Raw genomic sequence first — 57671 nt, 5'->3', positions numbered from 1 at the left:
TCAATCAGAGATTACGCTGGCGGGGGTAAATACGCAGGAACTTACCTTTGATGCACTGCGTGGGAAGCTGGCTTGGGTGCCACAAAAGCCGATGCTTTTCTCTGGCTCCATCTCGGACAACATTGCCCTTGGAAAGCCAAGTGCGACCCATGAAGAAATCGCATTTGCCGCTGAGATGGCGGGCATTAAGCCTGAAATCGATGCCATGACAGACGGTTTCAATACCCAGCTGAGTGAAAACGGTGCGAACCTGTCAGGCGGCCAGAAGCAACGCATTGCGCTCGCAAGGGCATTGATGACAGATGCCGACATCTTGCTGCTCGACGACCCGTTTAGCGCGCTCGACATGAAGACCGAATCCTTGGTGAGGCATAACTTGCGCACGTATTTCAGCCACAAATCCATGTTATTGGTGACACAGCGCCTGCCAAATCTGCGCCATGCGGATGACATTCTCGTGTTAGAGCAGGGCACGGTCGTCGAACGCGGCAATCACTCTGCACTAATGGCAACGGATGGTTGGTATGCCAAAGTGTATGAGCGACAAGCACACGCTGATGTTCAGTTGCGCCCTGAGGCCGTAAATCTAATGGCGGCGAATCAGAATGAAGAAGGAGGTTGCCATGTTGAGTAAATCCATGAAGCGACTGGTTCGCTACACCTTTCCTCACAAGGCAAGGTTTGCTGTGGCCTTTTCGTTCTTGCTGGTGGCAGTGACCGCAGAAATGGCCATCCCTTGGCTGGCCAAAATCATTATTGATGAAGTAATTGTGCCTCAGCAATTTGAATGGCAGCACCTTGGCTATTTGAGTGCGGCGGTGTTGGCACTGTATGTGGTGCAAGCGGGTTTCCAGTACCTGCAATCGCTCTCGTTCAAACACAGTGCCTTGTTGGTGGTGAACGATGTAAGAAAGCAATTGTTTGATCACGTACTGAAGCTGCCCATCGCGGCGTTTGATCGTCTGTCCACGGGGCGCATGGTGTCTTATGTCACTAACGACACCGAGTCTTTGCGCGACCTGTTTGTTTCGACGTTTCCGACCATCATTCAGGGCAGCTTGCGTATTATCGGTATTTTCATTGCCATTGCGTTATTGGATTGGCGTTTAGCGCTGATCAGTTTGGCGCTGATTCCTGTGTTGCTGGCAACCATGCAGATTTATCGCAAGGTCTCCACGCCTGTGTTTGATGGGATTCGTATTCAGATTAGCCACATCAACAACACCATCAGTGAATCGCTGCAAGGTATGTCGCTGGTACAGGCGTTTCGACAAGAAAACACCTTCAAGGCCAAATTCGAAAAAGACAACGACGCATGGTTTGGATTTCGCACCCGTTCTATCGCGGTAGATAGCCTTATGTTGCTGCCGTTTACCCGGCTCGTTGGGTCATTGACCGCATTGGGTATCGTGGCTTGGTTTGGTAGCGCATCGCTGCAAACCGTGGTTGAAATCGGCACGCTTTATGCGTTCCTCAATTACATCGAACGCTTCTTTGAACCCTTTAGACAATTGTCGATGGAGTTGCGAAAAATGCAGGTTGCTCTGGTGTCATCTGCGCGTATTTTCGAAATTCTTGATGAACCAACACAACATAATCACCAAGAAAACGCACCAATCTTGCCACTTGCGCGAGATAAAGACATCGAGTTCAAAGATGTTCGACTAGCGTATGAGGAGGGTGTGAATGCATTAGACGGAGTGAGTTTCGTTGCCAAGAGCGGTCAGTTCACCGCGATTGTTGGTCCAAGCGGCAGTGGTAAAAGCTCGGTGGTTAACTTGCTGATGCGTTTTTATCCGCATCATGAAGGTGAAATTCTGGTGGGTGGGCAGCCGATTGATGCATTGCCAGATGCGCAGATCCGCCGCTTGTTCGGGTTGGTGTCGCAAGACCCTTATATGTTTAGCGGCTCGGTTCGCGAGAATATCGATTTATTGTCACAAGATGCCAATGCTGAAACGGCGGTGACTGCGGCAACTGCCGTGAATGCTTCGCGGTTTATCGATCGCTTACCTGAAGGGTATGAGCATCATCCAGGTCATGGTGGTGCGTCTTTGTCGGTAGGCGAGAAACAACTTATCGCCTTAGCGAGGGTGTTTGCCCACAGCCCTGACATCTATTTGTTGGATGAAGCGACTGCAAACATTGACAGTGAAACGGAAGAGGCAGTAAAAAGCGCGCTATCGAATATTCAGCATGGGCGCACGGTTATCGCCGTCGCGCATCGGTTATCAACGATTAAGAATGCCGACCAAATTTTGGTGATGAGCAAAGGGAAGATTGTTCAACGAGGTACACACGACGAGCTGGTCTCACAGTCGGGTGAATATCGCGAGTTATACCTCGCGCAAAAAGAACAAGAAGAACATGAAACTGAAAATGCCCATCTCGGTTTGGCAACAGCATGAAACCATGGATGTTTCTCCATCCATTGGCGTTCATAACGGCATTCAAAGACGTGCAAATGTGTGCGTGAAAAGTGAAACGGTAAACATGATGAAGACGTCAATACTCGAAAAGCAACGCGTTGAAGAGCAGTACCTGAATACACAAACCGTCGATGAGGTGTGTGAGTGGCAAATCATGCATGGTGTTGCCATCAAAAACAGTGATGGTACCGCACGTCATTGTCCTTTTAGTATTGCGCCAATGACCATGAAGCGTCGTGTGTTTGAGCACCTAAAAGCGGTGACGCCGATGCTTACCAACCTTATTAACAAAGTGTCAGAAGACATGCCTTTTTTGCAGTCTTCGTTGAGCAACATGGCAAATGCCGACCCTTTCTTTGGTCGCTTGATCAAAATGCATGCACAGATCCACGGCACGGAAGATGCACCCAAAACCGCACTGCGTAAGCCTTTGCTTCTGATGCGTACCGATTTCATGGATGATCGCCAACAAGGCGCAAAAGTGATCGAGTTTAACGGTATTGCTGCAGGCATGGGGCCCTTTGGTCAACGCGCGAATGAGATGCACGATTATGTGCGTAGACAGTGGCCTGAAATCTATCAGGATTGGGTAGAGTCACCGGCGGCGAAGCCTGCAGATAATGTATGTTTGGAACAACTGGCACACGGCATTGCGACAGCAGCACAAGACATTCGCACAGCGTTTGGCACGCCAACTCAACAACAAGAACAACACACGTTCTTGATGGTTGTGCAGAAACACGAAGACAATGTGTACGACCAACATTTGCTTGAAGTTGCGCTACAGCAGCTCGGTGTGCGCACCGTTCGTCGAACCTTTGACCAACTTTCGACGCAGCTTTCGACAGGTGAAAACCAACGCTTAATGTTGAAAGACATCGGCGCGGTGGATGTGGTATACCTTCGCGCTGGCTACCAATACTCAGACTACTTTGCCCCTGAACTGCGTGAAGCCAATTGCTGCCACACCTTGAGTCAAACACGCGTGTTCATTGAACAACACAACGTGGCAGTTAACGCCACGGTTGGTCAACAGCTTGCCACCAGCAAGACCATGCAAATGATCCTGACCATGATGACCGCGCAAGAGTTAACGCATTGGGGATTGAGCGAAGAGGATGCCACACTGGTCAAAAGTGTGTTGGCAGATATGCTGCCAATCCATTCTGAAGCGATAGCATGGTTTAATCGCGATGCAGAGAAGCGCGAATGGGTACTTAAGAACCAAGGTGAGGGTGGTGGTCACTGTGTGTTCGGAGACGACATTTCAGCAAAACTGGCGGCGCTGAAACCCGAAGATTATGATGCGTGGGCGTTGATGCAGCGTTTGTATCCTCATGAGCGCGAACGTCCAACCATTGCTGTGCGCAATGGCGAGCAAACGCTGGTGGACGATCTTGTCAGTGAAATTGGCCTGTTTACCGCGTATTTCGACGGGAAACCCGTCACTGACTTTGAAGGCTATGCGGGTTATTTGGTGCGCAGCAAGCCAGCAAAAGAAAATGAAGGCGGCATTCATAGCGGTAAGGGGATACTCGATTCTATTACTCTTATCGACTAGCATGCCTGTAAGTAGAGTTACCCAAGCAAATTTTCACTGAAGAGCATCTTGAGGTTGTTTGGGTTTTGATCGATAGCTGCGGAACATCGCGGCTATCGAATATTAAGAGTAAAACGATGACGATCGAAGCTGTTTGGCATGAGTATCAATCTAGCGTAAAAGCCTTTCTCCACGCAAAAGTGTCGAATCCCGACGATGTTGACGACCTTCTCCAAGACATTCTCTTGAAAACCTACCTTCATCTCAACGAAGTGAAAGACAGAGCCAAGGTGAAATCCTGGCTGTTCCAAATTGCCAACAATGCCATTGTTGATTTCTATCGTGAGAAAGGGCGTTCAAAGCGTATTTCTCAAGATGACTTGTGGTTTGAGCGTGAGAAAGAACAGGTGCGTGAAGATCTCGTGTCATGCTTGCTTCCGTTTATTCAAGCGCTTCCTCATGAAGATGCTGAAATGCTGACATCCATCGAACTGAATGGACAATCTCAAAAAGCGTATGCGGAAGAACAAGGCATAAATTATTCCACCTTGAAATCTCGTCTGCAAAAAAGCCGCGAAAAAGTCAACGCGCTGTTTCAGGATTGCTGTGAGCTCTCACTCGACAAAAATGGCAGTGTCATTGATTACGAAGCGCGCCAAAAAAACGGGAAATATTGTTAGGATCTGTTGATCTTTGGTGGCGAAGTTTTGCCTAAAATTTGCCCTTTCATAACGCGTTCATTAAATGGCACGGAATGTGTTGGCATTGGCTTATGCAACCCGACTCTATCTTTGCCTAATAATCTAATCACCTGTCTCTTATGTCGGCACTATTGCCGCGTTAATGACGCGCTTTTTTGCGTTAATAGGCATAAAAATAGTGAGTGAAAACGGGTAATTAGCAGTATTGAGAAAGAAGTCAAGCGATGTTGTGTCAGGAATTCTAGGTTCGCTAAAAGCCGCATTCTCGCTGCTTTTCGTCCTGAAATGGCGACATTGAATAAGCCGAGAATCTAGTCAATATTTTGCTAAATTGTAAAGATTCCCAAACTTACAAAACCTCACTATTGTTACATCGGTCATAATCAGCCTACTAATGGCATACGCGTCAATGCCAGCGTTTTTCTATAACAGGAAGAGGCTAGACCATGCACAATCAACCGAGAACCAAAGATCTCCCTTCTTTTATCGAACAACGCCTGAATTTCTTCGTTCAAGACTTGTTTGAACCCTTTAACGACAACATTCCGTTGCCTGTGGGTCAAAAACCAAGTCGTGACGCCGTAACGATGCAAAGCAATGATTATCTTGCTTTGTCTTTGAACGATGAAATTCAGTCTGCTCACATGCAAGCTATCTCGAACAGTGATGAGAACGTCGTGATGTCGGCGGTCTTTTTACAAGATGAGGCATCTAAACCTGATCTCGAGAAACGGCTCGCTTCCTATGTTGGCATGGAAAGCTGTGTGCTTTCTCAGTCTGGCTGGGCGGCGAACATTGGCTTGCTACAGACCATTTGCGCCCCAGAAACTCCGGTGTATATCGATTTCTTCGCGCATATGTCGATGTGGGAAGGTGCGAGAATTTCCGGAGCGAAGATCCGCCCATTTATGCACAACAACGTTGCTCATCTGCGAAAGCAGATTAAGCGTCACGGTGCGGGTATTATTTTGGTGGACTCCGTTTACAGTACAATCGGCACGGTTGCACCCCTTGAAGCCATCTACGAAGTGGCAAAAGAGTTCGATTGTGCGCTGGTGGTGGATGAATCCCATTCGTTGGGTACGCACGGCCCTGAAGGTTCAGGCCTTGTTAGGGAGTTGGGGCTTGAGCAAGACGTGGATTTTATCACCACCAGTCTTGCAAAGGCATTTGCTTACCGTGCGGGTGCCATTATGGGCCCTAATAAACTGATGCAAGCGCTGCCTTTCGTGTCATTTCCAGCCATTTTTAGTTCGACGGTACTGCCACAAGAAATCGTCAGATTAGAATCTACGCTGGACGTTATTCAACGTTCTGATGATAAACGAAAGCGGCTCTTTGAAGTGGCGGAAATATTGCGTACAGGGCTGAAAAACATTGGTTTTACGGTTCGTAGTGAGTCGCAAATTATTGCACTGGAATGTGGTAGCGAAAAAAACACTGAGCGTGTGAGAGACTTTCTTGAAAACAGACATGTCTTTGGTTCTGTGTTTTGTCGACCAGCAACACCGAGGAATAAAGCCATTATTCGTTTCTCGTTAAGTGCTGATATGACGAATCGTGATATCGATTATGTGTTAACAGTTTGCCAAGCTGCGTATGACAGCCCTGACCTTGAGTTTGTGTAGTCTTTATGATGTAGCTAACACATTCGCGTTAACGTAAAAGCTCAGCCTTGTGCTGAGCTTTTTTTTCTGTGTATCGATAGCATTTGGAAACCCAAAGATCAGGACACCCAGGTCGCAATCTTATCGTGGAGGCGTTTTCTATCGGAAGGTTTCACGATGAAATCAGACATGCCAGAAGACGCCACTTTGTCTAAGGTAGACCTTGAACTGTCACCCGTGTGCGCAATGATCGGTACGCTAGAATAACTTTTTCCCGAGTCTCGAATAATACGTGACGCTTCCACGCCGCTCATTACCGGCATTTCTATGTCCATGAGTACTAAATCAACGCGCTTGTTATCTAAGGTTTCAATGGCTTCTCCACCGTCTTTGCATTGGATAACATTGAATCCCAACTTCTCTAGAAGTTTCGCGGTAAATTTTCGCAAGGTTTCACTGTCATCGACCACCAAAATGGTGTGCTTTTGAGGTTCTAAAACACACTGAAGCGGTGCCATCACATCCTGCTCTGTCGCATCAAACAGCAGACCTTTGATGGCTGATGGCGCATTGAGTAACCAAGAGCGTGTTTCAATCCAAACTGGATTGAAGACGGCATTGGTCTGATAATCCGTCGCACAGTGCTGGAATAAGTAAATAATACGCGCATTGGTAAAGGAAAGCAGGGGTTCAATGTGCGTGAGGATATCGCCATTGGCGACCATGCTTTCTAAGTCAATAAAGACTAAATCGTACTCAAATTCATGTTCTTTCTTTTGCAGCATGGAAAGGGTACTCATGCTGTCCACACGCATGCTCAGCGCTTTACCGGTATCTACTGCTTTTGATGTAAGGATGCTTTGGTCACTTACAATCAACATGGATTTGAGGTGCAGGACATTCCGCTCAATGACATCGACGGCATCAGAATGTAGTGCAGGGAAACTGAGGGTAAATTCGGACCATGCACCCAGCTCTGAGGTACAGGAGATATTTCCGCCAAATGCCACCATCACTTTCTTACAGAAGGGTAACCCTAACCCATAGCTGCCTGAGCGCCCAGTGGTGTAGAAGTTGTCGAAGATGTGTTCGATGATTTCATCTGGAATGCCGGAGCCATTGTCTTTCACGATAATACGACTTTCGTGCTCGTCGGATTCAAGTGTGACCTTGATATGGAAGTTCTCTGCACTTCGATGATGAAAGGCATTTTTAAACAGATTGTAGATAACGTACTTGAGTAAGGTATCACTGCCTAAAAATTCAAATTCGTCCCGAATATCGATAGAAATCAAAAAACGATCCGTTGCGCTCTTATAGCCAAAACTTGTCATGGCGTTTTCTAAAACGTGCTGCGCCGAGTGCTTTTTGAAGGTGGAGCGAGAAACACGGTTCTCATCGATCGAGGTGAGCAAAAGATCAATGGTCTCATTTCCCGCCCGAATGATGTTCATTGCGTCATGGCTAATCTCACGCAGTAAAAGTGCGTCTTCAGCAGAGAGGGTGTAGTTGGCTTTCTTTTGTTCGTGGGGGTTGGGCAGGATGGCTTGAATCAAATCAATGGAAGTACATAGCCCACTGAGCGGGTTGCGCATCTCATGAGCGATGCCTGCCCCGAACACTTTGGCAATCGAGACTTTGGTTTCGTGTTCCATTTGATTGCGAAAGTAGAAGAGATTCCCAAACATATACATGAACAGGAAGATAGGAACATAGGTCCAATTCATGGTTAATGCGAGGTGGTAGTCTTTTGAAACCCACGCGAAGAAGATGGCAAGGGTGATACCAATAAAGGTTTGGATAAACATCACCCGTGTGATGTGTACCATCAATATATGAACGAAAATCGCTGCCATACAAGAGAGTAGCCACACGCTCGACCAATCATTCATAAAGAGCATATAGAAAAAGAAGAAGGGGAGGCAGACGGTCATGGCGACTTGATAATACAAATGCATATTATCCTGCCATGCGAGCTTTACTTTATTACGGAACAAAATGATGAGAAAAAGAACGGAACAGAAGAGGCGAAGTGGCAGGTTTTCATAAGGTTGCGGGAAGATATATTGCCAGACAACAAAATACGCGGGGAAGCCGATGAGCCCCATCCATCCGATTAACGTCAGATTAGGCTCAGCATATTGATATACTTTGCGAAACGCCGCATCCATGCTCTCGATAGTAATTTTCCTAACCCTCACCAAACATTGTATTAACTGGCTAACTCTTTGAGTGCTTTGCGCGGAAATGTCACTGCAAGCCGTCTCTGTACGTTGCTCTTATTATTTCGTCGCTTTTTTCATACTGTTTTTCAAACCACGGCAAAACCGGAAGTACATAAGCGTTCTCTTATACATCCGACTCGAAAACAAGGCGGGGTATGAAAAAATTTTATACAACGCTTCGACATTGCAGTGTCTCTCTTTTTGTACAAAGCGATTAAATGCTGATTGGTATTAGATTTCGCTGTGACTTTGAGATCTAGACACAGGAAATGGGCGTAGGGGGTTGGGCGTGAGGCGCGAAAATAAAGGCTTAGAGTCAAATAGATACTGCAATTCCAGTGGGTTGCAAACCCTCGAATCGCGTTGTTTGTGTGAGCTGTGATAGGTAAGTGGTTAGTTGATTACACTCCATACACAAAAAAATGCAGCATTTATACAATGACTAATAATGCAAACTTTATGAAAGAAAAAACGAGCCAGAAAGGCTCGTTTTTGTTTTGTTTAAAACGATAGCGGTGCTGATCAGTCTTCCATGTAACTTTCAATGCTCGGGCACGAACAAATCAAGTTACGGTCGCCGTACACGTTGTCGACACGGTTTACTGTTGGCCAGTATTTCGCATCTTTCGCTTGCGCACTCGGGAAGCATGCCAACTCACGGCTGTATAGACGTTCCCACCCCTCAGACATCAAGTCTGATTGAGTGTGTGGTGCATTGACCAATGGGTTGTTCTCCAATGGCCATTCGCCGTCTTGCACTTTCGCGATTTCTTCACGAATCGCAATCATGGCATCACAGAAACGATCCAACTCTGCTTTGTCTTCACTTTCTGTCGGCTCGATCATGAGCGTGCCAGCAACAGGGAATGACATGGTCGGTGCGTGGAAGCCAAAGTCCATCAAGCGTTTTGCAATATCTTCTTCGCTAATGCCTGATTCGTCTTTGAGTGGACGAATATCAATGATGCATTCGTGCGCAATACGCCCGTGTGTACCGCGGTACAGCACTGGGTAGTGCGGACGCAGACGCTCCATCACATAGTTCGCGCTCAAAATCGCGACTTTAGTGGCTTCGGTCAGGCCTTGTTCACCCATCATGGCAATGTATGCCCACGAGATTGGCAAAATAGAGGCGCTACCGATTTGTGCAGCAGATACTGCGAATTCAGTGCCGTTCACAGCGTGCCCTGGAAGGAAAGGGGCGAGATGTGCTTTCACACCGATAGGACCCATACCTGGACCGCCACCACCGTGAGGGATACAGAAGGTTTTGTGTAAATTCAGGTGAGAAACGTCTGAACCGATAAAGCCCGGGCTAGTAAGACCAACTTGTGCGTTCATGTTCGCGCCATCAAGGTAAACCTGACCACCCGCTTCATGAACCAATTCGCACACTTCTTGAACCGCTTCTTCGTAAACGCCGTGCGTTGACGGGTAAGTGATCATGATGCAAGAAAGGTTGTCGCGATGTTTCTCAATCTTCGCTTTCAGATCTTCAACATCGACATTACCGCTGTCATCACAACCCACTACTACCACTTTCATTGACACCATGGCTGCAGACGCTGGGTTTGTACCGTGTGCAGAGCTTGGGATCAAACACACGTTACGGTGCGCATCGCCACGGCTTTCGTGGTAACGCTGAATCGCGATTAAGCCTGCGTATTCACCTTGTGCACCGGAGTTTGGTTGCAGAGACATTTCGTCGTAGCCTGTGATTTCACAAAGCATCTTGTTGAGAGAGTCTGCAAGCTCGGTATAACCCAACGCTTGGTCAGCAGGCACAAATGGGTGCAGGGCACCAAATTCCGGCCACGTGACGGGGATCATTTCAGCCGCCGCATTTAGTTTCATGGTGCAGCTACCCAGCGGGATCATGCCGTGCGTCAAAGAGAAGTCTTTGTTTTCGAGCTTCTTCATGTAACGCATTAGCTGTGTTTCGCTATGGTGCGTATTGAAGACGGGGTGCGTCAGGTACGCACTGGTACGACGGCAAGATTCTGGAATCGCCGCAAACTCGTCAGCTTCGATAGACGCGGCGAATTGGGTGGCATCACTTTCATCAGTGATGGCGGCCAACAAGCCGTTGATGTCTTCCAATGTGGTGGTTTCATCCACACTCACACCGAGTTGACCATCAAGCTTACGCAGGTTGTAGCCAGCATCTTGTGCTTTCTTGAACAGTGCGTCCGTTTGGTCGCCCGTGTTCAGGGTAATGGTGTCGAAGAAATCGTGGAATGCCACTTCTACGCCAGCATGATTGAATGCTGCTGCCGCCAACGCAGTCAGGTGGTGAACACGACGTGCAATTTTCTTCAGGCCTTCTGGACCGTGGTAAACCGCGAAGAATGCCGCCATGTTGGCCAATAACGCCTGAGCAGTACAAATGTTCGACGTCGCTTTTTCACGGCGAATATGCTGCTCGCGGGTTTGCATTGCCATGCGCAGCGCTTGCTTACCTTTGTTATCGATAGACACACCGATAACGCGGCCAGGCATGGTGCGCTTGAGTTTGTCACGGGTTGCCATGAACGCAGCGTGAGGACCACCGTAGCCCATTGGCACGCCGAAACGTTGTGCTGAGCCAATCACGACATCTGCACCCATCTGACCCGGTGCTTTTAGCAAGGCGAGAGAAAGCAGGTCTGCGGCGACAGTAACCAATGTTTTATTGGCTTGTGCTTGGGCAATCAAATCCGTCAAATCACGCACTTGGCCAGTCGTACCTGGGTATTGCAGCAGCGCACCAAATACGTCGTGCTGTGGCAGGGTATCTGCAGCGCCAGTGATCACGTCGAAGCCCATGAAGCCCGCGCGTGTGTTAATTACGTCGAGGGTTTGCGGGTGCACGTCATCAGCAACGAAGAAGGTATTGCTCTTGCTCTTACCACCACGCTTACATAGCGTCATGGCTTCAGCAGCGGCTGTCGCTTCATCCAGCAGTGAGGCATTCGCCAATTCCATGCCGGTTAAATCCATCACCATTTGCTGGAAGTTCAGCAGTGATTCAAGACGACCTTGAGAAATTTCTGGCTGGTATGGCGTATAGGCCGTGTACCAACCCGGATTCTCTAAGACATTGCGCAGAATGGGTGTAGGCGTATGCGTGCCATAGTAACCTTGGCCGATGAAGCTTTGCTTGATGACATTCTTGCTGGCAATGCCTTTCAGTTTGTCTAGCATGGCAACTTCGCTGAGTGCATCGTCTAACTCAAGCGGTCGAGGTAAACGAATGTGAGCAGGTACCGTTTCTTCAATCAAATGCTCAAGGCTCGTGGCATTCACGGTACGCAGCATCTCGGCTTGATCAGTGTCACGCGGGCCATTGTGGCGCGTCACAAACTCATCATGAGGTTGGAGTTGGTCGAGTAGGCGTGATTCGGTCATGACAGTCGTCCTGAATTAGTCTTCGATAGTTTCTTGGTAAGCGTCAGCAGACATCAAGTGATCGAGGTTGCTGTCTTCAGCAAGCTTGATTTTTGCAATCCAACCACCTTCAAACGGCGCTTCGTTAACAAGTTCTGGGCTGTCTTCCAGATCTTCGTTCACTTCAACGACTTCGCCGTTTACTGGGCCGTAAATGTCAGAAGCTGCTTTTACGGATTCTACCAATGAGAAACCTTCGCCCACTTCTACTTCGCTGCCTACGTCTGGCAGATCCACAAAAACAACATCGCCTAGAAGCGTTTGTGCGTGCTCAGAAATGCCAACGGTTACAGTACCGTCACCATTGTCTTTTACCCACTCGTGGCTCTCAGCAAACTTCAGGGTTGCATCCATTTCTTCATCTCCGTTTGAAACGTGGTTATTCGTCTTCGCTCACTCAGCGAAAAAACGCGATTTTGTGTTCTATTCGGCGCGCTTTACGACAGCGCGCCAGTGCTATGTTCGTTATTTTTTTGACCTTGCTGGCGCGCGCCTCAACACGCGACAACATTGATGGCGATGGTGTTTGTTGCAAGGCCACCTTGTGAGGTTTCCTTGTACTTGCTCATCATGTCGAGCCCGGTTTCGTGCATCGTCTTTATGACGCTATCTAACGAAACGTGGTGCTCACCATCACCGTTCAACGCCAATCTTGTGGCGTTGATGGCTTTCACTGCGCCCATGGTGTTGCGTTCAATGCAAGGCACTTGAACCAAACCATTTATTGGGTCGCACGTTAGGCCCAAGTTATGTTCCATGCCGATTTCTGCGGCATTTTCAATTTGTGCAGGTGTCGCCCCCATTGCGGCGGCCAATCCTGCGGCTGCCATGGAGCACGCCACGCCAATTTCGCCTTGGCATCCCACCTCTGCGGCGGAAATCGACGCATTGGTTTTATAAAGCGAACCAATTGCGGCTGCGACAGCGAGGAAAGTACGAATACCGTCCATGTTATTTGGCGACACAAACTTGTTGTAGTACGCCAACACCGCCGGAATAACACCCGCGGCACCGTTTGTTGGTGCAGTGACTACACGTCCACCCGCTGCATTTTCTTCATTGACTGCCATGGCATACATGTTGACCCAATCATTCGAATCAACGGGCAGTCCGTCGGTGTCTTTACGCTTGATGCAGTCGCGTAATTTTTTCGCACGACGTTTTAGCTGCAAACCACCCGGTAGCGTACCTTCTTGTTCAATACCGCGCTCGATACAGGCCAACATCACTTGCCAGATGGCATCGATTTGTTGATTGACGGCATCCATCGTTGCCTTTTTGTCTTGATGTTTGGCGCGCGCCAACTCATTGGCAAACATGATGTCAGCAATCGATTTATTTTGCGTTTTACAGTGCTCAAGAAGTTCAACGGCACTGCTAAATGTGTTCGGTGGTGAAAAATCCGACGCCAATGCATCGGTTTCACCTTTTTCAACCACAAAACCACCCCCTACCGAGAAATACGTTTTGCAGAGCAAGATGTCATCGTTTTCACCCATTGCCGTCAACGTCATGCCATTTGGGTGTTCAGGCAATACTTTGTCGAAATGGAAGACCAAGTCTACATCCCAATCAAACGGAATAAATCGATGTCCGTCGAGAGGCAGCTCTTTGCTTCCTTTAACCATGTTGCACATGGTTGGAATGTCGTCTGAGTTAATGCTATCAGGCCATTCACCCATCAATCCCATGACACAGGCGATATCGGTAGCGTGTCCCTTTCCCGTTAAGGCTAATGAACCGAATAGCTCGATAGATACCTTGTGCGTATTGTGGAGCAATGCTTCTTCGCGAAGATTGGCAGCAAATCGGGCAGCTGCGACCATCGGCCCAACGGTGTGGGAGCTAGATGGGCCAACGCCAATTTTGAACAGGTCAAACATGCTATGGCTCATTGCACGTCTCCTCGTTTTGTAGGGTACACACCATCCCTTGATGGGGGATGACAGTCCGGAGCCTATTATTTAAGTATTGGCTTTTTATGCGTTGCCGGAGTCAACATTTGTGTAACATACAAAACGTACTACCACTTCGTAAAACAAAATTTCCTATAGGAAACTCGCGTTGTGATCGCCTAGCCATATTTCGAAAATAGCCATCCACACGAAGCATTCTGGTTTTCGTTTTTGCGCAAACGTTTGCTTTTTTACCTTTTGGCATCCATGATTGCAACGGTTATTTCATTGTCATTCATTAATAGTGATTAAAAACAGTGCTTTATAATTCGTGTTATTTTGTTGGATTTTTGAGTGATCTATCGAAGCCATGGGTTGATGTAATTTCAATTAGTTAGGGCTCATCGTATGTCAGTGCGTTTTTATCGTAAGTTTCCAATAGGAAACTTTTTGTTAAAAGTGTTAACTCGCGCTTATCGGCTCACACAGTCTCTGTGTAAGAATGAGCCCACGCTGACGGCCCATGAGACAATGTAAAGGGGAGTCGAATGACAACACAGACAGATACACAGGACGTGTATCCATCAGTAACCGTTGAACGCGGAAGCTTGAGTGCAAGCGGTGACGCGCACGTTGCGCCCCTGAAGTTGGGTGAACGCTTGAAAGAAATCCGAACCGCGGGTGGTTTGACCTTGGAAGAGGCGAGCAAACTGACGGGCTTGGCGCGATCGACATTATCAAAAATCGAAAACGAACAGATTTCGCCAACCTTTCAAGCGATGCAAAAGCTGGCTGCGGGTTTGAACATTGGTATTCCCCAATTGTTCACGCCACCAAAACAACGAAAAGCCACAGGCCGACGCGACATTACGCGCGCTGGTGAAGGTAAGGCGCGACCAACTGCGACTTACGAACACGAGTTACTTGCTACACAGCTAACTAACAAGAAGATGTTTCCGTTCAAGTCTCGTGTGCATGCTCGCGCATTTGATGAGTACGATGAGTGGATTAGACACGATGGCGAAGAGTTCCTCTTAGTGCTTGAAGGAAGCATCGTATTTTATTCAGAATTCTATGAAGCGATTACCTTAGAAGAAGGTGACAGTGTTTACTACGACGCAGCGATGGGGCACATGCTGACCTCTGCCAGTGAAGAAGACGCACTCATCCTTTGGGTAACAGCCTCTTAGTATTCTCCTCTAGAGAGAGGCTGGTCATCCTCTTAAGAAGGATGACCAAAACACCATCCCGCCAAATGGCGGACAATTTCTCAGTACGTCGGCTATTGCCATGATCATGGAGTGAAACATGTCACAGGATCTTCTCAAAACCCCGTTACATGCCCTACACATTGAAATGGGTGCCAAAATGGTGCCATTCGCAGGTTATGACATGCCTGTTCAATACGAATTGGGTGTGCGTAAAGAACATATCCATTGTCGCGAACATGCGGGTCTGTTTGATGTGTCGCACATGGGTCAGCTTCGTTTACATGGCGAAAATGCAGCAAAAGCACTTGAGGCGTTAGTGCCCGTCGACATCATCGATTTGCCAGCCGGTAAGCAGCGTTATGCGTTGTTCACCAATGAGCAAGGCGGCTTGATGGATGACTTGATGGTGACAAACTTTGGCGATCACTTGTTCGTGGTCGTGAATGCCGCGTGTAAAGCGCAAGATATTGCGCACCTTCGTGCCAACCTGCCAAGCGACGTACAACTGGAAGAAATCGAAGACCGTGCGCTGCTAGCATTGCAAGGTCCAGAGGCCGCTGCGGTGCTTGCTACCCTTAATCCTGCTGTTGCTGACATGGTATTCATGGATGCGGCGTCAATGGATTTGGGCGGCGTTGAATGTTTGGTGAGCCGCTCTGGTTATACGGGTGAAGATGGCTATGAAATCTCAGTGCCCGCTGATCAAGCCGATGCATTTGCCCGTGTTCTTCTCGCCAACGATGCTGTTGAATGGATTGGTTTGGGAGCGCGTGATTCTCTGCGTCTTGAGTGTGGCTTGTGTTTGTATGGTCACGACATTGACACGACAACTACGCCTGTTGAAGCAAGCTTACTGTGGGCGCTGAGCAAGCCACGCCGTGCAGACGGTGAGCGTGCCGGTGGGTTCCCTGGTGCAGACATCATTCTTGACCAAATTGCGACCAAAGATGTTTCGCGCAAGCGTGTTGGTTTGCTGGGTGGAAGTAAAGCGCCTGTTCGTGAAGGAGCAGTGCTGTTTGATGCTGATGACAATGAAATTGGCGTAGTCACCAGCGGCACGTTTGGCCCAACGAAAGGTCAACCTGTGGCGATGGGTTACGTTTCAACGGCACTTGCAGTGATTGGCACCGAAGTGTTCGCTGAGGTGCGCGGTAAGAAATTGCCGATGACCATCGAAAAGATGCCATTTGTACCACAACGTTATTATCGCGGCTGATTGCATCGCTTTGCGGCAAATTGACAGCGAATTTGGTTTTACGTTCTGGCGTCAAAAAAATGCAGACGGCAGTAAAATTGCCAATGAAGTGTCACAAAATTGCCGCTTTATGCAGTTCAAACAATAAATCTGCATCGTTGATAGTGAACTCGACAACAAAGGCCAGTGATTATCACTGGCCTTTTTCTTTTTGTACTCAATGGCCTAAATGTAACCATTCTGACGCTGTAAAATATTTTTACACATCGTCTCGTGATTGGCATCGACTATGCATGCATTTTATACAGCAAATGAGTGTTCTGTTAGTAGGGGTGAAGCCTCCTGCCAAGGAGCAAAGAGCTGTGAGTCGGCGCAGAAGAACGGAAATTCGCAGGCGATACACAGCATAATGGATTAATGTCTTATATGTACGACATGTCGTCGATAGGAGAATTTGCAGTATGCTTGCTGAACAACGGGATGACATTGATAACCCCCTGATCTGGCCGATTCTGAGCGTGCTCGAAGAATCTCACCAAAGTTGGAAGGTTCACTACCTGATGTCTGAGCTGCAGAAGAAAACCATCATGGATCATTTAGACGATGACCTTCAGCTGGATCTCTTCAAGCGTAATTTTCTCATCATGAACGCCCTATACCAACTGCAAGAAATGCTGCTTCCTCAGCAGTGGTTGCAAGTAGAGTCGATGGACATTCAATTGAAATGGCGCGGCGCAAGCTCAGGGTTTGTCCAACATGAAATCAATCGCGACGATCCCTTGCGCGAATATTACATGGATTGGAAAAACTACGATGCGCAACTCGAAGATGTGCGTGATTTGCTTTCCTCTTTCTGGAAGCGTTATCAGCAGCATGTTGGACATTGCAGTGAGACAACGGTCGAGCGTAAAAATGCGCTGTCAGCGTTGGGATTGTCGGTGGATGCGTCGGATTTAGAGATACGCCGTCAGTGGCGAAAAATGGCACTGAAATGGCACCCAGACCGTCCAGAAGGCGATGCCGCTACATTCCGCACTATGTGTGAAGCGTGGCAAAGTTTACGCCTTTAGGCCTGTCGCCAACAATTCGGTCTGTAACAATGCACCAATGATTTCGAAAAGCCAGTATCAACCGATGCTGGCTTTTTTGTTGAGTGCGCGCTTTTCATTTGCCGCTGAGACGGTGAACAATATCAAGGTCAATAAGACAATGCCTCCGCCGATCAGTACGTTCTGGCTCGGCACTTCCCCCAGTCCCCACCAAACGAATAATGGGCCCAAAATCGCCTCCAAAAGCATGAACAAGTTGGCATGCGCCGCAGGTAGATAGCGAGGACCAATGGATATCAGTACGAAGGAAAGTGGCACCACACCCACACAAAGGATCAAGATATAAACCCATTCTTGTTCGGTAAGTGCGAAAGGTTCAGCGCCTGCAATAAGGGCAATGACCATGGTGAAAAAACCGCCAAGCACAAGGTACAACGGTGCATTCTTGCTTTGCGTTTTGCGTAGGATCACAAAGTAAGAGGCCAGCATAAAAGCGGTGACTAGTGCCATCAAATTACCGATCGAGGCGTCTGGCAATGCGGTATCACTGAACACAAACACAATGCCTGCCGTCGCAGCGACAATGGCGATGAGTGTGCGTCTATCAACACGCTCTTTGAGGAAGAAGTAGGCGAGCAGGGCACTGATCAAGGGGCTGACATTAATGATGATTAATGTACTGGCAACTTGTGTCATTTCAATGGAGAGCACAAAGCAGATCGTCGACAAAGAGAACGCGATTGAGCCAAGAAATAGCGATTTTGTTGGCGCTTTTATAGCTGCAATCGTTTCTTTGGGTCGAACGGCGAGCATAACTGCCAGAATAACCACCACCGAAAAAAAACCACGCCAAAAAAGCAATGTCCACTCTGAGGAATGTATTAGTCGAATCAATAAGCTATCGACACTCAGCAAGGTGATGCCGACCAGCATCGCCCACGTCCCTTTATAAATCGGCGACACAGCCACTCCTTAGCGTTTCATTTAGGCGATTTGGTTTCGTCTCTCCCTTTCTTGGGTCAACGTTTTATTTCAGGTATTCGGTAAACCGTTTTCAGTATAAATGTAGATGCAAACAGGCTTTTGCTTTTTCTCACTTTATCAACCGAATGTCGCCGTCTACGCTTATATAAAACAAATGTCACGAACATGAGATTTTCGGAGACGAAATGAGATCAATTCGGCACGTATATTTTGCCTTCATGGGATTCATTCTTTTTCTAGGCGCATCCATTATTTTTGCAGTTATCCGCTCTGAAGCGCTGAGTGAAGACATCAACGAGATTTATGAGCAACGTCATCAACAATATGCCTTAGCCATTGAGCTTAAACAAAGTTCTGATTTGTTAACGCAGTTCGCGCGCAACTATTCCGTCACGACAAACAATCGGTGGCGTTACTTGTTTGAGCAGGTAAAAGCGGTGCGAGATGGGCAGCTCCCGATGCCAGCAGGGTACAATTTCGACTATTGGTCACAGCTTTCTGATCCTAGCTACGAAGTGACTCAGCCAGAGATTCCCATCCGCCCTGACTATCCTTCTTTGCTGAGCAGATTGCGTGATGTGGGTATCAGTGAAGCGCATTTGGCGTTTTTGACACAAGCGCTCTCGCGCTCACAAGACCTGATCGATATTGAACAGTCGGCAATGGACCTGATCCAAGGTCGCAAGCGCACTGCACGTGGAATCGAGCGCGTATTACCCGACTCAGAACTTGCACAGCAAATGTTGTTTGGGGCTGATTACATCCATGCAAAAAACAAGATCATGGGCCCAATTGGTGCCTTTTATGACACGATAGAAAAGAGCACGCGCTCAGAGTTAGAGAGCTTGATACAAAGTAAGCGCAACATGGATGGCATTGTTATATCCATGGCTTATTTGCTGATAATCTCCGTCGCCGCAACAACAGTTTTGCTATGGGTACGTTTCTTGAAGCCGCTAGACAATATTCGCAGCACAATTGTCAGCAAGGTTAGGGACAAAGAGTTTGAATTCAAATTGGACGTGGAAAGCCAAGGTGAGCTCAAAGATCTCGCTTCGGCGCAAAACAAGGTACTAGAAGAAATTGCAGAACGGTTTGAGTTTAGTCGCCAGATAAAAGCCTTTTCCGATTTGATTCGAGGCTGTGCAGATACGCGCTCCCTCGGTATTGAAGTGCCAACGTTCTTCTCGCAACGATTCGAAATCCCTTATTCAGCCATTTATTGCGTGAGAAATGAAAAGCTTCATCTCATTGGCGGTGTGGGTGTTGATGAACAAACAAAAGTGATGGAAGCGGAGAGTGTTTCATTCCATCGCACTATTATTCGTACCAAAGAATTCTTGCGCATTCGTAACCAAGACGAAAAATTCACCCTAACGCTACCCGCAGGGTTGTTAAAGCTCGAGGAAATGTATTTCATTCCACTGTTTGTAAACAGTGAAATGGTGGGCGTGTTGGAATTGGGCTCGGTGCGTGTGCTTTCTGACAAAGAAATAGATTGGCTCTCCGAAGCGCAAGAAGATTTGGCCGTGGGCATTCAGCTCACCATGAACGCCGAGCTTCAGGTAGAAGCTGAACGCAGAATCTCAGAACAGCTCAAACTTAACCAACAAATCATCAATGCAATGCCTAACCCAACCTACTTCCGCGACACAGAAGGCAAGTACATTGGGGTTAATGACGCGTTCACAGACTTCCTTGGTCTGTTCTTTGTTGATGTGGTGGATAAATCCCCGGATGAGCTCTTTAAAGAAGACGTTGCCACCATGTTTGCTGAGAAGGAAAAAGCCCTTCTCGAAAACCCAGGTTCACACGTTTATGACATCGAACTCGCCAACGCAGAAGGGGATGTGCGTATCCTGACGGTGTATGAAGCAACCTATTATGGCGGCGATGGGCAACCACTCGGTATTGTGGGTCTCTTCGTTGATGTGACAACGCAAAAACGCCTAGAAACTGACTTGATTGGCGCGAAAGACCAAGCCACAGAGGCCAGTAAAGCCAAAGGCGAATTCTTGGCAAACATGAGCCACGAAATTCGTACACCAATGAATGCCATCCTAGGGATGTCGCACTTAGCCTTGCTGACGGATCTCAACGACAAACAACGTAATTATGTTGGCAACATAGAAAAAGCGGGTAAATCGCTACTCGGCATCATTAATGACATTCTTGATTTCTCGAAAATCGAGGCAGGTAAACTCTCTGTTGAACACATTGAGTTCAGGTTCAGCGAAGTGTTGGACAACATTAGCAACATCATTTCCGTGAAAGCCAAAGAAAAAGAACTCGAGCTTATCTTTGATATTGACCCAGACCTTCCTGACGACTTAGTGGGTGACCCATTACGTCTTGGTCAGATCATTATCAATCTCACGGGTAACTCAGTGAAGTTCACCGACAGTGGGGAAATCATCATCCGTGCACGTAAAGTGTCTGATGGTGATGAAGTGGTCGAGATTCAGTTCGACATTGAGGATACCGGTATCGGCATGAGCGATGAGCAAATGGAACGTCTGTTCCAGTCATTCTCTCAAGCGGATGGTTCGATCACCCGCAAATACGGCGGTACAGGCCTTGGTCTCACCATTTCTAAGAGTTTCGTTGAGCTCATGGGCGGTCGCATTTGGGTAGAAAGTGAGACGGGTAAAGGCTCTACGTTCTCGTTCACTATTCGTTGTGGCCGCAGTGATTCAAGTATCAAAGAACAAGTGGCGAAAAGCACCATTCTTAACGATAAACGCGTGCTGGTGGTGGACGACAACCAAGCCTCGCGTGACATCATGTATGCCTTGCTTGATAACTTAGATCTGCGCGTGGCGGCGGTATCTAACGGTGAAGAAGCTGTGTTCGAAGTTGAAAATGCCTGTAAAGGGAATGATGGCTTCGATGTGGTGGTCATGGACTGGAAAATGCCGGGCATTAACGGTGATGAAGCCACCATGCAAATTCAAGAATTGCCTTTGAATAAGATGCCAAAAGTGATTCTTGCCAGTGCATACGGTGAAGATGCAGGCCTGATCACCGATGACATGCAGGACTTGTTTGATGCAACCCTCGTGAAACCCATCAATCCTTCTTCTCTGTTTGATGCACTGATGGAAGCGTTCGGAAAAGAAGAGCTGAAACTGGTTAACGCGCGAGATATTGAAGAGAAATCGTCAATTGTTTATGACTTCACGGGATTAAATATCCTGTTGGTTGAAGACAACATGATCAACCAGGAAGTCGCGAAGGGGATCTTGGAAACCTATAACCCATCGATTGAAGTGGCAGATAACGGGCAAATTGCCCTCGAGCGGGTGCAAGAAAAAGCATTTGATATCGTCCTTATGGATATGCAAATGCCTGTGATGGATGGCGTGACGGCTACGCAGAAAATTCGTGAAATTGAATCTCTCTCAGGTCTGCCTATTGTCGCCATGACGGCCAATGCGATGGAGCGTGACGTTAAACAATGTAAAGAAGCAGGCATGAATGATCATGTGTCGAAACCTATCGATGTTGATGAATTGATCAGTGCTATTCATAAATGGACATCAGCGTCACGGGAAGCGGTGAAGTCGTCAGTCGAGGCGAATGAGAAGAAAGAAACAGAACAACAGGTTCATGATCTGAGTGATATCGATCCGCTAGTGCTTGATGCAAATGAAGGCATTCGTCGAATTGGTGGTAACAGCGTGGCGTACTGGAAAGTCATGACCGCCTTTGTAGAGAGTAAACTGGCGAAAATAGACACGATCAGAGAAGACATTGCGCAAGAAAATCGTGATGACGTTGAGATGTTTGCTCATTCCCTGAAAGGTGCCGCTGCGAATGTGTCAGCGAAAGGGTTAGCGGTTTTGGCGGGTAATTTGGAAGACCAAGCAACGAGTGATGGAAGAATGGAAGCAAGCTTAATGGATAAAATCCAAGCAACGCTGCTGGAAATCCAAAAATACATTCCGAGCGATGAACCTGTTGAGGAAAAACCGGCACAAGCTTCTTTTGCGGGGTACACACCAAGGGAGTTTCGCATTGAGCTAGAGCAACTCAAAATCCTCTTGAATAATTTTGATACTCAAGCTGTTGATTTTGTTGCGGGGATTAAAGAAAGTTCTAAGAGCATGGATGTTGATCTTACGCCTGTAGAAGATGCTATTCGTAAGTTTGAATACGAGGTTGCCGCGAAGAAACTAGAGATTGTGTTGGAATCATTAGGTATTGATGAAGAAGAGAACACACCAACATTGTTTTAGGTTAGAGATGCACAACGCAGTGCAACAGAAATAAAGCCAACGAAAACAAAAAGGCCGCTCAATGAAAATTGTGCGGCCTTTTCAATGGGTCAGTTAAGTGACCAGAAAGCGATGTCAATCGTGAAACGCGATTACTTCGCCAGAGAACGGCTACGCAGTTCAAAAATTAATTTTTCGGCGCTGCATTCAAACTTCAGGCGAACTTTTAGCGGATTAAGCGCCAGTTCTGCAGACTCATCCAGATCGTGCACCACAGCGTCATTGACTTGTTTCGCCAGTGCTAGGTATGCATTGAATTCAGCGATAGCGATTGTTTTGTCTTCTGCAAAGATCTCAACTTCAGCCACGTCATCGCCTTCGCTGATTACGTAACCCATTTCAGCGGTCACGCCGCACGCTTCACATACTTGAAATTCTTCCTGACTCATGAGCACTCTCTCGATGATGGGGATAATAGTAAGATTCGCCCTTCGGCTGTTTCGTAATATTACTACACTTAACGTTGGTCTTTGTAGGGTTTTTTCGAGGTTCTCGCGAAGAGTAAGGTGAGAATGTGTACGATCAGTGTGAGTGAATTCATCGCCAACAAAAAGAAAGCGGACCTATCAGTCCGCTTTGATTTGAAAAGGATTAGCGAGAGAGCGTTATTCTTCCCATTGCACCAATTTGTCTGATGGCCATGTCGCGCCCAGATCGTGATACTTCTTCTCGATCAAGTGGCGACGGATCTTCAACGTTGGCGTGAGCAAGCCATTTTCAACGCTCCACGGTTCTTTGATTAGCAGCACACCCTTAATTTTTGCGTGTGCTTCTAATTCACCGTTAATGGTGTCGATGATGCGTTTTAAGCGACGCTCATAGCGTTCTGGGTCGAAGTTTGGAAATTCTTGAGGCAGAGCAAGCAATACAGGGCCTGGCATGCCTGAGCCCACGAGACACATCATTTCGATGTTACTGAGTTCAAACAAACGTTTTTCGATCGGCACAGGGCTGACAAATTTCCCTTTGGCAGTCTTAAAGGTGTCGTTCTTGCGGCCTTGAATACTGAGGAAGCCTTCGCTATCTAAGTCACCGATATCACCGGTGTGAAGCCAACCATCAATGACAGTCTCAGCAGACGCCTCGGGATTCTTGTAATAGCCAGCAAACAAGCCTTCACCACTGACAAGAATTTCGCCATCAGCGGCAATTTTAATATCAATCCCAGGGCCTGCATTGCCCACAGTACCGATTTTGTCGGCACGGAACGGATAGTTCAGTGTGCTATAGGCAAATGATTCTGTCATGCCCCAGGCTTCTGTGATGTTTAATCCAAGACGTTCATACCAACGCAACAGCGCGGCAGAAACAGGCGCAGAGCCACAACCCAGCACGCGGGCTTGGTCGAGACCTAGGTTTTTGGCGACTTTCTTCTTAATCAAACCCGACACGAAAGGAATGCTGAGTAGCAAGTTCAGTTTGCCGTCTGGCAGTTTTTGCTGAATACGTTGCTGGAACAACGTCCACAAGCGAGGCACTGAGATAAACAGCGTTGGTTGCTGCATTTTCACATCATCGATAAAGGTATCGAGTGATTCAGGGAATGCAGTACAAATACCAGACATCATCGCAGAGCCCATGATGTAGACGCGCTCTGTGATGTGTGCCAGCGGCAAGTAAGAGAACAAGCGTTCGCCACCAATCATGCCGATGTGGTCTATGAGACGCTGTGCAGACCAAGCGAAAGCACCATAGGTCAACATTGCGCCTTTGGGTAAGCCTGATGTACCTGAGGTGTACACAATCGACATCAAGTCGTCGTCAGCATGCTCAGGGTTCACGTCCGCTCGCTCATGCTGCGCCACCAAATCTGACCAATCATACCCACAGTTGATAGTCGGGTAGGGCATGGCGATGGTTTGTAGGTTGCTGCGTGAGACCAAGGTGTCTTTCAGCGCTTTTGTGTCGTCGAGCTTGCCAACAAAGAGGGCTTTTGCCTCACTGTGGTCAAGCACATGGCCAATGGTATCTTCACCGGCGGTTGGGAAAATCGGTACGCTAACATAGCTTCCCAACATCATTGCCAAATCAGCAATGAACCATTCGGCACAGTTTTTTGAGATTAGACCGACTTTGTCACCCGGTTCTAAGCCCATTCCACGTAAGGCCGTAACGATCCTCAGTGCCTGATCGACGGCGTCTGAGTATGTGAAGTCTGTAAATTGGCGATTGATGATTTGTCGTAGAAAGATTTCATCAGGGCGTTCATCAGCCCATCGCAGCATTTGTTGATATGGTTTTGGTTGACCCATAACGGACCCCGTATAACTGAAGGGAAGAGGTTAATCGTTCTAATTATATGTTATTGAGTTGTTAAACTAAGATTCGAGCCATGGTTTGGTCAAGTTGTTCTTTCAAACGCTTGTTCAAATTTTGAAGCTGGTAACGAAGACGCATTGACATTTGTGCACTCATACAAAGAATAACACCTTGGTTTCATGGTGTTATCGATTCACCTGACAATCTCCCGCCTCAAACCTTACTCGCTTCACGCTTCTTACAATTTCGCGAACTATACGCTCATATAATAGACATATGTACTATCTTTAAGATCGCGAGTTAACGATGGGTGGTCGGTAAATTCCCCTCGATTTCCGCTAAAACAAAAAGCAAATGCGCGCCTAAAAATACTATTCACTCAACAGCGCGCGTGCTGGTCGCAGAGAGGTCGGACGTTCTGAAGCCTGCACTTACTCCATATGGAAGCCAGGAAACAGGGATTAGAGATATGCCAAAGAGAAGCAAAGAAGATACTGAAGTAACGATTCGACTGATCCTAGATGCCGTGGTCGATCAACTCGTTACTTTGGGGTATGACAGAATGTCTTACACCACATTGAGCCAGCAAACAGGGATTTCACGAACAGGGATAAGCCATCACTTTCCCAAGAAAACCGATTTCATCACACGTCTGGATGATAGGCTGCTAGGGATTTTGATTGACCGCTTAGACCTCGATGGTGATAAACGCAGCTTCATAGACAGCTGGTTGAACGCATTGCGATCAGATAACCGTTTTACCGCCGTACTGCGCTTGTTCTTCCTTCATACGGTCTCCTCAGAAAACGCGCAGGAATTTACAAGCCATGCGAGTAAAAAGCTGCATTCACTTTGCTGCGATCGCTATGGTGACGACTTTGAAAAAGAATTTGAGTGGTTGTTAGGAAAGTCTCTGCTGACCATGGCGTAATTTTTGCCATTTAAGACACATTAACACGAGAGCGAATACTCTCCCGACCTCGTAAGCTCTCGCCGCTGACACTGGAAAAAAGACGCTCATCTCGAGCGTCTTTTTTTATTCCATTCTTTGACGGATGATTTACAAAATGACGTTTTTTAACCACATTTTTCACAACTAAATTGATCTGAAACAGTAAATAGCCAAAAACTATTCAATCACCCAAATTTAAGTTGAATAGTTCAAATTTAATTTAATAATGGGCGCTTCGGAATCCGAAATCTAGATTTACCTCCTTTTCCCAATGAGAGTTTTCATGAGCAATTCATTAGTACTAGTCCTGAACGCCGGCAGTTCTTCCCTTAAATTCGCACTGATGGACGCACAAACAGGCGCAGCAATGTTGTCTGGTCTTGGTGAGTGTTTTGGTCTGGAAGATGCGCGCATTAGCTGGAAGCGTGACGGACAAGACAAACAAGAGCTCATGTTCGAGCAAGGTGGTAATCATCACGAAAAAGCGGTTGAGCTTATCGTTGAATTGGTTGAAAGCATGAACGTGAACGATCAGCTCGTAGCGATCGGTCACCGCGTTGTTCATGGCGGCGAAAAATTTGCACAAGCAACATTGCTGAATGACAGTGTGGTGAATGACATTGACGCCCTCAGCGACCTTGCGCCACTGCACAACCCAGCGAACGTAATGGGTATTCGTGCAGCAATGAAAGCATTCCCTGCATTGCCTCAGGTGGCGGTGTTCGACACTGCATTCCACCAGACCATGCCACAAAAAGCCTTTACGGGTGCTATTTGTAATGAGCTTTACAAAGAATACGGTATTCGTCGTTACGGTTTCCACGGTACAAGCCACTACTACGTAAGCCGTGAAGCCGCCAAAATGGTGAATAAGCCCATTGAAGAAACGAGTTTCATTTCGGTTCACCTTGGTAACGGTGCGTCTGTGTCTGCAATTCGCAACGGCGAATCTGTTGATACGTCGATGGGCTTTACGCCACTGGCTGGTTTGATGATGGGCACGCGTTCTGGTGACCTTGATCCAGGTATCATTGAATTCTTGATGAAGAAAGGTTGGACGCATGAGCAAGTGTTCGACACATTGAACAAGAAATCGGGTTTCTTGGGCGTTTCTGGTTTGACGTCTGACGCACGTGGCATCCTTGAAGCCATGGAAAGCGGTCATGAAGGTGCGAAACTGGCGTTTGAAGTCTTCACTTACCGTGTGGCGAAATTCATCGGTTCTTACATGATCCCATTGGATAGCCTAGATGCCGTTATCTTTACGGGCGGCATTGGTGAAAACTCACTGCCTATTCGTCGTGAAATTCTGAAAAACCTAAAACTGCTTGGTTTTGTTGAAGACGTTGCTGGCAACGAAGCGGCGCGTTTCGGAAACGCAGGCGTTATCGGTGCGTCTGAAATGCTAGGTGCACAAGTGTTGGTTATTCCAACTAACGAAGAATTCGTTATCGCGTCACAAGCAGCTGATTTTGCGAAGTAATTAGTAAGAATAGAATTGCTAAAAAAGCCGCTGACGAGAGTCTGCGGCTTTTTTTATTCCATCGAAGAACAATCAGAGTAGAGCATGTTAGAAATGGTAGGCCACGGTTGCACCAACCATCCATTGGTCTTCACTGTCAACAATGGGAGAATCAGCAACTTCGTCGCCTAAACGTGTGTATTGCGTTGACTGCGTGAGATTCCAGTTGTCGCTGAACGGATAAATCAGCTTGTACCCCACCTCATAAGCGACACTGCTTTCGCCGCTGTAGGCTGGGCGATTGACCCGCGCTTCGTTTTGATTCACGCCAAAATAGTAATCAACAAAGTCTTTGCTTTGCAGCATCACACCTGCGAAAGAAACAAAATCGGCATCGCCAATGGGAAAGATGTCGAAGTATCTCGCGCCAGCAACATACCCTTTATAAGCACCGGAAACATCGTGTTGGAAATAGGTGGATATCACGCCTGTACCGGCTCTGAAATCTGCATTTACGCCGAGATCGAGGCTCAAGTTTCGGTCATCCATGCCTTTTAGGAAGTCTGAGGTGTCTTTGTCATAGGCGATGCCTGATGTGGTCATGATAACCCCAAGGTTGACCCAATCACTGTCTGTGCCGTAGACACGATAGTTTGCGCCACTAAAATCGACATTTAGGTTTTCACCGTGGTAGCCAAAGTTCAACAAGGGAACGACAGAGTTATCTTGTTCCTTATAGAGATCGCTGACACCCGCTGCGCCCACCTCCGCTATCCATGTGTTTTGTTTGGTGTAGATACCACCGTTTAAAATATACGTGTCGCCTGCGGCATGAACGGCAGAAGCTGCGGCAAGGGTAGAACATAAAACGATAATGTTTTTCATGATGCTGTCCTGAGTTATGCGTCTTGTGTACACCGTACAAAATCACTCATGCTGACAAAAGGATCAGTGTGTCCTTTGTTTGTGGTGACTTTGTCATTGATTGTCAGCGTCATGGTTTGGAAAGGTGAGAACGAGCTTGGCTCCACCGGTGGGATTTTCTTCAAAGGTGGCGAAACCACGATGTTTCTCTACGATTAGTTTCACGATAGCCAGTCCTAACCCGTGTCCCATGTTCGCTTTGTTTCTTGATGGGTCAACGCTAAAAAAGGGCTCAAAAATGCGCTCACGAAATTGTTTTGGTACGCCGGGGCCATCATCTTCAATGATGATCTTAACGGTTTGCGCATCTTGAGAGCAATGCACTGTTACCCTTGATACGGAATACCTCATGGCATTGACGAGCACGTTGTCAATCGCCCGTTTGAGCAAGGTTTTGTCGGCAATAAACGATATGTTAGGGTCAACCAATATGTCCATTTGACGGTTTTCGGGGTTCGGTAGGCGCTTAACCAAATGCTCGATAAACGGTTGAGCTACAATGTTTTCTTTGCTGAGCGGTGCGTCCTGACGGCCCATTTTAGCGAAATAAAGCAGTGCATCGACCAACTGCTCCATCTCCTCTGTGTCTTCGATAATGCTGGCAAGTTTTTGCTTTAGTGCCGGTGACTTGGCCTCTTCATGGAGAATTTCTGCCTGCCATTGAATACGAAAGATCGGTGTCCGAAGGTCATGTGCGACGGCTTGGGTAAGAGAGCGGTTGCTGGTAATGAGTCGGGATATTTTGTCCGCCATTTCATTGAAGCTTTCGTTCATCTTACCCACTTTGCTACCACTGTTAGTGGGGGCTCGAACGCTTAAGTTACCTTTAGCGAATTCCGCTGTGGCATGCTGCAAGGCGCGCATTCTGCGACCGATAAACCAGATGATCCAGCTGGAGTAAATTAAGAAACCTATGGCGGTGAACACAAAAAACAGTGCATCACTAAATTCAATCTTCTGTCTGACCTGTGCGGTTTGATCAGGGGCGATATGATAGAAAGTGCTTGAATCAGGAAAGGTGAGCCACAGCGCCCGATCTTCGTCATAAAAGGAAAAAGGGTGGGGTGGTGGACTTTGTGCAAAGTAGTTTTGCACCTCTTGAGGCACGAGATCCACGGACACTATGTTCAATGTACTGGCTGTTGATTCGGCATAGTTGGTGAGTAATTGCGCCGTAAACTCGCTGCCCTGAGGCTCAGACAAGGTGTTGATGACATGGTGAAGGGCAGCAGCCTGCATATCCTCCAGCACATAGTCATAATCTGGATTGAGTTGGTAGACAAAGAAATCAAAGGCAAACAGACTGACAATAAAGAGAAAAAACAGTCCGATAAATGATTCGATATAAATTCGCCACATAGTCACACATTATGTTGAGAGTCGTGCCAGGCATCAGGCACAAAAAGGTAGCCCTTTCCCCTGACGGTAATGATGCGACAGGGCAAGGAGGGGTTGTCTCCTAGTTTTTTGCGCAAACTGACCACTTTGTTGTCAACGGTGCGATCCAATCCATCGTATTCAATGCCTCTTACTGCAAGGGTTAGTGTATCTCGCGATAACACCTGATCTGCTGATTCTGCAAGTAACCATAGAAGATCAAATTCACTGTCTGATAAGGGAACATGCTTATCTGCCAACACACACCATTTTCGAGATTTATTCAGCGATAAATTGCCATAAGCCAGCGTGTTTTGCGCGAGTGATGACGCGTGTTCCGCTGTTTTGGGCTGAATGTCAGTTCGACGGAGTAACGCGCGTAACCGAGCCAGTAACACTCTCGGTTTTATCGGTTTGGTAACAAAATCATCAGCACCGATTTCCAGCGCAGCCACGTGGTCAAAATCATCATCACTGGCTGTCAGCATGAGTACTTTGCCAGAAAACTGTGGGCGGATCTGTCGGCAAATTGTCAGGCCATCGATGTCAGGCAGCATGAGATCCAACATTACGACGTCGGGCTGCTCCGTTAAAATAGCTTCAATCGCACTCTCGCCTTGTTCAAATGCCTTAACGTCAAAGTCTTGTTCTTTGAAATAAGAAGACAGAAGCTGACGAAGTTTAGCGTCATCTTCAACAATGAAAAGACGGGGAGTAGGTGCCATCTGACGTCCTTAATATTCATGTAAACAATATGATCCACAAATTGTTTTAGCACAGCCTTCGGTGTTGAGTGGTTATTAATTTTTAAATTAGGGATAAAAAGGTAAAGAAAGTTCGTCCGTTGACAGGGTTGAAAATGTTGACAAAAAGAGACGCCCAACCAAGCGTTGATTGATGCCAAACACCGTTTTTGGATTTTGCATGAATATATTCTTGTGATTTGAGTCACAAAAAATTACCATCTCGCCCCCAAATAAATGCAGACCCCAAATTCAATGAACATTTCACAATTTATGTTAGCGGTAATCACAAATGACTACGTTTTAGCCTGCAGTATGCTTGCTGGCTTTGTTGCGATCACATATTTAACGCTAAGCTACGCGCGTGTTAGCTATATGCCAACAACCCCAAAGTGGTTGATGTCTTTAATTGTTGTTATAGCCATTGCTGGCGTTTCGGTTCCCCTTTATGTGGAACTCCACGTCAAAGAGCAAAGCACAATCAATACACAGCAAGCACCCATCAATAAATACTGATTTTTACGACAACGCTACTTTCCGTCGCCGATGAGATTAACGGACAAACTTATCGGCTATAGCCACTTGCCTCTTTATGTCTCCACGTCGTAATAAAGCCCCCTTATGTACTCCTCAGATGCGACAGATAAGGCAAGTTCAAGCCCGACGAGATGCCTGTGTAGATGGCTAGAGTAAAAAAGATAAAGCAGGTCAGCGCCATTTCGTATGCGATCAAGCAGTCCTTTTGCACAAAAACCATACGTTGTGTGCAGATATTTTGTAACGGACGGTAACGAAAATTGATGCTCGAAAGGGCGCCTAGAAACACGATGAATGCATTGATTGTATTGTATTTCCTGCGTTGAGCCGTGATTGGCCAGCCCTCTAGTCTCTATGAACCAACTCGTTGCTACGCGAATATTGTCTAGACTCTTCTATTTCGGCGGAAATATACTGCGCATCCTGTTATTACATTAGGAATACTGTGTGGACCCCTCCTCGAATCAATTGTGTAAACCGTTCTTGGTCTTTAGTTATCAAGGGAGAGCACGACAATGATTGAGCCCCTTCTCACCCTGCTATTTGGCATTTTTCTTATCTTGGCGATCATTGGAGCAAACGGCTATTTCGTTGCGCAAGAGTTCGCGTACATGGCCGTTGACCGAGCAAGACTCGCGACGTTAGCAGCCACTGGCGATGAAGCCGCAAAACGCGCTCTAGCCGTCACCAAACGAACCAGTTTCATGCTGTCTGGTGCCCAGCTTGGCATCACAGTGACTGGCCTTGTTCTGGGCTTTGTTGCCGAACCGCTGGTCGGTCAATCAATGGGCGTTATATTGCAAAGCTTCGGGCTGTCGCTCGAAACGGGTATTGCGATCGGTACGATTGTCACCTTGGCCGTGGCGATGGTCGTTCAAATGATTTTTGGTGAGCTTTATCCTAAAAACTTGGCGATTGCTAACGCCGAGCCGATGTCTCGTATGATGTCTCGCTCAACACTGATCTACATGTCAGCGTTCGGCTGGATCATCAGCTTCTTCGACAAATCAGCCAACCTTCTTCTGCGGGCAGTTCGCATTGAACCTGTTCACGATCTTGACGTGAGTGCTTCAGAAGAAGATTTACACCATATCATCGCGAACTCGCGCGAAAGTGGTGACTTGGCCGTCGAGTTGTCGCTGATGATGGATCGTATCCTTGATTTTCCTGAGCGCGACGTTGAACACGCCATGGTGCCTCGCTCGCAGGTGGATTGGGTTGAGCCGGAAACCACACTGACCGAGCTTCTGTCTCTGATGGCACAAGCACATACACGTTATCCTGTGATTAATGATGATGATGCGCCTGTGGGCGTTGTACATCTTTCGGATGTGTTAGCGCATGTCGATGCGGGCAATACAGACGACACTGTTGAGACGGTCATGCGTCCTGCCATCGTTTTGCCGACCTTGATGCGCCTGCCTGACGCACTTGATCAACTTGTCACGTCAACTAATCAGTTGGCCTGTGTTATCGATGAATACGGCGGTTTTGCGGGTGTGCTGACCATTGAAGATTTGGCGATGGAGATCGTTGGTGAAATCACTGATGAACACGATGCAGATAGCGGTGAAGCCGTTGTCTCTGAAAGTGACAACATTTGGTTGATGGAAGGGGATGTTCACATCGACGAAGTGGAACGTGCCATTGGTTATGATCTGCCAAGAGGCGATGTCGAAACCATCGCAGGTATGTTGATCTCTGAGCGCGGCGCGCTTCCAGCAGAGGGAGAGACAGTCAATATCGAACTGCCTGTCGATCCTTCAGAATTCGCTTCAGGCGAACTGTTCAAGCGTCACCTAGAGGTTGAAGTATTGCGTATTGAGCGACATGTGCCGACAGAAGTGCGAGTGAAGCTGGTAGAGAATCTTGTTGAGGAGGGTGAAGAATGATGACCGATCCGTTGATTGTCACACTCGTGACAACTGCCCTCATCGTTCTGAGCGGCTTCTTCGTTATTATCGAGTTTGCCTTGATGGGTGCTCGTCGTCACCGCCTAGAAGAGATGGCGGTGGAAAGTGCCTCAGCGCGTGCAGCATTGCGTGGCATGAATGATCTCACTCTGATGCTGGCGGGTGCTCAGCTTGGTATTACATTCTGTACCTTTGCGTTGGGTGCTATTACAAAACCAGCGGTTGATGTGTGGGTTAGCCCTGTCTTTCTTGCTATGGGTTTGCCGGAATGGGCAGCGGGTGGTGCATCGTTTGGTTTTGCACTGTTTGTTGTTACTTTCCTTCACCTCGTTGTGGGAGAAATGGCACCAAAATCTTGGTCTATTGCGCACCCGGAAAAGTCAGCGCTTGCCATTGGTATTGTTGCTCGCGCTTACGTTTGGCCGCTGCGTCCGTTGCTGAACTGGATTAACCGCATTGCAAACCATTTGGTGAAAGCGTCAGGCGTTGAACCTTATGAAAGTGCGGCGGTTGGTGGGCAAAACGTTGATACCATTCGCCAGCTCGTTGAGCATTCTGGCAAAGTGGGTACGCTGAAGCCGAACATCCAAAAGCAACTCTCGGGCCTTATCGATCTGAGTACCATTCCGGTTGAAACCTTGGTGACAGAAGGACAGGTGATGGCGCACGTTGATAAACATGCAACGGTTGCCGATGTACGTGCCGCGGCGATGACATCGGGCCATCTACGTATTCTTGTATTTGGAAAACGTGGTTTGAAACCACTTGTTGTTCATGTGCGAGATACCTTGTTAGAGCCTGCGGATAGACCTGCTCGAGAGGTTGCGCGTAAGGCTTATGTGCTGGATGCAAACACGCCTGTTTATGAGGCACTGGCACGCATGCGTGAAGCGAGCGTTCAGTTAGCGGTAGTGAGCAAGGGCGACAAGATGATCGGTGTAGTGACCTTGGCAGATATCTTGAAATGCGTTCTGCCGACGACATCGATTCAGCAATAGGTTTATTTGTCATTTTCACGCCCACGTTGCGAAGGGTGATGAGAATGAAAAAGCGCTAGAAAAAGCCCAAACAGCAATGTTTGGGCTTTTTGCATTTTATCCGGTGAGGACGTTTATCCAGAACGGTAACGTTTCAGACGTCGTTAGGTTTCGTCTTTAATCGGCAAGCGCTCTCGCCAGTAACGTGATGGGATGCAGCGTTTCAAGTTGGGTGTTTTCATCCAATTGCCATTTGCAGGTTTCGCAATCAGACACGATGAAGTCTGCCTCTTGCGCGCGGACTTGTTCGAACAAGGATTGGCCAATCTTCATTGACGTCTCATAGTTTTCTGATTTGAAGCCATACGTCCCCGCGCTGCCGCAACATTGGCTGTCTAACACCACCAAGTCCAAATCTGGGATCAGTTTGAGCAGTTCCAAGGTGAAAATGACGTTGCCGCTTCGCTCTAGATGGCAAGGCGTGTGATAAAGCACGCGTAACGGCGTCGATTTCAGATTGAGTTTCTTTCCTTCCATCACGCGTTTTAATAGGTAGCGCGTGACATAGAAAATTTGGTCAGCCACGGCGCTGTTATCTACGTCGAGCACGTGTGGGTATTCTTGCTTTAACGTAAACGCACAGGTGGATGATGTTGAGAGCACAGGCATCGGCGACGGTAAGTCACGCATCGCCTTCACGTTACTTTGTGCGTTTTTCTCCGCTTTTTTGAAATAGCCGTTAGCAATGAGCGGCACGCCACAACAGCTCTCTTTTTTCAGCAATTGAACACCCACCCCCATGGCATTCATTACGTTGACGAAGTCTTTTCCTTGTTGAGGGTTGTTGTAATTCACATAGCAGCCATGGAAGAAGCAGACTTGTTCATCGAATTGTTTCTGGGATTCGGTTTGAGCGGCAAACCATTTGCGAAAAGAGGTGCGGCTGTATTTCGGCAGTGATTTATGTTCGTCGATGCCCACCATATGGTGCATGAGCTTTTTAACGGGCTTAACGCTGGTGAGGGTATTCACAACTGGCGCGAGGGGGGCAGAAATTGAGCCGAACAGATCGGTGTGGCTCAATACATAATCGCGTAAACGCTTCGGGCTTACCGGCGCTTTTTCATGATTTTTACGCGCAACAGCAATGATATCGCCAATGTTCACCCCTGACGGACAGGCGGTTTCGCAGCGTTTGCAGTTAGTACAAAGCTTTAGTGCGTCGTCATAGTAGGTGGCATCTTTCAAACGCAGGCGTTCGCCATCAGGGCCACATTGTTTTGGCCCAGGATAAAGAGGATTCGCTTTGGCGACGGGGCAATAAACGGTGCATACCGTGCACTTCAGGCATTGCTCGAAGTTTGTGTGTTGCTGCGGAATGCGTTGTTTCGGATTCTGAAGGGCTGTGTTCATACCATGGCCTCTAATTCTGCTGTTTCTTCTTTTACGGGTTGCCACGTCGCGACGGCATAGCCGGTGGCGATCGACACGCCGCCGCCGGAGCCCTCTTTCACGGGATCAAATCCTCCTAGTACGCCGCCAATGCAATGCAGGTTGATCACGGTGTCACCTTGAATGGCGGGCTGAAGGTGATCATTGGTCACGACACCGCTACTGATATAGGGTTGAGCATCAAGGAAACGCGGGTTGTACCAATCGTCTCTGCTTTCTGGTGCGGCGATATCGAGGCCAAAGACAGGTTCGTAGATGCGGTTTGGTGTAGCAATTAAGCCTCGGCTAAAGAAACTGCCGCTGGCAAGCACGTACTGGTTCGCTCGAAGGTGAAGATCTCCCATCTTCTGGGTGTAAATACAATCGACCTGGTGGCCTTCCTGATGTCGGGTCAGGGTTGCGCCCGTCACACTGTCACCTTTTAGAAGCGTACCGCCCGCTTGCGTGAACGCACGGTGCAGCGCGTCAGAGATGCGAATACCTAATAGGGATGGCGGCATGGTCGGCACTTCATGAAACTGCAATTGCGTGTCCTGCTGTAAACGCGCCATGTAGGCCTGCCCGTCGCCATTACCAAAGATTGAAGGCAGAACCACAAGGTCGCGCGGGGTCGCATAGCGAGAAAGCTGCTCGCACATGGCGTCATACACGCGGGGTTCACGCATCGCGCGCGCATAATCGATCGCGCGTTTGGCGCGCATTTCATTGCCTGTTTGCTGCTCCGGTAAGATGATCGATACGGCTTTGATTGGCGTGTTCGCAAATTGAGGCAGCAAGGCGAGGTTTTCTGCGGTGACGTCCGCTTGAAAATCGCGAAACCCTTCAATGCTGGCGACAATCACACGTTCAAACGCGTGCGGTTTTTCATCGTCGAGCATGGTGCAGAATATTTGTGAAAGCCACGTAGCTTTGAGTGTGCCGAAAGGGGTGATTCGCCAGTGGTTTTGGCCTTCATCAAGCTGATGGAAGGGAATACCTTGTTGTTCCATGACATCGCGAAACCAGCTTAACGCCGCACGCGTGTCGTTCGCGCCGACTTTGCGATAAGGGTGCGGATGCTGTGGTGGCAATTGTGAAATTGTTTTTAATGGAAAACGCGTTGGGAAGAAGGCATCGGGATCTTTCGCCAGCACATCAATTGAACCGGATGCGAAATGCAGGCTGCCTTCACCTTGGCTGATTAATGCTGTTTTGAAACCCGCTTGTGCGCGTTTAATTGCTGCACAGTAGCCTGCCAAACCACCGCCAATTACGATTGTGTCAAACGTCAACATGAGCATTCTCCTGCAATTCTGTGGTATTCGCTTTTTTAGGTGGAAGTTCATCACCGCCCATCAATGCTTCATAAATCCAATAGCTATATTCTGATTCGCGCAGCGCATCGCCCCAAAGGATGGGCTTTGCGCCTTTCCAGCGTTCTTCAAGAAAATCGACGAGCAGATGTGCTGCGTTGGCATCAGAATATTTCTGGAACAGGTTTGCTGCGCGATAGGCACACAACTCGCCTTGGCAAGGCCCCATGCCTAAGCGTGTGCGGCGGCGTAAATCCACGAGGTTGTGTACGTCTAAGGATTGAATGGCGTAATGAATTTCGCCTGCGGTCACCATTTCACATTCGCAGATAATGGTGTCACTGCCTTTACCACTGTTAAGAAAGGCTTCGGCGCGTTCGCCGTGGCGGTATACCGCGCTTTCGTAAACAGGTTTAGCGAGGCTGGCGCTTTTCTTTGCTGGCGCAGAAGGCGCGGCGGCGCCTGGTAATAGGCGCGTATGCGTGGTGCATGGCGTGGTGTTGCCAAGCTTTTTCGCCACTAAATCAGTCGTCCATTCCGCCATTAAGCGGCTGGTCATTAACTTGCCTCCCGTGATTGTGACGAAACCTTCCAGCCCGTCACGCTCTTGGTGATCAAGCAAAACAATGCCACGGCTAATGTCTCTACCGCTGCCATCATCATCGAGGGCAACCAGCGGGCGAACGCCGGCATAGGCGCGCAGTATTCGGCTATTCGCCATGATAGGGGCGAGTTTCGCGCCTTCTTCAAGCAAGATATCCACTTCATCGCTGGTGACGTGTAAGTCATTAATGTCTTTATAATCAATGTGTTTTGACGTGGTGCCGATCAGGGAAATGGTGTCGCCCGGCACCAGAATGTCGGCATCCGAAGGCGGGCGGCAACGGTTCAATACGACGTTGTTAATGCGGTAATCGAGAATGAGCAGTGAGCCTTTTGCTGGGAACATCTTGATCCGAAGATCGGCGTATTCCGCGATGCCTTGCCCCCAAATTCCCGCTGCATTGATGACTTGATGCGCGTAGATCTCGAATTTCTGTTGCTGGCGCGTGTTGAAACACTTAACGCCGATAACACGATCTTGTTCTCGGAGAAGGCCCGTGACTTTGGTATGCGTGAAGACTTTTCCCCCCAGCTCTTTTGCATCAAGCATGTTGGCGGAGCATAAGCGGAACGGGTCAAGCGTGCCATCGGGTACACGAACGGCACCGAGGAGTGATGGGTTGGCGTTAGGTTCGAGACGAAGGGCTTCTTCTCTCGTCAGGCGAGTGGCTTCAATGCCCGCTTTTCGGCACGCGTCGATAAACGTGGGCTGAAAGTGAATGTCATCTTCTGGAAGCGTCAAATACAAACCATCGGTTTCTTCAACACAATGTTTAGCAATGCGTTTGAGAATGCGGTTTTCCTTTATGCATTCAATGGCGGAGTGGCTGTCTGTCACGGCATAGCGCGCACCTGAGTGCAACAAGCCGTGATTTCGCCCAGTGGTGCCTGAGGCGAGATCATCCTGCTCCAGCAAAATCGCCTTGATTCCTCGAAGTGCGCAGTCGCGCAAGATGGAGGTACCTGTAGCGCCTCCTCCAATAATAACCACATCCGTCTCGAAGCGTGACATGTCTAAATCCTCATATGTCCGATGCTCGGATTGTGGCACCGAAATTTTCGTTTTGATATGAATTTACTCACACAAATGCGTGAACGAGCATGATTTTGTTCACGCTTATTTGTGCATGTTTAAAATTTTTCTTTGGAGACATATGATTCTTAATGTGTCTGTGATGCGGCTTCAAATGCTGATATGTGGGTATTAAAAAGTTATTTATATGGTTTATTTGTATTTGATTGGAGCTTTTGCCATGGCCAATTTTGAGCTGGATAACAGAAAAATAAGCAATTGAATGAATTTTTGTGCTCGTTCGCTCACTTGCGATTTTGTCCGATAGTCGTTTGCCCAGTTCGGCGTATATTGAGTCTCAACGGTGAGATGGGTGTTGACCTTTGTTGCCTTTAAGAGACAGCAAAGGTCAATGCGCTTTTTAACCACACATAGTAGGAGTTCATCATGGCTAATAACCAGCAACACACACTGCTGGGTCAGTGTATCGCGGAGTTTATAGGTACAGCGCTACTTGTCTTTTTTGGGGTGGGGTGCGTTGCAGCACTGGTGTTGACCAACGCTGAGTTTACGCAGTGGGAGGTCAGTATTGTTTGGGGCCTCGGTGTTGCTATGGCCATCTACCTAACGGCAGGTGTTTCTGGTGCGCACTTAAACCCTGCGGTGACCATCGCACTGGCGAGTTTTCATGGTTTTGATCGATCGAAAGTTGCACCTTACATTCTCTCTCAACTCTTAGGCGCATTCTCTGCGGCGGCCTTGGTGTACTTCCTTTATAGCCCGTTATTCACAGACTATGAGATCGCCAATGGGTTCACGCGTGACAGTGTTGAAGCGTTAAGCACGGCGGGTGTGTTCTCTACCTATCCTCACGCATCTCTTTCCTTTGCTGGCGCAACCTTGGTGGAATTTGCCATCACAGCGGTGTTGATGTTTGGCATCTTGGCGCTGGGTGACGAAAACAACGGTGCACGTCGTGGTGCAATGAACCCACTCCTGATCGGTATTTTGATTGCTGTCATCGGCGGTTCGCTTGGCCCACTAACCGGTTTTGCGATGAACCCTGCGCGTGATTTTGGTCCTAAGTTCTTTGCCTTTATTGCGGGCTGGGATTACGCCCTGTCTGGCGCGAAAGACGTGCCTTACCTGATTGTGCCAATCCTTGGTCCAATTGCAGGTGCGTGTTTTGGTGCTTGGGTTTACCCGAAAGCGATTGGCACCTTCCTGCCAACGTCTGGAACAGGTTGTACCATTCCAAACCAATGTGATGATTCAGCTGAAGTTGCTCAAATCTAAATAACGAATAAAAACAAAGGGTATGTGAAAATGACGAATAAAAAATACATTGTCGCGCTTGACCAAGGTACCACCAGTTCTCGTGCTGTTGTTCTGGACCATAATGCCAACATGGTGAGCAGCTCGCAGCGTGAATTTACCCAAATTTATCCAGAAGCCGGTTGGGTAGAGCATGACCCAATGGAAATTTACGCCACCCAAAGCTCAACCTTGGTTGAAGCACTGACGAAAGCAGGTATCCGCAGTGACGAAGTGGCGGCGATTGGTATCACCAACCAACGCGAAACCACCATTGTGTGGAACAAGGAAACGGGTAAACCGGTTTATAACGCGATTGTTTGGCAATGCCGCCGTACCGCGCAGATCTGTGAAGAACTCAAAGCGCGTGGATTGGAAGAATACGTTCGCGAAAACACAGGTTTGTTGTTAGACCCGTACTTCTCAGGCACCAAAGTAAAATGGATCTTAGATAACGTTGAAGGCGCACGTGAAGATGCGCAGGCGGGCAAACTCTTGTTCGGTACTGTTGATACGTGGCTTGTCTGGAAAATGACCCAAGGCCGCGTTCACGTGACGGATTACACAAACGCCTCTCGTACCATGCTGTTTAACATCAACGACATGACGTGGGATGAGAAGATCCTCGATGAAATGGGCATTCCAGCGAGCATGATGCCTGAAGTGAAATGTTCCTCTGAGGTTTATGGCCAAACCAATATCGGCGGTAAGGGCGGCACGCGCATTCCTATTGCTGGCATTGCAGGTGATCAGCAAGCTGCGTTGTTCGGTCAGATGTGTGTAGAAGCCGGTCAGGCGAAAAACACCTATGGCACAGGCTGCTTCTTGTTGATGAACACGGGCAAAGAGAAAGTAACGTCTCAAAATGGCCTTCTGACAACCTTGGCCTGTGGCCCTAAAGGCGAGCCTGCGTATGCATTAGAAGGTTCGGTATTCATGGGCGGTGCTTCGATTCAGTGGCTGCGTGATGAGATGAAGCTGATCGCCGATGCGCGTGATTCGGAATATTTTGCAACCAAAGTGGATACCTCAAACGGTGTGTATGTGGTTCCAGCCTTTACAGGATTGGGCGCACCATACTGGGATGCGTACGCACGAGGCACCATTGTGGGTTTAACCCGCGGTGCAAACGGTAACCATATTGTGCGCGCAACCTTAGAAAGTATCGCGTTCCAAACACGCGATGTGTTGGATGCCATGCAGGCTGACTCTGGCATTCGCCTCTCGGCGCTGCGTGTCGATGGTGGGGCGGTTCACAATAATTTCTTGATGCAGTTCCAAGCAGATTTGCTTGATACCGAAGTACTTCGCCCACGTGTTACTGAAGTGACCGCGCTGGGTGCGGCTTACTTGGCGGGTCTTGCTGTTGGTTTCTGGACGAGCATTGATGAGTTGCAAAACAAAGCAGTGATTGATCGTTCATTTATGCCGGACAGCAATGAAGAGAAGCGTAATCTGCGGTACAAAGGCTGGAAACGTGCGGTGAAATGCGCGCAAATCTGGGCCGAACTCGAAGAGTGATGCCTCGATGACGTTTCGCTGATGCGAGCGCGTTAAAACGAAAAAGCCCCATTCCTCGGAGTGGGGCTTTCTTTTTGGCTCATGGCGCGAGATTTCTCTCATGCATGACTGGGGATCGCGCGACGTTATAGCTTGTCGTGCGTTGCCCAAATGGCGGCTAGCATGTCATGACCGAACATGGCGCTGCGCTCTGGCGACCAACCGTAGAGCTCATCAGCTTGACTGATATGATCTTTAAAGGGCATCTCAACGGTGTAAGACAAACATTTAAAGGTTTCACCTACCCAGTTTGAACACAGGGTAAGGTTGGCTTTACCGGGTTCGTCTTTGTCATACCCGAACTCGTCTTGGAACTCTGGGGTGATGGTGAGCAAGGCCTGTTTGAAGTAATTTTCCAGCGCTTCTAACTCTTTGCTGTAGGAAGGAATGCCTTCGCTACCCGCAACAAAGTTATAAGGGATGGCTTCATCGCCGTGGATGTCCAGCATCATATCCACGCCCGTTTCTAGCATGCGTTCACGCACGTAGTAAACTTCAGGGCTTTTTTCGACCGTAGGGGTTGCCCACTCGCGGTTCAAGTTCACGCCAATGGCATTGGTACGCAGGTGACCACGGATCGCGCCATCTGGATTCATGTTTGGCACCACGCGGATCACCGCGTTGTCGATCAACGCGCGTCCAACCGTGTCAGTTTCATCAAGAAGGCGTAGCAATAAACCTTCGATGAACCACTCAGCCATGGTCTCCCCTGGGTGTTGGCGACCGATGACCCAAATGTTCTTTTTGCCTTCGGCAGGTTCACCAATTGTCAGCATGCTGATGTCATTACCATCGAGCGTTTGCCCCAGTGTTTCTAGCTGACAGGCGTAGTGTACTTGTGCGCTGTGAATGAGATCTTGGTGGCGGTCGTACGAGTAAGGTGCAAAGTAAGCAAAGTACATCGAGCCGCACTCTGGAATCGCGGTGAAGCTCAGTGTGTCGCCGTCAAATTCTGCTGGAATACGGAACCATTCATCGCGGTCGTAAGAGGCAACAACATCGTAGTCTTTCCAACCTTCCGGGTAGGCAGACTTTGCGAGATTTAGGATCTTAAAAGAATGCGGTGTTTGCGGTGTGGTTTCCAAACGAAAGTGAAACCATTGTGCGATATCCGTCTGATTATCCGCTGGAATGGTGAGCTGAATATCGTTGGGCGTATCGGCGCTAACAACCTGAATGTTACCGCTTTCGAAATTGCTGAATATTTTCATTTGAATGCACTGATCAACTGAGGATAGTCACAGAGATTAGCACAGTTTTTGATGGCGAAAAGGGGATGCCTTCATTCATTGTAGATGCATCAATAATGCCGTAGTTACGTGCTCAAAACTTGTTCTGATGGGGCTATTAATGTCGGTGTTCATTAGCACATTATAATTAAGTGTCTAATATTACGTCGTTTATGTCTCAAAGAAAGGGCATTTCTCTTTTAAGTTTTTGTGTCTACTGGATATCTGGTTTAATGCTATTCAAATAACCAGAAGGTGCCGAACTGAGCAGATTTGCCTTATGACGTATGAATGTTTGTGACGTCAGGCTGCTTGGGTGTGGGCTTATTCATAGAGAAAAATAGTTAGGGAAGTAGACATGCATTCATTAGACATTCGTGGCAAGAAGATGGCATATCAGGACGTGGGTAGTGGCCCTGTTTTGGTTTTTGGCCATAGTTTTCTTTGGGACAGTGCCATGTGGACACCACAAGTTGAAGCGCTTAGTCAGCATTACCGCTGCATCGTGCCTGATCTCTGGGCGCACGGTGCGTCTGACTTTGCTCCAGACAGCACGAAGAATCTGATTGATTATGCCGAGGATGTATTGGCATTGCTTGATGCGCTGGAGATTGACACATTTTCGATCGTGGGCCTTTCTGTCGGAGGCATGTGGGGAGCAGAGCTTGCGATTAAAGCGTCTTCCCGCGTCAATGCATTGGTGCTGATGGACACCTTCATTGGCTTTGAACCTGAAGTTACCCATGCGAAATACTTTGCCATCATGGACATGATTGAAAGTGCAGAGATGGTTGCTCCACCGCTGGTGGATACGGTTGCGCCGATGTTTTTCTCTCGCAATGCAGCTGAAACTGCGCCAGATCTCGTTGCAGGGTTTCGAGAGAAGTTGTCAAACTTGAAAGGCGAACAGGCAAAACAAGTGGTCAGAATTGGACGCATGGTGTTTGGCCGACGTGATACCTTTGATGATATCGCCAAGTTGACTGCACCGACGCTCATCTTAGTGGGTGATCAAGATATGCCTCGCCCACCACTGGAATCCCAATTGATGCACGATGAAATCAAAGGCAGCGAATATCACGTTATTCAAGGTGCAGGGCACATCAGCAACCTTGAACAAGTGGACAAAGTAACCGCCTATCTCTCCGATTTCTTGGCGCGACAACACGCGTAAATTGTCCTGTGTAGCAATGAAATAGTGAGACACAAAAAAGGCCGAACATCGCGTTCGGCCTCTTCGTTGTCTTGATGATCTTCAACGCTCGAAGGGAATGTTGTTCTCACTTAGCTATCATTCGAAATCCATGCCATGGCTTCTGCTTCTGTGGAAAAGGTTTTCATTTCCCCTGAGATAAACCAACTGCCCACTTTGGCTGCGGCTTCCTGCCAAGTCTTACTGCCAATCATGGCGACTTTGCTGAAATTTCTGCCGTGTTTGAGCCCGAGTTTGAAATCGTCCCACGCTGCTCGTAGCTCCCAACCTTCAAAATGTGTCAGATCAACCACCACGTTGACCTCGGCATTCGGTACTTCTTTGATGGCGGAATCGAGCATTGGGGTGAAGACTTCATAATCCTCATGGGTAAGTTTCCCCACGACTGACAGCTTGACAAACAACTCACCATTTACACGTTCAATGCCGACAGATAAACCATGATTGCTCGTAGTCATATAACCTCTGTGTTTGATGGTCGAAAAGAGAAAGGAAAAAACGTTTTCGTCTGATTAGTTAAACAGAGAGGCGGCATATTGCTATCTATACTCCCTAAAAATTTGATTCTCTGCGCATTTGTTATGGTGTCGCAGAGGGCGAATAAGCCCTTTTAAAAAACACCATGTAGGAGATAGGGATGTCTGTATTGCGCTGCTCTTTTGTGATGGCACTCAGTGTCGGCTTTGTCTCTCTTCATGCCGTCGCAAGCATTCAAGATCTGACGGCTCACCGAGATAATTATTTTCTCCCTTTCTATAAAGAGCAAAAGGTGAACCAAGCGCGTTTTGAGGCGCTAAATCCGAACGATACGCCTGCCAAAGATACCTTCATTCAATTCCAAATCAGTTTGAAATACCGTCTGCTTAACCTTGATAACGAGGAAGGCAGCGGAAGAGGAGGCGACGGGCTGTATGTCGCGTACACCCAACGTTCCAACTGGGAAGCTTATGACTCTTCAGCCTACTTTCGGGATTCCGACTACAACCCAGAATTGTTCTACCGACTGACCTTTGAAAACTGGCAGACATCCATTGGTTTTGAGCATCAATCAAATGGCGCGGGCGGCGATATCGAAGTGAGTTGGAACCGCGCATACATTGACGTTCAGTATGATTTTGAGCACGGTTTTGTTCGCTTCAAACCATGGGCGAGAGTTGGCAGTGTGAACTACAACCCCGACATTGATGATTTTCTTGGCTATGGCGAAGTCGAACTTGGCTGGTTGCCGACACAAAATAATGAAATCAAATTGCTCACGAGGAACGTTTTTACCCAGGATTTCGAGCGTGGTTACTACAACCTAAGCTGGAATTTCCCGATTTATCAGGGGCTAAGAGGGTATGTAAAAGCGGAGACAGGATACGGTTTGACGATTTCGAATTACAATTTCAGAGATTCTGCGTATGGCCTGGGTGTTGCGTTTGATCTCTAGTTTCACCTGTCGTTAAACCAAGAAAAATGCCCTCCGAAGAGGGCATTGTTTTTTCTAAACCAACACTGAACTAACGCTTAGAAAAACGATGGCGCAGTAAACACCGTCACGCTATTGATAGCGAGTGGGTTACGCGTTGGTTTTGGCAAGTTGAGTGCTGCAACGGCCTTTTCACCTTCTGACGTTATACCGCCTGTGTACTTTGGTGTTGATTGCCCTGGAAGCATGTTGGCAACCACGCCTGGGTTCCACGCAGCAAAGAAGTCGGTCAGATCCGTTTGTGCGGCATACGATGCGCACAACATCAAGGTATCGCTCTTACCGAGGTTTTGATCGCGGCATTGGTTGTCACCGTGAAGCGACATCGCAGGGTCTGAGGCATTTCGCGTTAGGCGGTGCATGAGCGTGAATAAATGGAAACCTTCCATTCCTTCTACTTGGCTGTAATACGCAGGGACTTTTCCTTCTTCATACCATTTATCGATAGCAAACTCGGTCTGTGCCCATTCTTTGAGTTGCGCGAACATCAACAAACGTTCACCCGCACCACCAGCTCCCCATGCATGACCATTTTCCGCTTTAACGAAATCAGGTGCGATACGAATATCACGCTCAACACGTGGCATGGTGCCAAGGTGTTTTTGCTGCATGTAAAGGCCAACAATGTTGTTCGCCACTTCGGTCGCGCCTTCCACAGTAAAGGGTGCTTCCGCTGCGTTGTGACCCACTTCGTGCCAGATGAGCCAATCATTGAGCGGTGCAGTTGGCATGGCATTGCTGGTGGCATTAAAGCTGCTGTTCATCACAGGATAACCGGAGTGAGCCGCACCAATACTGATGGCAACGTCGTTCACAAAGGCATGACGGTTGTTCGGAATGTCAGAGTGTGTCGCTGCACGGTTTACAGAGCCTTGGACAAAGCCCTCGTCTCGACCGTAGAAATCGTTCAAATCTGCAGAGAACTGGTCTAGATCATCGGCAAATTTCCCGATATCACCACCAAAGTTTTCCGCATGCATGTTCGCTTTTGGTGCGGTGTAAACAAAGGTATTCGATACCACATCACCAATAGGCGCGGGTGAGTCGATGCCGTTTACCCATGCTTTCTGCTTGCTGTCATACAAAGGTGCATCCACGGTACCAGATAAACTCACTTGAACCGCAGCCTCGCTGCCACCTTGCACATAGATCAGGCCACCGTAAGGTACGGTAATCGTTTCCGTGCTCATGACTTTCACGTTTTTCTGCATACGAGGTGGGCGTTTCAATGCCAATTCATGCTTGTCGCGACCCGTTAGATCATCGTGTAAGCCAATGGTCACGGTCACTGGCGTGGTATTCCCCGTGACTGTTACGGTGAAAGGTTGGTGTGCAACTGCCCATTGCCCCGTCGCTTGGCGGTTTCCTGCGAAGTACGCCGCCGTATGGTTGCGCATGTCATAGGTTTTGCTAGTACCACCAGAGTAGCCTGTTGGTTCGCCTGGGAATTGGCGGATATCCACTTTGACATCTAAATCCCAGTAAGAACGGCCCAACATCAAACGCGTTAGCGGTTTTTCCATGTAGTTAAGCGGGTAACTTGGGTTCATTTGGCCGGCATATTCGCCAGCTTCTGAGCCATAAACCATGTTGAGTTGGATTAGTGATTCCGACAGTTCAGCAGGGCAAGAGGTGTTGCCGCCTGCATCGTTGCTGGTATAGCAGTTCAAGAACTCGGTGAAACGCTCAAACCCTAGCTCATCATTCGGGATGGATGATTCATAGCGGTAATCAAGGTCATTCCACAGCCACACAGACATGTTGCTGTATATGCGGTTGAGATCGACACTGCTTAAACGTTCACCCTCTTTGCCACCGGTGCGGAAGTAGGTCTCGTGTTGATACAAACGCTCGATGTTGGTGCCAAGATCTGCTGCTTTGATCATGGCTTTCGCTTCTTCGCTGCCGAGATTCAGCTTGGTATAGATAGGGCGAGACATACCACCTGTTAGTGGAATATCGTTGCCTGGGCGATACTCAAGACAGTTGATTTCATAGTGGTAATCAGAACGCAGACATTCTTGATAGGTGCGCTTTCCTTTAACTTCAAATTTGCTCAGAAGTGCATTTTTGGCGCTTTTAAGCGATTCTTCATTGAGGGTTGGCTTGCCATTCGTATCCAGAACCCATTTCCCGTCAGAGTCTTTATAGAAATGGTCTTCTTCACGAATGAAGGCTTTGAATGTCGCAGGCTCCCCTTTGTCATCAATACCTTCATAAGATGCCGTAAGCAAATCAGGCTTATCGTCAGGCTTCTGTTGTTCTAGGAAATCCCAAGTCACTTGACCTGTGGTTTTATCAATGTTGTATGGCAGTTTTGGTGCGACACCATCGCCATTTGCAACTGTCGCGTAGTGCTCAATGATCCATAGGCCGTATTCACGGTTTGCGCGAACGCGATCCGCATAGCCATCGTTCGGGCCATTTCCGGTTGGTACGACAGAGCCGCCCATCCCAAATGCAATGCCTGCTGAATCGAGCAAACGACTCAGTTCACCTGCGTTGTTGGTGTCGGTGACGGTTTCCATTACCAGAATACTGCCGCCTTTACGTGCGTATTCGATCAAAGCGTTGACGTCTTTTTGAGTCAGTTTTGGTTTATCTAAATTGGCACTGTGTGGAAGGGTATAGTGGCTACCGTCACCAAACTTGTATTCAAATCCATTGATGATAAGAAGAGGTATCTCTTTAGGGTTGATGTCGTCAAAGTGACTCAACTGATTCGTCGTTACGTTGAACGCATCGGCGATCTTGTAATCTGCTTGATTACCCGCCCACTGACCTGCTTTTGCAAAGTACACATAGGGAATGTTTGTCCCGACATTGATGACTTCACTGTCTGCGCGGTTTGTGAGGTAACGAATGACGTTGCTGAAGAAATGCTTCATGTCATTACTGTCTTCGCGACCAACACATTCTGCGTTGCTGTTAACAGCGTTGTTCCATGAATAATTGGTTGGGCACACCAAAATAGAGTTGTAACGGGCGTTACCCACCACCATGATTTTACCCGCCCCAATTTGGCCAAGGCTCGCAAACGGCAGGCCATAGGTAGCAGTTGAACCACCGACTTTATCGACGATTTGTGCGGAAGGTTTCTCAGTTATATAAGCCAAATCGCCTTCGTCATAGGCCTTGTATTCGCCGAAGGAGATCCAATAGTTATTGTCGTTTCTTGCCATCATGATAGGGATAGCACGGTTAGACACATTTACCGCAGCTTGGCCGCGCGCAGCGCCAACACTGCCATAGAAGTTGGTTGCATCTGCAAACACGTGAAACGCATCAACGGGCTTCCAGCCGTTCTTTTCTTCACCATTGATACCCCACAGCTTGTCGATGTCAGCTTGGATGTTCGCTAAATCGTCAGAGGCAACGCGTGTGTCGTTGCTAGAAGCGAGGGCTGATGCATTGTCGCAGGCACCGTTACAAATGGCGGCATCAATGTCGGCTGCAAGCCCTTCAGTGAACTGCTTTGCAAACTCAGCGGCCACTGTTGCGGTTTGACCGCCACCGATGTCTAACGTCGTATCTTTATCACTCAATGACAGCGAGATGACTTCGTTAATCACATTGGGGTACTGAGCAAAAACGCGCTCGACAGTCTCTGAAACTTCAATGTGGCTCTGGTGGGTGTTGCCATAACGTTTAACCAGCGCTTCAGCGTTACGCCCACGTTGGTCAGGACCTAGATCAGACAGTTCGAATGCCGTCTGATTACCGCGGACGCTGCCCAGTTCAAACGTGTCGATACCAAAAGAGATCGATTCGCCCCACACAAATTCAAACAGACCATTTTCGTCAGTTTTTCCGCGTGATGACTTGCTGAAATACGCCAAACCTTGAACAGGTGTGCCCAATGAGTCGGTGATTGCCGCTTTCGATAAAATGGCTTCTTTCGGTGTGTACTGGTAAGCCGATTCGGCATCTGCAGAAACAAATCCAGCGTTAAGGTCAACAGAGGTACCTGGGGTAACTTCTGGTTCAATGTCTGGAACATGGGTGCTTGGTAGCTTGTCTACGAGATTTTCTTCAGCAGGGGCTTCTTCAATCAGCTCCTTGAAATCCTCTGGAGCCATATCAAGGTCACTGCTGTATGTGGCAATGAAATCCAGTTTTGCTTGTGATGTGGTGAAATCAAAATCGATTTGCTTTTCATGCGATACCGCCACCGAGCGAACGAGTGCAAGCGCATTGGTTGCCATGTCAGGATTGTCAGTGAACTCGTCAGCATCAGACAAAGTCAGCTTGTGACGCACTATTTCACCGTCCTGTTGTCTTTCCGGTGTATCGAAAACATGGTTAAACGTCGCTAACGTCATGCCTTCAACATCACAGGCAACAGATTCTCTTTGTTCAAATTCGAATGCGTTGGCCGGTTGCCCATTACAAGTAACTGAGCTGCCGAAGATGAGGTTGCTATCGAGAGAAAACTCTCCGGCAACAATTGGGTCATTTACACCAATATCGGGTAAACCATCAGGACCAATTCCTGGCGCTGCAGGTTCCTGAATCTCTGGGTTAGGTGTTTCCGGCTCTGGAAGTACGACAGAGTCATCATTATTGCAGCCGGTGAGCGCAGCCGCTATCAACACATAGAGGAGTTTTTTATTGTTCATATAGGTCTATGTCCTTTCCATTCGCAAAAACAGCGAAGGCACATCATTAAGAGAGAAAACCAAGTGCATAAGAATTGAAAAATGCGAGACGTTTTACTGCAAAATGAAGAGGTTGACCAGTGAATAACGCCGGAAGCGGAAGCAATAAAACTATCTCTGTTTGAATATGTGATGTTTTGTCAGGAATCATTTTAACTTGTTATAAAATAAACAGTTATAGGTGGATAAGCATGTTGTTACCATGTGCGTTTGGTGTGATCTATGGTTGCAGGCGTGAATGGTTGTCTCGTGAGAGTGGTTAGCGTCAAATACAACTCAGATGAAGTGACCTAAAAGTAAGATGGAGGGGGATGGAGATCGAGGGTGCAACGTTTAGTGGTATTTAAAATTCATATTCCGATGTGGAGTATAAATTATAAGGCTTGTAAAAAAACTATACAATGTATCTGAAATCTTGCAGTGTTTATTAGTTCATCATAGATAACTGAATTTATTATGCATAAATTTTAATATTACGTTTAAAAATGCCGTTTTAATATATTGTTTTGCGGACTTTAAATCTGGGTGTCTTATTCTTATCGTTATTGAGACTGGGTAAGTGCTGTCTCTTATTTGAGAGAGGTGGACGCTACGTAATAAAGCGTGACTGACATTTTAAATTTGAATTTCGTGCACAGAAAATAGTTCATTAATACTTGTGGTACACGATGGGTTTGTCACATTATACAAGCATATAATGAATGCCAATGTTGAAGATGCTTACTGTTCAGGCAATGGTAAGTTCCAACAGGTGCTTTCGAATAGAAATAACGTACAAAGATACGTTTAAAATTATTATAAATTTTTGTTTTTGTTTAATTTAGTAACTTTATGGTTGGCAAGGTTCTAAAGGTGGTATCAAGTAAAATTCTGTTAATTGAATAAGTTACTGTCTCATTATTGCGAGTTGAGAGGTTCAAGTGGGGTATTTTCCTACTTTGGATTTTTGTATTTCTCAATTTCTTTAAGACAGCGGCTTCTTCACTTTTGAATTTTCCCCTCCAAGTAGTCCCTCTGCTGTATGCATTCTGCTCATTTCACAATGGGCGACATGATATTTATTTTGATTCAATCTAAGTGAATTTATTTTCATCGAACACGTGTCTGCATTTTTTGCCAGTGTCATTGCGGATGCTATGCGTGTTGTTGATCTCGCTGCTTTAAAACCCGTGGAGGGTTTGGATCAGCATCTTGTAATTTTTAGTTCGGTCTATCTCACCACCCGGTGAAAATTCTAGCGAATGAACGAAAGGAGAGCGAAAAAATGGCGAAAGAGGGAAGTGTAGCGCCTAAAGAGCGTATTAATATTAAATACGTTCCTGCCACAGGCGACGCCCAAGCGGAAATCGAACTTCCGTTGAAACTCGTGGTTCTTGGCGACTTTAAAGGTCACCCAGAAGACACTTCTATCGAAGAACGCGAAGCGGTCTCGGTAGACAAAAACAACTTCACATCGGTCATGCGCGAAAGTGACCTTTCAGTTTCGACGTCAGTGCCGAATGTGATGACTGAAGAGGAAGGTCAAGAGCTTCCTGTTGAACTTTCATTCAAATCTCTGGCTGATTTCTCACCAGATTCCATTGCCAGCCAAGTGCCTGAGCTCAACAAGCTTGTTGAACTTCGTGAAGCACTCGTGGCGCTAAAAGGCCCACTAGGCAATATCCCAGCCTTCCGTGCTCGTCTACAGGAGCTTCTCGCTTCTGAAGATTCACGCGAGAAACTTCTTGCTGAACTCGATCTCGTGGGTGCTGAAGAGCAACCCGCAGACGACGCATAACCCACGAAGAAAGAGAAAAGGATTTTGTTAATGTCCGTAACAGAGAAAGCGCCCGAAAGCGCGGACTACGCTACTGGTAGTCTGCTTGACGACATCATGGCGCAAACCCGCATGGCTCCGAGCGAAGAAGGCTATGACATTGCCAAGAAAGGCGTGGCAGCTTTCATCGAAAACCTTATCGGTTCTGACCAAGATCAAGAGCCAGTAAACAAAGCATTGGTTGACCAAATGCTGGTTGAGCTGGACAAAAAGATCAGCTCACAGATGGATGAAATTCTTCACAGCGCGCCTGTGCAAGAAATGGAATCTTCTTGGCGTGGTCTGAAGCTGCTTGTTGACCGCACTGATTTCCGTGAAAACATCAAAGTCGAAGTGCTTCATGCAACCAAGCAAGAGCTTCTTGACGACTTCGAATTTGCGCCGGAAACGACCCAAGCGGGTCTTTACAAGCACGTTTATTCTGCTGGCTATGGTCAGTTTGGTGGCGAGCCTGTTGGCGCGCTAGTCGGTAACTACGCATTCACACCGTCTACCCCTGACATGAAGCTTCTTCAGTATGTTGGTGCGGTAGGTGCAATGGCTCACGCACCGTTCCTATCATCGGTTGCGCCAGAGTTCTTCGGTATCGATTCATTCGAAGAGTTGCCAAACCTGAAAGACGTTGCAGCAACGTTCGAAAGCCCGCGTTACACCAAGTGGCGTGCGCTGCGTGAATCAGAAGATGCACGTTACCTCGGTTTGACTGCTCCACGTTTCCTACTGCGTGTACCTTACGATCCAGTAGAAAACCCAATCACGTCATTCAATTACCGTGAAAACGTGAGCGAATCACACGAAAGCTACCTATGGGGTAACACTGCGTTTGCATTGGCGTCTCGTTTGACTGAAAGCTTCGCTAAGTACCGCTGGTGTCCAAACATCATCGGTCCTCAAAGCGGTGGTGCGATTGAAGATTTACCTGTTCACCTGTTCGAATCTTTGGGTGCGCTACAAGCGAAAATCCCAACGGAAGTGCTGATCACTGACCGTAAAGAATTCGAATTGGCGGAAGAAGGCTTCATCTCGTTGACCATGCGTAAAGGCAGTGACAACGCAGCATTCTTCTCTGCGAATTCTATTCAAAAGCCAAAAGTGTTCCCGAACACCAAAGAAGGCAAAGAAGCGGAAACCAACTACAAGTTGGGTACGCAATTGCCTTACATGATGATCATCAACCGTTTGGCGCACTACATCAAAGTGCTACAGCGTGAGCAGATTGGTTCTTGGAAAGAGCGTCAAGATCTCGAGCGCGAGCTGAACACGTGGATCCGTCAGTATGTTGCTGATCAGGAGAACCCGCCGGCAGAAGTTCGTAGCCGTCGTCCACTTCGCGCAGCGAAGGTTGAAGTGAGTGATGTTGAGGGTGATCCAGGTTGGTACCAGGTGTCACTAGCAGTACGTCCACACTTCAAGTACATGGGTGCCAACTTTGAGTTGTCACTGGTAGGGCGTTTGGACCAGGCCTAATAGATGGCACTTCCTGACGCAGAAGACAGTGCGTATGGCGTCAGTTTCTTCCAACGGTTAGAAGCTGACGCTCCAAAACGCTCTGTGACACAAGGGCCAGATCCGGCCGACGTGTTTGAGTCGTTGAAACACAATGTGTCGAACCTGCTTAACGCGCGCATTGGGGAATCCCTCAGTGCGCCCGAATTAGGCCTTATCGACTTCAACGATGCATCGCTAAGTTCTCACGATCTTGCTGTGCAAATACGTCGCGCAATCCGGCATTGCTTACAAACCTATGAACCCCGTCTCAAGAACATGGACATCATTGTTCAGCCTGATAACGGGTCACCGCTTAACTTGCGGTTCCAGATCGTCGCGTCGGTCAATGTGGGTGCGCTTCACCGCAAATTCCAGATTGATCTGCTTTTAGATAGCAATCGAAAATACAGAGTCGTATAAGTGTCAAGGAATCGATATTTCAGGGATGAGCTTGCTTTTCTAAGAGAGCAAGGACTCGAGTTTACGGAAGTCTATCCGCAGCTTGCCCGTTTTCTAAACAGTCGAAATACAGACCCCGACGTCGAGCGTTTGCTTGAGGGTTTTGCGTTTCTGACGGGGCGACTTCGCGAAAAAGTGGAAGACGAATTCCCTGAGCTGACGCACTCCATCATTAACATGCTGTGGCCGAATTATCTTCGTCCTGTGCCCAGCATCAGCATCGTTCAGTTCTCGCCTGACGAAAAGGCGATCACCTACGGGCAAACGGTAGAAAAAGGCACGCAGCTTGATGCGAACCCTGTCTTTGGTACGGTTTGTCATTTCAGCACCTGTCGCGACACCGAGGTATACCCGCTGCGTCGCAATGGTGTGAGCACCGTGCACACACGCGAAGCGTCGTTGGTTGATGTCGATATGACGATTTTGGGCGACCAAAGTGCTGGTCAAATCGGCTTAAAATCGTTGCGCTTTTTCTTGGGCGGTGAGACCTATAGCGCAGAGATGCTGTATCTCTGGTTGAGTCACTACCTCGATAAAGTCGAAATATTGGTCGGTGACCACGTCGTCACGCTGCCGAAAAACAGTTTCCGCGCGGTGGGCTTCGAATCTGAAGATGCCATTCTCCCGTATCCGAAAAACGTCTACGAAGGCTATCGTATTCTTCAGGAATATCTGTCGTTCCCTGAAGCCTTTTTGTTTTTCGAAGTAAAGGATTTAGGCAAGTACATTCCGCCAACAGCGACGGGTGATTTCACGTTACGTTTTAGCTTTTCGAAAACGCTGCCACCTGATGTCCGCGTGAAAGATGACAGCTTTGAGTTGTACTGTGTGCCGGTTATCAACCTCTTTACCCATGATGCAGATCCCATTGATCTCACAGGGAAAAGCACCGAATACAAAGTGACTCCATCCAGTCGTTATGCCTCGCATTATGAGGTGTTCAGTGTCGATCAAGTGCAGGGTTGGCAAGAAAACAATGTGGGCCGTATTCGCGGCCAAATAAGGAATTACACCCCGTTCGAAAGCTTCCAACACGAAATTGAGCGTGCACGAGATCGTAAAGCGCTCTACTACCGCGTACGTGTTCGAGACAGCATTCACAACGATGGATTTGATCACCACATTTCATTTGTGCGCAGCGATGAAACCGAGTGCACGGGTTTCAGCGAAGCGATATCGCTCTCGCTGACTTGTACGAACCGCCAGCTCCCACTAGAGCTTGGTAAAGGTGACATCTGTGTGCCGACAGACACCTCACCCGCGTATGCCAAGTTCGCGAATTTGACCGAGCCGACGGCGCCAATGCGCCCAATGCTTGATGGCACCTTGCTTTGGACGTTGATTTCCAACCTGTCGCTTAACTACCTGTCGTTGTTATCCAAAGATGCCTTGTCGTCAGTGCTTCGCGCTTACGACTTCCGTGCGTTGGTGGATCGCCAGGCTGAGCGTGTTTCTCGTCATCGATTAGACGGGATTGTCGACATTCAATCGGCACCGATTGAAAAGCTGATCCGAGGGCTACCGGTGCGTGGATTACGTTCCGAAATCACCTTGGCGCAATCCGCGTTTGGCTCCGAGGGCGAACTCTACATTTTTGGCACAGTGTTAAGTCGATTCTTCTCGCTGTACGCCAGCATCAATTCGTTTCACGAGCTTGTCGTGATCAACGCAGATAACCAGGAAAGGTACACATGGGGTATTCAGAACGGTCAGCAACCTCTGATCTAGAGGGAACTGCGCCTCCCAATGTGCCGATGAAACCGGACGGCAGTGGAGGCGACAGCGTAACACCCGCGTTGCCTCGTGATGTGCGGGCATACAACTTTTATCAGTTGGTGGAGTTGCTCCACCAAATCAAAGACGAAGACCCAGAAGGGGAATCGTCTGATTCGTCGAGCAAATTATTGTTCGCGTCAAACCCGAGCCTTGGCTTTGCATCAAGCGACGTCACTGCGCTGGATGACGTGGGGCTCGATAAGCTCCGTTTAGAGACCACCTTTTTCGGCATGAGCGGCGCGCAATCGCCGTTGCCGGGTTTCTTCTTAGAAGACATTTTGACGGAGGATGCGGAAACCGGGCTACGTAAGCCGTTTCTCGATTTCTTCAACCACCGACTGATTTCGCTGATTTACCAGATCTGGCGAAAGTATCGTTACTACATTCGCTTTCGCGAAGATGCATCCGATGCCTTCTCAGCGCAGCTGTTTGCGCTGGTGGGGTTGGCTGATGAAAACCTGCGCGGCGATACGCCAATCAACTGGTGCAAGATGCTGTCTTACGCCGGCATGTTGGCAGGACGAAGCCGATCACCACAAGTGGTGTCAGGCATTGTTGCGCACTGTTTTGATTTAGAGGATGTCACGATTCGCCAATGGGAATTGCGACATGTTGATATTCCCGATGATCAGAAAATGTGCCTAGGTCATGCCAATGCCTCAATCGGTATGGATTCCGTGATTGGCGACAAAGTTGGCGATCGAAGCGGGAAATTTGTGATTTGTATTAATGGGTTAACGCAAGAGAGATTCAAAGATTTCTTGCCATCTGGCAAAGAGTACTTACCGCTGTTGACCCTGGTGGAGTTCGTACTGCGCGAACAAATGGCGTTTGATTTGGAGTTAGGTCTTAAACAAGACGAAGCGCCACCGATGCAGTTGAGTGCCACCAAGCCAGCCTCACTAGGTTGGTCATCGTTCACCGGAGAGGTGAAACAGTCCCGTTTCGTGCGGATTCAGCTAAGGCAGTAGAGGGAAGTATGTCACAACAACTTACGGATGCTTCGGAAACATTGTCAAAACAGCAAGTCTTGCTGGTGGTGACGAACACCCAATTCCTTGAAGCAGGCCTTTCCGCAAAACACACCTTCACCCATGAAGGCGGCTCAATTGGTGCCAGTGAAGCCGATGATTGGTATTTGCGAGACCGAGAAGGGCGAGTGTTTACCCATCACGCAGAGATTCTGTCGATTGATGGCGAGCTGTGTTTGCTCGACGTGCGCGGTGCTTGCTACATGAACGGCGCAACCATTCCTGTTGGTGGCGGTAAGCCCGTCAGGCTAAATGAAAATGACGTTGTCCTCATTGGCCCTTACAAAATCCGCATACACCTTGTGGAAGCGGGTCAAGAAGTGGTGAGCGGCCAACACGGCTTGGAACAAGTCTTCTTTAGCGAACCCAATGCCTTGGACATTGGTTCTGAAAAGAAACACTCAGACAAAGAGCCTCCAGAAGATGACGTGATTGACGATCCTCTGGCGGCGCTGGATGCCCTCACCGCGGCATCGCTTGAAACCTCGCCGTTGGACGATGAAATCGCCTCTTCATCCCCCGCGCAAGAGAAAGAAGATTACTTGCTGGCCCGAGACACGGAATGGCATGGAAGCGAAAAAACAGTGCATGCGGACAGCGAATATGAAATGAGCTCCGCCATCACACTGAAAAAAACATTAATGAATGAGGAATACCCGATGGATGACAAAACCCTAGAACGCCTGGAAGAAGAAGTCGGGCGAAATTTCTCGGATAACACGAAAGACGAAGCAAAATCAGACTACTCAAACAGTGATTACGCTGCGGGGGCGGGTGCTGACTATGGCACTAGCAATGCTGCTTTGCCTGATGATGCAAATCACCTAGTGGTAGGCCCAATTCTGCGCGGCCTCGGCGCGCAAGCGGGCAACGCTGGCAACATGGCAGAAATGCAGGCGCTCTCTGAAGAAATGGGCGCATCACTGCAAGCCGCAATTCGTGGCCTGCTTGAGTTGCACACTCAAGTTGAAGAAAGCCGTTACGGGATGATGAACAAAAACCTTCAGCCAATTGAAGATAACCCATTGCGTCTTGGCCTTGATTACAAAGACACGGTCGAAACCATGTATGACCGCCAACGCAGTGCCGTTCACCTGTCAGCGCCATCGGCAATCAGTGAAAGCTTGACCAATGTGCGCAATCACAATGAAGCCGTACAAATTGCGACGACAGAGGCACTGAGTCAAATCCTTCGTGCGTTGTCACCAGACGTACTCATGCGTCGTTTTAGCGCGTATCGCCGCCCTGGTGAAACGACACCAGAATCTGCGGATGCATGGGCATGGAACATGTACAAAAGCTACTACACAGAATTGACGTCTGATCGTCAAAAAGGCTTCGAGAAATTGTTCTGGGAGATTTTTGACCAAGCCTACGACAGAAAACTCCGCGAGAAGCAATTGGAGGTCTAACGTGATAGTCCGCCTGCTCTCATGCTTTTTAGTGCTGCAACTGGCTGGTTGCGGGGTGCTCGGTGGTTCTGACGAACCTCAAGATCAGCCTACAACGGTCACCTTCAGTATGGTGGCTACCGAGCAAGTAAACCCAAACATTAGTGGTGATGCTACGCCTGTAGAGATTCAGGTGTTTGAGTTAGAAGACGACTCAATGTTC

At 48.1% G+C, this 57671-nt stretch carries 40 protein-coding genes (2 of these 40 running past the window's edge); 24 read left to right on the top strand and 16 right to left on the bottom strand.

All coding sequences use genetic code 11. From position 1 onward, the window contains the following. The 5 genes from BCT27_RS10475 to cqsA all read left to right on the top strand — a co-directional run. A protein-coding gene (locus BCT27_RS10475; RefSeq protein ID WP_102395768.1) for an ABC transporter ATP-binding protein crosses the window boundary here: on the top strand, positions 1 to 634 show its final stretch. Its footprint begins 1169 nt before the window's first position; the window shows 634 of its 1803 coding nt (coding positions 1170-1803); the start codon falls outside the window, past its left edge; it ends in the stop codon at positions 632 to 634. Beyond that, positions 624 to 2408, top strand: a complete 1785-nt coding sequence (locus tag BCT27_RS10470) for an ABC transporter ATP-binding protein (RefSeq protein ID WP_102395767.1) — start codon at positions 624 to 626, stop codon at positions 2406 to 2408. The genes BCT27_RS10475 and BCT27_RS10470 overlap by 11 nt, the downstream gene beginning before the upstream one ends. 88 nt (positions 2409 to 2496) lie before the next feature. After that, a complete protein-coding gene (locus tag BCT27_RS10465) occupies positions 2497 to 3990 on the top strand; it encodes a glutathione synthase (protein ID WP_198597548.1) in 1494 nt (497 codons plus the stop codon). A gap of 116 nt (positions 3991 to 4106) precedes the next feature. Next, positions 4107 to 4649: an RNA polymerase sigma factor SigZ gene (gene sigZ, locus BCT27_RS10460; RefSeq protein ID WP_102395765.1), complete on the top strand. Its 543-nt coding sequence runs from the start codon at positions 4107 to 4109 to the stop codon at positions 4647 to 4649. 467 nt (positions 4650 to 5116) lie between these two features. Next, on the top strand, positions 5117 to 6298 hold the full coding sequence (gene cqsA / locus BCT27_RS10455; protein WP_102390811.1) for an alpha-hydroxyketone-type quorum-sensing autoinducer synthase: 1182 nt from the start codon (positions 5117 to 5119) through the stop codon (positions 6296 to 6298). A gap of 98 nt (positions 6299 to 6396) precedes the next feature. Here the strand turns inward: cqsA and BCT27_RS10450 are convergent, their stop codons facing one another. The 4 genes from BCT27_RS10450 to BCT27_RS10435 form a co-directional block, all read right to left on the bottom strand. Beyond that, a complete protein-coding gene (locus BCT27_RS10450) occupies positions 6397 to 8448 on the bottom strand; it encodes a hybrid sensor histidine kinase/response regulator (RefSeq protein ID WP_102395764.1) in 2052 nt (683 codons plus the stop codon). A gap of 576 nt (positions 8449 to 9024) precedes the next feature. Beyond that, on the bottom strand, positions 9025 to 11889 hold the full coding sequence (gene gcvP, locus BCT27_RS10445; protein ID WP_102395763.1) for an aminomethyl-transferring glycine dehydrogenase: 2865 nt from the start codon (positions 11887 to 11889) through the stop codon (positions 9025 to 9027). 15 nt (positions 11890 to 11904) lie between these two features. Then, complete coding sequence (gene gcvH / locus BCT27_RS10440; protein ID WP_102395762.1) at positions 11905 to 12282, bottom strand: glycine cleavage system protein GcvH; 378 nt, start codon at positions 12280 to 12282, stop codon at positions 11905 to 11907. Between the two features lie 140 nt (positions 12283 to 12422). Beyond that, entirely contained in the window at positions 12423 to 13823 is a 1401-nt protein-coding gene (locus BCT27_RS10435) for an L-serine ammonia-lyase (protein WP_102395761.1), read from the bottom strand. Between the two features lie 548 nt (positions 13824 to 14371). Between BCT27_RS10435 and BCT27_RS10430 the strand changes: the two genes are divergently transcribed. The 3 genes from BCT27_RS10430 to BCT27_RS10420 all read left to right on the top strand — a co-directional run bounded on the left by BCT27_RS10430 (position 14372) and on the right by BCT27_RS10420 (position 17299). Next, the gene (locus BCT27_RS10430; RefSeq protein WP_102316943.1) at positions 14372 to 15013 is read left to right on the top strand and encodes a helix-turn-helix domain-containing protein; all 642 of its coding nucleotides are present in this window, start codon (positions 14372 to 14374) and stop codon (positions 15011 to 15013) included. 118 nt (positions 15014 to 15131) lie between these two features. Continuing rightward, entirely contained in the window at positions 15132 to 16250 is a 1119-nt protein-coding gene (gene gcvT / locus BCT27_RS10425) for a glycine cleavage system aminomethyltransferase GcvT (RefSeq protein WP_102395760.1), read from the top strand. A 440-nt stretch (positions 16251 to 16690) separates the two neighbouring features. Continuing rightward, positions 16691 to 17299 (top strand): DNA-J related domain-containing protein, encoded by a 609-nt coding sequence (locus tag BCT27_RS10420; protein ID WP_017008385.1) that lies wholly within the window; start codon positions 16691 to 16693, stop codon positions 17297 to 17299. A gap of 57 nt (positions 17300 to 17356) precedes the next feature. Here BCT27_RS10420 and BCT27_RS10415 read toward each other — a convergent pair whose 3' ends face one another. After that, positions 17357 to 18241 (bottom strand): DMT family transporter, encoded by an 885-nt coding sequence (locus BCT27_RS10415; protein WP_102316945.1) that lies wholly within the window; start codon positions 18239 to 18241, stop codon positions 17357 to 17359. Positions 18242 to 18447: 206 nt separating this feature from the next. On the opposite strand from BCT27_RS10415, the gene BCT27_RS10410 reads away from it, so the two are divergent. Further along, a complete protein-coding gene (locus BCT27_RS10410; protein ID WP_241908555.1) occupies positions 18448 to 22500 on the top strand; it encodes a hybrid sensor histidine kinase/response regulator in 4053 nt (1350 codons plus the stop codon). A gap of 131 nt (positions 22501 to 22631) precedes the next feature. Here the strand turns inward: BCT27_RS10410 and BCT27_RS10405 are convergent, their stop codons facing one another. Next, positions 22632 to 22928, bottom strand: coding sequence for a DUF406 family protein (locus tag BCT27_RS10405; protein ID WP_017008382.1), 297 nt, complete (start codon positions 22926 to 22928; stop codon positions 22632 to 22634). 216 nt (positions 22929 to 23144) lie between these two features. After that, the gene (locus tag BCT27_RS10400; protein ID WP_102395758.1) at positions 23145 to 24791 is read right to left on the bottom strand and encodes an AMP-binding protein; all 1647 of its coding nucleotides are present in this window, start codon (positions 24789 to 24791) and stop codon (positions 23145 to 23147) included. Positions 24792 to 25267: 476 nt separating this feature from the next. On the opposite strand from BCT27_RS10400, the gene BCT27_RS10395 reads away from it, so the two are divergent. Together BCT27_RS10395 and BCT27_RS10390 are read left to right on the top strand one after the other, a co-directional pair. Beyond that, complete coding sequence (locus BCT27_RS10395) at positions 25268 to 25729, top strand: TetR family transcriptional regulator (RefSeq protein WP_102316948.1); 462 nt, start codon at positions 25268 to 25270, stop codon at positions 25727 to 25729. Positions 25730 to 26033: 304 nt separating this feature from the next. After that, positions 26034 to 27233: an acetate/propionate family kinase gene (locus tag BCT27_RS10390; RefSeq protein ID WP_102395757.1), complete on the top strand. Its 1200-nt coding sequence runs from the start codon at positions 26034 to 26036 to the stop codon at positions 27231 to 27233. 87 nt (positions 27234 to 27320) lie between these two features. Here BCT27_RS10390 and ompV read toward each other — a convergent pair whose 3' ends face one another. The 3 genes from ompV to BCT27_RS10375 all read right to left on the bottom strand — a co-directional run bounded on the left by ompV (position 27321) and on the right by BCT27_RS10375 (position 30238). Beyond that, positions 27321 to 28097, bottom strand: coding sequence for an outer membrane protein OmpV (gene ompV / locus BCT27_RS10385; protein ID WP_102395756.1), 777 nt, complete (start codon positions 28095 to 28097; stop codon positions 27321 to 27323). Positions 28098 to 28190: 93 nt separating this feature from the next. Next, positions 28191 to 29495 carry an ATP-binding protein gene (locus BCT27_RS10380; protein ID WP_102395755.1) on the bottom strand — a complete coding sequence of 435 codons (1305 nt, stop codon included), beginning with the start codon at positions 29493 to 29495 and terminating at the stop codon, positions 28191 to 28193. A gap of 2 nt (positions 29496 to 29497) precedes the next feature. Continuing rightward, on the bottom strand, positions 29498 to 30238 hold the full coding sequence (locus BCT27_RS10375; RefSeq protein WP_102316956.1) for a response regulator: 741 nt from the start codon (positions 30236 to 30238) through the stop codon (positions 29498 to 29500). A 1070-nt stretch (positions 30239 to 31308) separates the two neighbouring features. On the opposite strand from BCT27_RS10375, the gene BCT27_RS10365 reads away from it, so the two are divergent. Both BCT27_RS10365 and BCT27_RS10360 read left to right on the top strand, forming a co-directional pair. Further along, complete coding sequence (locus BCT27_RS10365; protein WP_102316957.1) at positions 31309 to 32685, top strand: hemolysin family protein; 1377 nt, start codon at positions 31309 to 31311, stop codon at positions 32683 to 32685. Continuing rightward, entirely contained in the window at positions 32685 to 33704 is a 1020-nt protein-coding gene (locus BCT27_RS10360) for a CNNM domain-containing protein (RefSeq protein ID WP_102316982.1), read from the top strand. Before BCT27_RS10365 ends, BCT27_RS10360 begins: the two co-directional genes overlap by 1 nt. A 156-nt stretch (positions 33705 to 33860) precedes the next feature. Here the strand turns inward: BCT27_RS10360 and glpC are convergent, their stop codons facing one another. From glpC to glpA, 3 genes are read right to left on the bottom strand one after another with little or no spacing between them, the layout of a single operon-like run. Continuing rightward, entirely contained in the window at positions 33861 to 35096 is a 1236-nt protein-coding gene (gene glpC / locus BCT27_RS10355; RefSeq protein ID WP_102395754.1) for an anaerobic glycerol-3-phosphate dehydrogenase subunit GlpC, read from the bottom strand. After that, positions 35093 to 36409, bottom strand: a complete 1317-nt coding sequence (gene glpB / locus BCT27_RS10350) for a glycerol-3-phosphate dehydrogenase subunit GlpB (protein ID WP_157939235.1) — start codon at positions 36407 to 36409, stop codon at positions 35093 to 35095. The genes glpC and glpB overlap by 4 nt, the downstream gene beginning before the upstream one ends. After that, positions 36396 to 38042: an anaerobic glycerol-3-phosphate dehydrogenase subunit A gene (gene glpA / locus BCT27_RS10345; RefSeq protein ID WP_102395752.1), complete on the bottom strand. Its 1647-nt coding sequence runs from the start codon at positions 38040 to 38042 to the stop codon at positions 36396 to 36398. Before glpA ends, glpB begins: the two co-directional genes overlap by 14 nt. Before the next feature lie 447 nt (positions 38043 to 38489). Here glpA and BCT27_RS10340 point away from each other — a divergent pair, with 447 nt between their 5' ends. Then, the gene (locus tag BCT27_RS10340) at positions 38490 to 39338 is read left to right on the top strand and encodes an MIP/aquaporin family protein (protein ID WP_102316961.1); all 849 of its coding nucleotides are present in this window, start codon (positions 38490 to 38492) and stop codon (positions 39336 to 39338) included. Positions 39339 to 39368: 30 nt separating this feature from the next. Then, the gene (glpK, locus tag BCT27_RS10335; protein ID WP_102390794.1) at positions 39369 to 40877 is read left to right on the top strand and encodes a glycerol kinase GlpK; all 1509 of its coding nucleotides are present in this window, start codon (positions 39369 to 39371) and stop codon (positions 40875 to 40877) included. 125 nt (positions 40878 to 41002) lie between these two features. Here glpK and BCT27_RS10330 read toward each other — a convergent pair whose 3' ends face one another. Continuing rightward, a complete protein-coding gene (locus tag BCT27_RS10330) occupies positions 41003 to 42127 on the bottom strand; it encodes a M14 family metallopeptidase (protein ID WP_102395751.1) in 1125 nt (374 codons plus the stop codon). A gap of 376 nt (positions 42128 to 42503) precedes the next feature. Between BCT27_RS10330 and BCT27_RS10325 the strand changes: the two genes are divergently transcribed. Next, the gene (locus tag BCT27_RS10325) at positions 42504 to 43319 is read left to right on the top strand and encodes an alpha/beta fold hydrolase (RefSeq protein WP_102395750.1); all 816 of its coding nucleotides are present in this window, start codon (positions 42504 to 42506) and stop codon (positions 43317 to 43319) included. A 110-nt stretch (positions 43320 to 43429) separates the two neighbouring features. Here the strand turns inward: BCT27_RS10325 and BCT27_RS10320 are convergent, their stop codons facing one another. Next, complete coding sequence (locus BCT27_RS10320) at positions 43430 to 43816, bottom strand: SpoIIAA family protein (protein WP_102395749.1); 387 nt, start codon at positions 43814 to 43816, stop codon at positions 43430 to 43432. A gap of 179 nt (positions 43817 to 43995) precedes the next feature. On the opposite strand from BCT27_RS10320, the gene BCT27_RS10315 reads away from it, so the two are divergent. Beyond that, positions 43996 to 44790 (top strand): phospholipase A, encoded by a 795-nt coding sequence (locus BCT27_RS10315; protein WP_102395748.1) that lies wholly within the window; start codon positions 43996 to 43998, stop codon positions 44788 to 44790. A 77-nt stretch (positions 44791 to 44867) separates the two neighbouring features. Here the strand turns inward: BCT27_RS10315 and BCT27_RS10310 are convergent, their stop codons facing one another. After that, positions 44868 to 49448 (bottom strand): SslE/AcfD family lipoprotein zinc metalloprotease, encoded by a 4581-nt coding sequence (locus BCT27_RS10310; RefSeq protein WP_102395747.1) that lies wholly within the window; start codon positions 49446 to 49448, stop codon positions 44868 to 44870. Between the two features lie 1303 nt (positions 49449 to 50751). On the opposite strand from BCT27_RS10310, the gene tssB reads away from it, so the two are divergent. The 7 genes in view from tssB to tssJ are tightly spaced (at most 30 nt apart) and all read left to right on the top strand, a layout consistent with a single transcriptional unit that may run on beyond the window. Further along, on the top strand, positions 50752 to 51264 hold the full coding sequence (gene tssB / locus BCT27_RS10305; protein WP_017008366.1) for a type VI secretion system contractile sheath small subunit: 513 nt from the start codon (positions 50752 to 50754) through the stop codon (positions 51262 to 51264). A 30-nt stretch (positions 51265 to 51294) separates the two neighbouring features. Then, entirely contained in the window at positions 51295 to 52770 is a 1476-nt protein-coding gene (tssC, locus tag BCT27_RS10300; RefSeq protein WP_017008365.1) for a type VI secretion system contractile sheath large subunit, read from the top strand. A gap of 3 nt (positions 52771 to 52773) precedes the next feature. After that, on the top strand, positions 52774 to 53211 hold the full coding sequence (tssE, locus tag BCT27_RS10295; RefSeq protein WP_017015380.1) for a type VI secretion system baseplate subunit TssE: 438 nt from the start codon (positions 52774 to 52776) through the stop codon (positions 53209 to 53211). After that, complete coding sequence (gene tssF, locus BCT27_RS10290; RefSeq protein WP_102316968.1) at positions 53212 to 54978, top strand: type VI secretion system baseplate subunit TssF; 1767 nt, start codon at positions 53212 to 53214, stop codon at positions 54976 to 54978. It begins immediately after the preceding gene. Next, positions 54942 to 55997 carry a type VI secretion system baseplate subunit TssG gene (tssG, locus tag BCT27_RS10285; protein WP_198597546.1) on the top strand — a complete coding sequence of 352 codons (1056 nt, stop codon included), beginning with the start codon at positions 54942 to 54944 and terminating at the stop codon, positions 55995 to 55997. Before tssF ends, tssG begins: the two co-directional genes overlap by 37 nt. A gap of 8 nt (positions 55998 to 56005) precedes the next feature. Then, the gene (gene tagH, locus BCT27_RS10280; protein WP_102395745.1) at positions 56006 to 57469 is read left to right on the top strand and encodes a type VI secretion system-associated FHA domain protein TagH; all 1464 of its coding nucleotides are present in this window, start codon (positions 56006 to 56008) and stop codon (positions 57467 to 57469) included. 1 nt (position 57470) lies between these two features. Further along, positions 57471 to 57671, top strand: partial view of a type VI secretion system lipoprotein TssJ gene (gene tssJ, locus BCT27_RS10275; RefSeq protein WP_102316971.1) — the 5' end (the start) only. The gene runs 279 nt beyond the window's last position; 201 of the gene's 480 nt are visible here — the first part of the coding sequence; its start codon is at positions 57471 to 57473; its stop codon lies off the right edge, out of view.

Origin of the sequence: Enterovibrio norvegicus, assembly GCF_002876705.1 — a bacterium.
Taxonomy (GTDB): Bacteria; Pseudomonadota; Gammaproteobacteria; order Enterobacterales; family Vibrionaceae; genus Enterovibrio; species Enterovibrio norvegicus_B.
The sequence above is the reverse complement of the archived record's forward strand: the minus strand, read 5'-3'. Positions and strand labels throughout refer to the sequence as shown.

Excerpts from the sequence above, each read along its gene's own strand:
- BCT27_RS10470 (WP_102395767.1), top strand. The coding sequence starts at position 624 with ATGTTGAGTAAATCCATGAAGCGACTGGTTCGCTACACCTTTCCTCAC.
- BCT27_RS10465 (WP_198597548.1), top strand. The coding sequence starts at position 2,497 with ATGAAGACGTCAATACTCGAAAAGCAACGCGTTGAAGAGCAGTACCTG.
- sigZ (WP_102395765.1), top strand. The coding sequence starts at position 4,107 with ATGACGATCGAAGCTGTTTGGCATGAGTATCAATCTAGCGTAAAAGCC.
- cqsA (WP_102390811.1), top strand. The coding sequence starts at position 5,117 with ATGCACAATCAACCGAGAACCAAAGATCTCCCTTCTTTTATCGAACAA.
- BCT27_RS10450 (WP_102395764.1), bottom strand. The coding sequence starts at position 8,448 with ATGGATGCGGCGTTTCGCAAAGTATATCAATATGCTGAGCCTAATCTG.
- gcvP (WP_102395763.1), bottom strand. The coding sequence starts at position 11,889 with ATGACCGAATCACGCCTACTCGACCAACTCCAACCTCATGATGAGTTT.
- gcvH (WP_102395762.1), bottom strand. The coding sequence starts at position 12,282 with ATGGATGCAACCCTGAAGTTTGCTGAGAGCCACGAGTGGGTAAAAGAC.
- BCT27_RS10435 (WP_102395761.1), bottom strand. The coding sequence starts at position 13,823 with ATGAGCCATAGCATGTTTGACCTGTTCAAAATTGGCGTTGGCCCATCT.
- BCT27_RS10430 (WP_102316943.1), top strand. The coding sequence starts at position 14,372 with ATGACAACACAGACAGATACACAGGACGTGTATCCATCAGTAACCGTT.
- gcvT (WP_102395760.1), top strand. The coding sequence starts at position 15,132 with ATGTCACAGGATCTTCTCAAAACCCCGTTACATGCCCTACACATTGAA.
- BCT27_RS10420 (WP_017008385.1), top strand. The coding sequence starts at position 16,691 with ATGCTTGCTGAACAACGGGATGACATTGATAACCCCCTGATCTGGCCG.
- BCT27_RS10410 (WP_241908555.1), top strand. The coding sequence starts at position 18,448 with ATGAGATCAATTCGGCACGTATATTTTGCCTTCATGGGATTCATTCTT.
- BCT27_RS10405 (WP_017008382.1), bottom strand. The coding sequence starts at position 22,928 with ATGAGTCAGGAAGAATTTCAAGTATGTGAAGCGTGCGGCGTGACCGCT.
- BCT27_RS10400 (WP_102395758.1), bottom strand. The coding sequence starts at position 24,791 with ATGGGTCAACCAAAACCATATCAACAAATGCTGCGATGGGCTGATGAA.
- BCT27_RS10395 (WP_102316948.1), top strand. The coding sequence starts at position 25,268 with ATGCCAAAGAGAAGCAAAGAAGATACTGAAGTAACGATTCGACTGATC.
- BCT27_RS10390 (WP_102395757.1), top strand. The coding sequence starts at position 26,034 with ATGAGCAATTCATTAGTACTAGTCCTGAACGCCGGCAGTTCTTCCCTT.
- ompV (WP_102395756.1), bottom strand. The coding sequence starts at position 28,097 with ATGAAAAACATTATCGTTTTATGTTCTACCCTTGCCGCAGCTTCTGCC.
- BCT27_RS10380 (WP_102395755.1), bottom strand. The coding sequence starts at position 29,495 with ATGTGGCGAATTTATATCGAATCATTTATCGGACTGTTTTTTCTCTTT.
- BCT27_RS10375 (WP_102316956.1), bottom strand. The coding sequence starts at position 30,238 with ATGGCACCTACTCCCCGTCTTTTCATTGTTGAAGATGACGCTAAACTT.
- BCT27_RS10365 (WP_102316957.1), top strand. The coding sequence starts at position 31,309 with ATGATTGAGCCCCTTCTCACCCTGCTATTTGGCATTTTTCTTATCTTG.
- BCT27_RS10360 (WP_102316982.1), top strand. The coding sequence starts at position 32,685 with ATGACCGATCCGTTGATTGTCACACTCGTGACAACTGCCCTCATCGTT.
- glpC (WP_102395754.1), bottom strand. The coding sequence starts at position 35,096 with ATGAACACAGCCCTTCAGAATCCGAAACAACGCATTCCGCAGCAACAC.
- glpB (WP_157939235.1), bottom strand. The coding sequence starts at position 36,409 with ATGTTGACGTTTGACACAATCGTAATTGGCGGTGGTTTGGCAGGCTAC.
- glpA (WP_102395752.1), bottom strand. The coding sequence starts at position 38,042 with ATGTCACGCTTCGAGACGGATGTGGTTATTATTGGAGGAGGCGCTACA.
- BCT27_RS10340 (WP_102316961.1), top strand. The coding sequence starts at position 38,490 with ATGGCTAATAACCAGCAACACACACTGCTGGGTCAGTGTATCGCGGAG.
- glpK (WP_102390794.1), top strand. The coding sequence starts at position 39,369 with ATGACGAATAAAAAATACATTGTCGCGCTTGACCAAGGTACCACCAGT.
- BCT27_RS10330 (WP_102395751.1), bottom strand. The coding sequence starts at position 42,127 with ATGAAAATATTCAGCAATTTCGAAAGCGGTAACATTCAGGTTGTTAGC.
- BCT27_RS10325 (WP_102395750.1), top strand. The coding sequence starts at position 42,504 with ATGCATTCATTAGACATTCGTGGCAAGAAGATGGCATATCAGGACGTG.
- BCT27_RS10320 (WP_102395749.1), bottom strand. The coding sequence starts at position 43,816 with ATGACTACGAGCAATCATGGTTTATCTGTCGGCATTGAACGTGTAAAT.
- BCT27_RS10315 (WP_102395748.1), top strand. The coding sequence starts at position 43,996 with ATGTCTGTATTGCGCTGCTCTTTTGTGATGGCACTCAGTGTCGGCTTT.
- BCT27_RS10310 (WP_102395747.1), bottom strand. The coding sequence starts at position 49,448 with ATGAACAATAAAAAACTCCTCTATGTGTTGATAGCGGCTGCGCTCACC.
- tssB (WP_017008366.1), top strand. The coding sequence starts at position 50,752 with ATGGCGAAAGAGGGAAGTGTAGCGCCTAAAGAGCGTATTAATATTAAA.
- tssC (WP_017008365.1), top strand. The coding sequence starts at position 51,295 with ATGTCCGTAACAGAGAAAGCGCCCGAAAGCGCGGACTACGCTACTGGT.
- tssE (WP_017015380.1), top strand. The coding sequence starts at position 52,774 with ATGGCACTTCCTGACGCAGAAGACAGTGCGTATGGCGTCAGTTTCTTC.
- tssG (WP_198597546.1), top strand. The coding sequence starts at position 54,942 with ATGGGGTATTCAGAACGGTCAGCAACCTCTGATCTAGAGGGAACTGCG.
- tagH (WP_102395745.1), top strand. The coding sequence starts at position 56,006 with ATGTCACAACAACTTACGGATGCTTCGGAAACATTGTCAAAACAGCAA.